The sequence below is a fragment of the Micromonospora desertarenae genome, assembly GCF_056150265.1.
The window spans coordinates 115,344-170,676 of the sequence record NZ_JAXCFQ010000012.1; the positions used below are offsets into that span (position 1 = coordinate 115,344).

The 55,333-nt window shown below is 75.7% G+C and carries 58 protein-coding genes (2 of these 58 only partly in view); 34 read left to right on the top strand and 24 right to left on the bottom strand.

Annotated elements, in window-relative coordinates:
• From SM577_RS23495 to SM577_RS23505, 3 genes are all read right to left on the bottom strand, one after another.
• Positions 1 to 2,861 carry the 5' portion of a non-ribosomal peptide synthetase gene (locus SM577_RS23495; protein WP_474587979.1) on the bottom strand. The gene continues 295 nt to the left of window position 1, outside the view, so 2,861 of the gene's 3,156 nt are visible here — the first part of the coding sequence; it begins with the start codon at positions 2,859 to 2,861; its stop codon lies beyond the left edge, outside the window.
• A 192-nt stretch (positions 2,862 to 3,053) separates the two neighbouring features.
• Complete coding sequence (locus tag SM577_RS23500; RefSeq protein ID WP_474587980.1) at positions 3,054 to 4,226, bottom strand: hypothetical protein; 1,173 nt, start codon at positions 4,224 to 4,226, stop codon at positions 3,054 to 3,056.
• A 57-nt stretch (positions 4,227 to 4,283) separates the two neighbouring features.
• Complete coding sequence (locus SM577_RS23505) at positions 4,284 to 5,633, bottom strand: MFS transporter (RefSeq protein WP_474587981.1); 1,350 nt, start codon at positions 5,631 to 5,633, stop codon at positions 4,284 to 4,286.
• Positions 5,634 to 5,711: 78 nt separating this feature from the next.
• Between SM577_RS23505 and SM577_RS23510 the strand changes: the two genes are divergently transcribed.
• The 3 genes from SM577_RS23510 to SM577_RS23520 are packed head-to-tail and all read left to right on the top strand — an operon-like array spanning position 5,712 to position 8,576.
• Positions 5,712 to 6,353, top strand: coding sequence for a TetR/AcrR family transcriptional regulator (locus SM577_RS23510; RefSeq protein WP_474588028.1), 642 nt, complete (start codon positions 5,712 to 5,714; stop codon positions 6,351 to 6,353).
• A gap of 58 nt (positions 6,354 to 6,411) precedes the next feature.
• Entirely contained in the window at positions 6,412 to 7,755 is a 1,344-nt protein-coding gene (locus SM577_RS23515; RefSeq protein ID WP_474587982.1) for a flavin-containing monooxygenase, read from the top strand.
• Positions 7,752 to 8,576, top strand: coding sequence for an SDR family NAD(P)-dependent oxidoreductase (locus SM577_RS23520; protein ID WP_302922677.1), 825 nt, complete (start codon positions 7,752 to 7,754; stop codon positions 8,574 to 8,576). Before SM577_RS23515 ends, SM577_RS23520 begins: the two co-directional genes overlap by 4 nt.
• 17 nt (positions 8,577 to 8,593) lie before the next feature.
• On the opposite strand, the gene SM577_RS23525 is transcribed toward SM577_RS23520, so the two are convergent.
• Positions 8,594 to 9,244, bottom strand: coding sequence for a LysE family translocator (locus SM577_RS23525; RefSeq protein WP_302922676.1), 651 nt, complete (start codon positions 9,242 to 9,244; stop codon positions 8,594 to 8,596).
• A 184-nt stretch (positions 9,245 to 9,428) separates the two neighbouring features.
• Between SM577_RS23525 and SM577_RS23530 the strand changes: the two genes are divergently transcribed.
• Together SM577_RS23530 and SM577_RS23535 are read left to right on the top strand one after the other, a co-directional pair.
• Positions 9,429 to 9,977 (top strand): GNAT family N-acetyltransferase, encoded by a 549-nt coding sequence (locus tag SM577_RS23530; protein WP_474580034.1) that lies wholly within the window; start codon positions 9,429 to 9,431, stop codon positions 9,975 to 9,977.
• 79 nt (positions 9,978 to 10,056) lie between these two features.
• Positions 10,057 to 10,536, top strand: coding sequence for a DnaJ family domain-containing protein (locus tag SM577_RS23535; RefSeq protein WP_302922675.1), 480 nt, complete (start codon positions 10,057 to 10,059; stop codon positions 10,534 to 10,536).
• 21 nt (positions 10,537 to 10,557) lie between these two features.
• Here SM577_RS23535 and SM577_RS23540 read toward each other — a convergent pair whose 3' ends face one another.
• Entirely contained in the window at positions 10,558 to 11,124 is a 567-nt protein-coding gene (locus SM577_RS23540) for a hypothetical protein (RefSeq protein WP_474588029.1), read from the bottom strand.
• Positions 11,125 to 11,464: 340 nt separating this feature from the next.
• On the opposite strand from SM577_RS23540, the gene SM577_RS23545 reads away from it, so the two are divergent.
• Entirely contained in the window at positions 11,465 to 12,298 is an 834-nt protein-coding gene (locus SM577_RS23545; RefSeq protein ID WP_474587983.1) for a nitroreductase/quinone reductase family protein, read from the top strand.
• A 49-nt stretch (positions 12,299 to 12,347) separates the two neighbouring features.
• Here the strand turns inward: SM577_RS23545 and SM577_RS23550 are convergent, their stop codons facing one another.
• Positions 12,348 to 13,019, bottom strand: a complete 672-nt coding sequence (locus SM577_RS23550; RefSeq protein ID WP_302922673.1) for a response regulator — start codon at positions 13,017 to 13,019, stop codon at positions 12,348 to 12,350.
• Positions 13,016 to 14,281: a sensor histidine kinase gene (locus tag SM577_RS23555; RefSeq protein WP_474587984.1), complete on the bottom strand. Its 1,266-nt coding sequence runs from the start codon at positions 14,279 to 14,281 to the stop codon at positions 13,016 to 13,018. Before SM577_RS23555 ends, SM577_RS23550 begins: the two co-directional genes overlap by 4 nt.
• 125 nt (positions 14,282 to 14,406) lie before the next feature.
• Between SM577_RS23555 and SM577_RS23560 the strand changes: the two genes are divergently transcribed.
• The 7 genes from SM577_RS23560 to SM577_RS23590 all read left to right on the top strand — a co-directional run bounded on the left by SM577_RS23560 (position 14,407) and on the right by SM577_RS23590 (position 21,010).
• Positions 14,407 to 14,904: a PH domain-containing protein gene (locus SM577_RS23560; protein WP_474579783.1), complete on the top strand. Its 498-nt coding sequence runs from the start codon at positions 14,407 to 14,409 to the stop codon at positions 14,902 to 14,904.
• Positions 14,901 to 16,634, top strand: a complete 1,734-nt coding sequence (locus SM577_RS23565) for a PH domain-containing protein (RefSeq protein ID WP_474587985.1) — start codon at positions 14,901 to 14,903, stop codon at positions 16,632 to 16,634. Before SM577_RS23560 ends, SM577_RS23565 begins: the two co-directional genes overlap by 4 nt.
• Positions 16,635 to 16,751: 117 nt before the next feature.
• Positions 16,752 to 17,117 (top strand): nuclear transport factor 2 family protein, encoded by a 366-nt coding sequence (locus SM577_RS23570; protein WP_088993810.1) that lies wholly within the window; start codon positions 16,752 to 16,754, stop codon positions 17,115 to 17,117.
• A 140-nt stretch (positions 17,118 to 17,257) separates the two neighbouring features.
• The gene (locus tag SM577_RS23575) at positions 17,258 to 18,508 is read left to right on the top strand and encodes an NAD(P)/FAD-dependent oxidoreductase (protein WP_474587986.1); all 1,251 of its coding nucleotides are present in this window, start codon (positions 17,258 to 17,260) and stop codon (positions 18,506 to 18,508) included.
• Positions 18,509 to 18,518: 10 nt separating this feature from the next.
• A complete protein-coding gene (locus tag SM577_RS23580; RefSeq protein WP_302922667.1) occupies positions 18,519 to 19,469 on the top strand; it encodes a sigma-70 family RNA polymerase sigma factor in 951 nt (316 codons plus the stop codon).
• 336 nt (positions 19,470 to 19,805) lie between these two features.
• Entirely contained in the window at positions 19,806 to 20,372 is a 567-nt protein-coding gene (locus SM577_RS23585; RefSeq protein ID WP_474587987.1) for an SUKH-4 family immunity protein, read from the top strand.
• A gap of 317 nt (positions 20,373 to 20,689) precedes the next feature.
• Positions 20,690 to 21,010 (top strand): hypothetical protein, encoded by a 321-nt coding sequence (locus tag SM577_RS23590; RefSeq protein ID WP_474587988.1) that lies wholly within the window; start codon positions 20,690 to 20,692, stop codon positions 21,008 to 21,010.
• A 170-nt stretch (positions 21,011 to 21,180) separates the two neighbouring features.
• Here SM577_RS23590 and SM577_RS23595 read toward each other — a convergent pair whose 3' ends face one another.
• The gene (locus tag SM577_RS23595; protein ID WP_302922664.1) at positions 21,181 to 21,648 is read right to left on the bottom strand and encodes an HNH endonuclease; all 468 of its coding nucleotides are present in this window, start codon (positions 21,646 to 21,648) and stop codon (positions 21,181 to 21,183) included.
• Positions 21,649 to 21,788: 140 nt separating this feature from the next.
• On the opposite strand from SM577_RS23595, the gene SM577_RS23600 reads away from it, so the two are divergent.
• The 3 genes from SM577_RS23600 to SM577_RS23610 all read left to right on the top strand — a co-directional run bounded on the left by SM577_RS23600 (position 21,789) and on the right by SM577_RS23610 (position 26,423).
• On the top strand, positions 21,789 to 22,436 hold the full coding sequence (locus SM577_RS23600) for an ABC transporter ATP-binding protein (protein ID WP_474579778.1): 648 nt from the start codon (positions 21,789 to 21,791) through the stop codon (positions 22,434 to 22,436).
• Positions 22,437 to 22,521: 85 nt separating this feature from the next.
• Positions 22,522 to 25,548: an FtsX-like permease family protein gene (locus SM577_RS23605; RefSeq protein ID WP_474587989.1), complete on the top strand. Its 3,027-nt coding sequence runs from the start codon at positions 22,522 to 22,524 to the stop codon at positions 25,546 to 25,548.
• Entirely contained in the window at positions 25,545 to 26,423 is an 879-nt protein-coding gene (locus tag SM577_RS23610; protein ID WP_474587990.1) for an ABC transporter ATP-binding protein, read from the top strand. Before SM577_RS23605 ends, SM577_RS23610 begins: the two co-directional genes overlap by 4 nt.
• 112 nt (positions 26,424 to 26,535) lie before the next feature.
• On the opposite strand, the gene SM577_RS23615 is transcribed toward SM577_RS23610, so the two are convergent.
• Complete coding sequence (locus tag SM577_RS23615) at positions 26,536 to 27,990, bottom strand: hypothetical protein (protein ID WP_474587991.1); 1,455 nt, start codon at positions 27,988 to 27,990, stop codon at positions 26,536 to 26,538.
• 140 nt (positions 27,991 to 28,130) lie between these two features.
• On the opposite strand from SM577_RS23615, the gene SM577_RS23620 reads away from it, so the two are divergent.
• Positions 28,131 to 28,634: a DinB family protein gene (locus SM577_RS23620; protein WP_302922804.1), complete on the top strand. Its 504-nt coding sequence runs from the start codon at positions 28,131 to 28,133 to the stop codon at positions 28,632 to 28,634.
• Positions 28,635 to 28,646: 12 nt separating this feature from the next.
• Here SM577_RS23620 and SM577_RS23625 read toward each other — a convergent pair whose 3' ends face one another.
• Entirely contained in the window at positions 28,647 to 30,188 is a 1,542-nt protein-coding gene (locus tag SM577_RS23625; protein ID WP_474587992.1) for an ArnT family glycosyltransferase, read from the bottom strand.
• An 85-nt stretch (positions 30,189 to 30,273) separates the two neighbouring features.
• Between SM577_RS23625 and SM577_RS23630 the strand changes: the two genes are divergently transcribed.
• The gene (locus SM577_RS23630; protein ID WP_109899669.1) at positions 30,274 to 30,669 is read left to right on the top strand and encodes a cupin domain-containing protein; all 396 of its coding nucleotides are present in this window, start codon (positions 30,274 to 30,276) and stop codon (positions 30,667 to 30,669) included.
• 22 nt (positions 30,670 to 30,691) lie between these two features.
• Here SM577_RS23630 and SM577_RS23635 read toward each other — a convergent pair whose 3' ends face one another.
• Positions 30,692 to 30,841, bottom strand: coding sequence for a hypothetical protein (locus SM577_RS23635; RefSeq protein WP_474587993.1), 150 nt, complete (start codon positions 30,839 to 30,841; stop codon positions 30,692 to 30,694).
• Between the two features lie 49 nt (positions 30,842 to 30,890).
• Between SM577_RS23635 and SM577_RS23640 the strand changes: the two genes are divergently transcribed.
• From SM577_RS23640 to SM577_RS23655, 4 genes are all read left to right on the top strand, one after another.
• Positions 30,891 to 31,409, top strand: a complete 519-nt coding sequence (locus SM577_RS23640) for a DUF2087 domain-containing protein (protein WP_474587994.1) — start codon at positions 30,891 to 30,893, stop codon at positions 31,407 to 31,409.
• Between the two features lie 52 nt (positions 31,410 to 31,461).
• A complete protein-coding gene (locus tag SM577_RS23645; RefSeq protein WP_474579774.1) occupies positions 31,462 to 31,935 on the top strand; it encodes a MarR family winged helix-turn-helix transcriptional regulator in 474 nt (157 codons plus the stop codon).
• A 75-nt stretch (positions 31,936 to 32,010) separates the two neighbouring features.
• Positions 32,011 to 32,427, top strand: a complete 417-nt coding sequence (locus SM577_RS23650; RefSeq protein WP_474587995.1) for a DUF6069 family protein — start codon at positions 32,011 to 32,013, stop codon at positions 32,425 to 32,427.
• A gap of 191 nt (positions 32,428 to 32,618) precedes the next feature.
• Positions 32,619 to 33,044: an Hsp20/alpha crystallin family protein gene (locus SM577_RS23655; protein WP_302922652.1), complete on the top strand. Its 426-nt coding sequence runs from the start codon at positions 32,619 to 32,621 to the stop codon at positions 33,042 to 33,044.
• A 57-nt stretch (positions 33,045 to 33,101) separates the two neighbouring features.
• Here the strand turns inward: SM577_RS23655 and SM577_RS23660 are convergent, their stop codons facing one another.
• Positions 33,102 to 34,082, bottom strand: a complete 981-nt coding sequence (locus tag SM577_RS23660; RefSeq protein ID WP_474587996.1) for a helix-turn-helix transcriptional regulator — start codon at positions 34,080 to 34,082, stop codon at positions 33,102 to 33,104.
• A gap of 109 nt (positions 34,083 to 34,191) precedes the next feature.
• On the opposite strand from SM577_RS23660, the gene SM577_RS23665 reads away from it, so the two are divergent.
• Positions 34,192 to 35,190 (top strand): tyrosine-type recombinase/integrase, encoded by a 999-nt coding sequence (locus SM577_RS23665; protein ID WP_302922650.1) that lies wholly within the window; start codon positions 34,192 to 34,194, stop codon positions 35,188 to 35,190.
• Positions 35,191 to 35,204: 14 nt separating this feature from the next.
• Here the strand turns inward: SM577_RS23665 and SM577_RS23670 are convergent, their stop codons facing one another.
• From SM577_RS23670 to SM577_RS23685, 4 genes are read right to left on the bottom strand one after another with little or no spacing between them, the layout of a single operon-like run.
• Positions 35,205 to 35,576: a VOC family protein gene (locus tag SM577_RS23670; RefSeq protein WP_474587997.1), complete on the bottom strand. Its 372-nt coding sequence runs from the start codon at positions 35,574 to 35,576 to the stop codon at positions 35,205 to 35,207.
• Positions 35,577 to 35,630: 54 nt separating this feature from the next.
• Complete coding sequence (locus SM577_RS23675; RefSeq protein WP_474587998.1) at positions 35,631 to 36,116, bottom strand: cation:proton antiporter regulatory subunit; 486 nt, start codon at positions 36,114 to 36,116, stop codon at positions 35,631 to 35,633.
• 2 nt (positions 36,117 to 36,118) lie between these two features.
• Positions 36,119 to 37,642 (bottom strand): potassium/proton antiporter, encoded by a 1,524-nt coding sequence (locus SM577_RS23680; protein WP_474587999.1) that lies wholly within the window; start codon positions 37,640 to 37,642, stop codon positions 36,119 to 36,121.
• A gap of 28 nt (positions 37,643 to 37,670) precedes the next feature.
• Positions 37,671 to 38,963, bottom strand: a complete 1,293-nt coding sequence (locus SM577_RS23685) for an ArsB/NhaD family transporter (RefSeq protein ID WP_474579769.1) — start codon at positions 38,961 to 38,963, stop codon at positions 37,671 to 37,673.
• Between the two features lie 590 nt (positions 38,964 to 39,553).
• Here SM577_RS23685 and SM577_RS23690 point away from each other — a divergent pair.
• From SM577_RS23690 to SM577_RS23700, 3 genes are all read left to right on the top strand, one after another.
• Positions 39,554 to 40,510, top strand: coding sequence for a HAMP domain-containing sensor histidine kinase (locus SM577_RS23690; RefSeq protein WP_302922645.1), 957 nt, complete (start codon positions 39,554 to 39,556; stop codon positions 40,508 to 40,510).
• A complete protein-coding gene (locus SM577_RS23695) occupies positions 40,507 to 41,154 on the top strand; it encodes a response regulator (protein WP_302922644.1) in 648 nt (215 codons plus the stop codon). The genes SM577_RS23690 and SM577_RS23695 overlap by 4 nt, the downstream gene beginning before the upstream one ends.
• Positions 41,155 to 41,221: 67 nt before the next feature.
• Positions 41,222 to 41,680, top strand: coding sequence for an Rv0361 family membrane protein (locus SM577_RS23700; RefSeq protein ID WP_302922643.1), 459 nt, complete (start codon positions 41,222 to 41,224; stop codon positions 41,678 to 41,680).
• Between the two features lie 28 nt (positions 41,681 to 41,708).
• On the opposite strand, the gene SM577_RS23705 is transcribed toward SM577_RS23700, so the two are convergent.
• The 4 genes from SM577_RS23705 to SM577_RS23720 form a co-directional block, all read right to left on the bottom strand.
• Positions 41,709 to 42,425 carry a thymidine kinase gene (locus SM577_RS23705; RefSeq protein ID WP_302922642.1) on the bottom strand — a complete coding sequence of 239 codons (717 nt, stop codon included), beginning with the start codon at positions 42,423 to 42,425 and terminating at the stop codon, positions 41,709 to 41,711.
• A 48-nt stretch (positions 42,426 to 42,473) separates the two neighbouring features.
• Complete coding sequence (locus SM577_RS23710) at positions 42,474 to 43,868, bottom strand: MFS transporter (RefSeq protein WP_109904943.1); 1,395 nt, start codon at positions 43,866 to 43,868, stop codon at positions 42,474 to 42,476.
• Between the two features lie 17 nt (positions 43,869 to 43,885).
• A complete protein-coding gene (locus SM577_RS23715) occupies positions 43,886 to 44,653 on the bottom strand; it encodes a glycerophosphodiester phosphodiesterase family protein (protein ID WP_302922803.1) in 768 nt (255 codons plus the stop codon).
• A gap of 219 nt (positions 44,654 to 44,872) precedes the next feature.
• Complete coding sequence (locus tag SM577_RS23720; protein WP_302922641.1) at positions 44,873 to 45,649, bottom strand: lysophospholipid acyltransferase family protein; 777 nt, start codon at positions 45,647 to 45,649, stop codon at positions 44,873 to 44,875.
• Between the two features lie 198 nt (positions 45,650 to 45,847).
• Between SM577_RS23720 and SM577_RS23725 the strand changes: the two genes are divergently transcribed.
• The 3 genes from SM577_RS23725 to SM577_RS23735 all read left to right on the top strand — a co-directional run bounded on the left by SM577_RS23725 (position 45,848) and on the right by SM577_RS23735 (position 49,380).
• Positions 45,848 to 47,263: a cytochrome ubiquinol oxidase subunit I gene (locus SM577_RS23725; protein WP_302922802.1), complete on the top strand. Its 1,416-nt coding sequence runs from the start codon at positions 45,848 to 45,850 to the stop codon at positions 47,261 to 47,263.
• Positions 47,264 to 47,278: 15 nt separating this feature from the next.
• A complete protein-coding gene (cydB, locus tag SM577_RS23730) occupies positions 47,279 to 48,277 on the top strand; it encodes a cytochrome d ubiquinol oxidase subunit II (RefSeq protein ID WP_474579766.1) in 999 nt (332 codons plus the stop codon).
• 65 nt (positions 48,278 to 48,342) lie between these two features.
• Positions 48,343 to 49,380: an NAD(P)H-dependent flavin oxidoreductase gene (locus tag SM577_RS23735; RefSeq protein ID WP_474588000.1), complete on the top strand. Its 1,038-nt coding sequence runs from the start codon at positions 48,343 to 48,345 to the stop codon at positions 49,378 to 49,380.
• A gap of 107 nt (positions 49,381 to 49,487) precedes the next feature.
• On the opposite strand, the gene SM577_RS23740 is transcribed toward SM577_RS23735, so the two are convergent.
• Positions 49,488 to 49,946 carry a hypothetical protein gene (locus SM577_RS23740; protein WP_474588001.1) on the bottom strand — a complete coding sequence of 153 codons (459 nt, stop codon included), beginning with the start codon at positions 49,944 to 49,946 and terminating at the stop codon, positions 49,488 to 49,490.
• A gap of 93 nt (positions 49,947 to 50,039) precedes the next feature.
• Between SM577_RS23740 and SM577_RS23745 the strand changes: the two genes are divergently transcribed.
• Positions 50,040 to 50,498, top strand: coding sequence for a MarR family winged helix-turn-helix transcriptional regulator (locus SM577_RS23745; RefSeq protein ID WP_302922637.1), 459 nt, complete (start codon positions 50,040 to 50,042; stop codon positions 50,496 to 50,498).
• A 57-nt stretch (positions 50,499 to 50,555) separates the two neighbouring features.
• Here SM577_RS23745 and SM577_RS23750 read toward each other — a convergent pair whose 3' ends face one another.
• The 3 genes from SM577_RS23750 to SM577_RS23760 form a co-directional block, all read right to left on the bottom strand.
• Entirely contained in the window at positions 50,556 to 51,248 is a 693-nt protein-coding gene (locus tag SM577_RS23750; protein WP_474588002.1) for a hypothetical protein, read from the bottom strand.
• A 73-nt stretch (positions 51,249 to 51,321) separates the two neighbouring features.
• A complete protein-coding gene (locus SM577_RS23755) occupies positions 51,322 to 51,777 on the bottom strand; it encodes a peroxiredoxin (RefSeq protein ID WP_474579763.1) in 456 nt (151 codons plus the stop codon).
• 42 nt (positions 51,778 to 51,819) lie between these two features.
• A complete protein-coding gene (locus tag SM577_RS23760) occupies positions 51,820 to 52,653 on the bottom strand; it encodes a patatin-like phospholipase family protein (RefSeq protein ID WP_474588003.1) in 834 nt (277 codons plus the stop codon).
• 76 nt (positions 52,654 to 52,729) lie between these two features.
• On the opposite strand from SM577_RS23760, the gene SM577_RS23765 reads away from it, so the two are divergent.
• From SM577_RS23765 to SM577_RS23780, 4 genes are all read left to right on the top strand, one after another.
• Complete coding sequence (locus SM577_RS23765; protein ID WP_474588004.1) at positions 52,730 to 53,458, top strand: SDR family oxidoreductase; 729 nt, start codon at positions 52,730 to 52,732, stop codon at positions 53,456 to 53,458.
• A gap of 12 nt (positions 53,459 to 53,470) precedes the next feature.
• Positions 53,471 to 54,208 carry a class I SAM-dependent methyltransferase gene (locus SM577_RS23770; RefSeq protein WP_474588005.1) on the top strand — a complete coding sequence of 246 codons (738 nt, stop codon included), beginning with the start codon at positions 53,471 to 53,473 and terminating at the stop codon, positions 54,206 to 54,208.
• A gap of 25 nt (positions 54,209 to 54,233) precedes the next feature.
• Positions 54,234 to 54,482: a GNAT family N-acetyltransferase gene (locus SM577_RS23775; protein ID WP_474588006.1), complete on the top strand. Its 249-nt coding sequence runs from the start codon at positions 54,234 to 54,236 to the stop codon at positions 54,480 to 54,482.
• Positions 54,483 to 54,660: 178 nt separating this feature from the next.
• Positions 54,661 to 55,333 carry the start of a beta-N-acetylhexosaminidase gene (locus SM577_RS23780; RefSeq protein ID WP_474588007.1) on the top strand. 923 nt of this gene lie beyond the right edge of the window, so 673 of the gene's 1,596 nt are visible here — the first part of the coding sequence; its start codon is at positions 54,661 to 54,663; its stop codon lies off the right edge, out of view.

A 55,333-nucleotide genomic window follows, 5' to 3' on the forward strand; every position in this document is an offset into this window, starting at 1 on the left:
GTGACCGCCGGCGCCGCGTCGTCGGCGTCGGCCGGGTCGGGCAGCGCGGCGACGTCGAGCTTGCCGCTGGGCATCAGCGGCAGGGCGTCGAGGGTGACGAAGGCGGTCGGTACGAGGTGTCCGGGCAGGACGGCCCGCAGCGCGGCGCGCAGCCGCGCCGGGTCGGCGTCGCCGGTGAGGTAGCCGACCAGCCGCTGCCCGCCGTGGCCGTCCGGGCGGACCGCCACCGCGGCCTGGTCGACGCCGGGCTGGGCGCGCAGCGCGGTCTCGATCTCACCGAGTTCCACCCGCGCGCCGTTGACCTTCACCTGCCGGTCGAGCCGCTCCAGGAACTCCAGCGTCCCGTCGGAGCGCCAGCGGCAGCGGTCGCCGGTGCGGTACAGCCGCGCGCCGGGCGGGCCGAACGGGTCGGGCACGAACGCGGCAGCGGTGTCGGCGGGGCGGCGCAGGTAGCCGCGACCGACCGGGCCGCCGCCGATGTGCAGGTGCCCGGGCGCGCCGACGGGGACCGGGTCGCCCCGTTCGTCGAGCACGTGCAGCCGCGCGCCGGGCATCGGCACGCCGATCGGCACCGCGCCGGCCGGGTGGGTGCCCGGGGGCACCGTGTGCGCGGAGACCGCGATGGTCGTCTCGGTCGGCCCGTAGAGGTTGTGCAGCGGCACGGCGCGTACCGCGCCGAGGCCGGCGGCCAGGTCGCCGTCGAGCTGCTCGCCGATGCAGACCACCTGCCGCAGGTCGGTCGCCTCGGCCAGGCCGGGGTGGGCGACCAGGTGCCGCAGCACCGTCGGCACGCAGGACAGCAGGGTGACCCGTTCCCGGCGGAGGGTGTCGAGCACCGCGTCCGGGTCGAGCGCGCCCTGCTCGGGGGCGATGACCAGGGTCGCGCCGGCCACCAGGGCCGGGTAGACCTCCTGGCCGAACAGGTCGAAGCTGGGGGAGGCGAGCACCAGCAGCCGGTCGTCGGGGGTGAGCGCGTGCTGCCGGGCGAACCAGGTGGCGTGCGCGGCGAGCGAGTGGTGCTCGATCATCGCGCCCTTGGGCCGGCCGGTGGAGCCGGAGGTGTGGATCACGTAGGCGAGGCCGTGCGGGTGCACCGGCGCGGGCTCGCCGGCGCCGTCCGGGTCGGGACCGCCGTCGAGGTCGTCGGTCAGGACCGGGCGGTACGCCCCGGCCGGCAGCGCGTCGGCGACGGCGGCGGAGGTGACCACCACCGTGGCGGCCGAGTCGGTCACCAGGTGGGCCAGCCGCCGCGCCGGGTAGCCGGGGTCCAGGGGCACGTACGCCGCGCCGGCCCGCAGCACCGCCAGCATCGCCACCACCACGTCGGCGCAGCGGGGCAGCGCCACCCCGACCAGCTGCTCGGGGCCGGCGCCGAGGGCGCGCAGCCGGGCGGCCAGCCGGGCGGTGCGCTCGTCGAGCTGCCGGTAGGTCAGCGACCGGCCGGCGTCGCGGATGGCGACCGCGTCGGGGGTGCGGGTGGCGTGGGCGCGGATCAGCTCGACCACGCCGGGGCCGGCCGGTGGCGCCGGCGGCCCGGCGGCCCACCCGGTGACCAGCAGGTCGCGTTCGGCGGCGGGCAGCAGCGGCAGCGCGGACAGCGGCCGGTCGGGCCGGGCCAGGCCGCCGCGCAGCAGGGTGAGCCAGCGCGCGACGATCCGCCGGGCGGTGTCGGCGTCGAACAGGTCGCTGCGGTACTCCAGCCGCCCGGCGGTGTCGCTGACCTCGAGCAGCAGTTCCTCGCGGGCGACCCCGTTGCTGGTGCTCAGCCCCACCTGGCCGAGGTGGTTGAAGCCGAGCTGGTAGAGCGGCTGCACGCCGGGCAGCCGGGGCGGGTTGAGCGCCTCGACGAGCCGGGGCAGCGGCAGGTCCTGGTGTTCCCAGGCGGCCAGCATGGTCTCCCGGACCCGGCCGATCAGCTCGCCGAAGCTCGGGTCGCCGGTCAGGTCGAGGCGCAGCACCAGCGTGTTGACGAACATGCCGATCAGCGGGGCCAGCTCGGGCCGGTTGCGCCCGGCGACCGGCAGCCCGACGCACACCTGCGCGTCGCCGCTGAGCCGGTGCAGCAGCGCGGCGTAGCCGGCGAGCAGCACCATCGCGCTGCTCGCCGAGTGCCGGCGGCCGACCTCGGCGACCGTGTCGCGCAGCTGCCCGGGCAGGTCGAAGGTGACCTCCGCGCCGGGCCGCTCGGTGGCCGCCGCGCGCGGCCGGTCCGGCAGCAGCCCGTGCACCGGCGGGGCGCCGGCGAGCCGCTCGCGCCAGTACGCCAGGTCGGCCTCGGCGGCGGCGCTGGCAGCCTGGTCGCGCTGCCACACCGCGTAGTCGGCGTACTGGATCTCCAGGGTGGGCAGGCGCGGCGTACGCCGGTGCAGCGCGGCCTGGCACAGCTCCTCGACCTCCGCCTCCAGGATCGGCTGCGAGCTGCCGTCGAAGACGGTGTGGTGCGCGGTGAACAGCAGCGCGGGGCGCTGCGGCAGGTGCACCAGGCGGGCCCGCCACAGCGGCGCCCGGTGCAGCACGAACGGGGCGGCCAGGTCGGCGGCGACGAGGTCGGCGAGGCGGGCGGAGCGGTCCGGCTCGGCCAGCCCGGACAGGTCGGTCTCGGCCAGCTCGATCGGCACGTCGGCGTGCACGACCTGGGTCAGCGCGCCGTCGGCGGTGCGCAGCGCGGTGCGCAGCGGCTCGTGCCGGCGGGTCAACTCGGCGAGCGCGGCGCGCAGCACGCCGGCGTCGGTGCCGGGTGGCAGCAGGATCGGCGAGCGCAGGTTGTACGCCGACGCCTCGGCGCCGAGCTGGCTGGCCAGCCAGATCCACTCCTGGGCGAAGGACGCGGCGAAGACGTACTCGTTGGACGTGACCTGCACCTGCGTTCCCCCCGCGGAATCCCCCCGACACGCCGGATCCGGCATCGGTCATCGCCGATGCTATGGGCGGGCCCGGTCGGGATGCCTCCCGAGAATCGCCATCAGTGCATGGAGGATCGCTCAGGGTAAATACCTGAATGGACGGTTGATGAACGGGGAGTGTCCTGGGCCTGACAGACGGTGCGGCCCGCCTCAGCGGGCGGCGGCGTCGGCGACCGGCTCGGCGGGGGCGGCGGGGCCGGAGAGTCGGGCCAGCGCGGCGGCCAGGTCGGTGACCTGGCCGGCGAGTTGGGCGACCCGCTGCTGGCCGGCGTCGCGGTCGGCCTCGGCGGTGCGCAGCCGTACCGCCAGCTCGGCGAGCCGGTGCTCGGCCGCGGCGGTGGCCTGCCGGGCGGTGGCCAGCTCGGCGGTGAGCGCGTCCCGCTGGGCGGCGGTGGCCGCCAGCTCCGCGCGCAGCCGAGCGGCGGTGTCCACCGCCTCCTGCCGCGCGGCGTCGGCCTCGCGGGCCGCGGCCTCGGCGCGTTCCCGGGCCCGGTCCGCCCGCTCGTGGGCGCGTACCGCGTCGGCGGCGCCGGCCCGCGCCCGCGCGGTGTCGGTGCGGGCCTGCTCGATCTGGCGGCGGACGTCGGTGACCTCGGCCTGCCACCGCTCGGCGCGGTCGGCGGCCTCGGCGGCGGCCCGGGTGGCCCGGTCGGCGTCGGCGCGGGCGGCGTCGCGTTCGGCGGTCAGGTCGGTGACCCGGTGCCGCTCGGCGTCCCGCTCCGCGCGCACGGCACGCAGCTCGTGCCGGGCCGCGTCGCGGTCCCGCTCGGCCTGCGTCCGCAGCGCCTCGGCGGCGCTGGCCGCCCGGCGGGCCTCGTCCCGGGCCGCCTCGGCCTGTTCCGCCCGCTCGGCGTCCCGGCCGGCCCGGGCGACGGCCTGCTCGGCCCGTTGGCGGGCGGCGTCCCGGTCGGCCAGCGCGGCCCGCGCCTCCTCGCGGGCCCGGGCGGCGGCCGTGGTGGCCTGGTCGGCCTCGTGGCGTGCCTCGTCGCGTTCGGCGTGCGCGGCGGCCACCTGGGCGGCCGCCTCGGCGCGTGCCTCGGCCAGCTGCCGTTCCACCCCGACCGGGGACAGCTCGGCGTGCAGCGCCTCGCTGAGGGTCTGCACGATCTGGTCGAGCCGGTCCACCGCCTCCCAGGTGCGGGCCACCTGCCCGGGCAGGCCCGGCGCGTTGCGGTGCCGCATCCGGTTGTTGCGCGAGGCCCGCTGGCAGGCGCCGTCGTTGTCCCGGCAGTAGCGGAACGGCCGGCCCGCGCCGGCGCGCTGGGGCACCGACCGTCCACAGTGCGCGCACGGGCGGGTCTCGACGTTGGGCTCGGCGTCCATCGAGGGCGAAGTCTAGTGCCGCGCCGGCCGGCGGCTCCCCGCCGGTGGGCCGGCCGGTCAGCTCCCGGCGCGGGCGAGCCGGTCCAGGGTGTAGCGGCGTTGCAGCAGCATCGCGACGAGCATCGCCGCGGCGGGCAGCAGGCCGAAGCCGTAGCGGACGGCGGCCAGCGCCGAGTCCGGCTGGACGACCGTCTCGCCGGCCGCCGACGCGACGAAGCCGCCGCCGGCCAGGCAGAGCGCGTAGAGGTACGGGCCGAGTGCCGCGCCGGTGGCCTCGGTCGCCGTCCAGACGCCGGTGTAGGTACCCGCGCCGACCCCGGCGCCGGCCCGGATCACGTCCGGCACCATGGAGAACGGCAGCAGCTGCATGCCGGCGAACGCGACGCCGAGCACCGCCACCGCGCCGACCAGCAGCGGCAGCCCGGCCGGGCGACCCACCGCGAGCATCAGCGAGCCGGCGGCGAACGCGCCCTGCGCGGCCAGCAGCGCCCGCTGCTTGCCCACCCGGCGGGCCACCGCCAGCCAGGCCGGGGTGACCAGCAGCGCCGGCGCGACGAACGCGGCGACCAGCACGGTGGTCAGGCCGGCCCGACCCAGCTCGTACTCGGCGTAGTAGGGCACACCGGCGAGGACCAGGTGGGTGGTGGTGGACATGGCCAGGTACGCGGCGACCAGCCAGCGGAACTGCCGGTCCCGCAGCGCCGCGCCGAGCGCCCGCCAGCCGCCCCCGTGGGCCGGCGCGACCGCCGCCGCGGCCCGGCGCAGCCGGCCGATGCCGGCCACCCCGACCAGCATGGCGGCGAGCATGCCGGCCGCGAGCAGCAGGCCCATCCGCTGGTAGCCGCCGCGGGTGGCGTCGTCGCCGCCGGCCAGCAGCGGCGCCAGCAGCCCGGACACCAGGATGCCGAGGGTGAGCACCACCATCCGGAACGCCATCAGCCGGGTCCGCTCGTGGTAGCCGATCCGCAGGTCGGCCGGGGTGGCCAGGTAGGGCACCTGGTAGGCGGCGAAGAGCAGGTTGCCGGCGACGAAGGCGACCGCGACCCAGGCGGCCGCGGGGGCGCCGGTCAGCCCGCCGGGCACCGCGAAGAGCGCGACGAACGCGACCGGCAGGGCGCAGCCGAGCAGCAGCAGCCGGCGCCGGTCGCCCCGGCGGGCCTGTTCGACGTCGCAGCGGTGCCCGATCCACGGGTGCAGCAGCACGTCGGCGACCTTCGGCAGCAGCAGCGCCAGGCCGGCCAGCCACGGCGCCACGGCGAGCACGTCGGTGAGGAAGTAGAGCAGCAGCAGGCCCGGGACGGTCACCCAGACGCCCATGCCGAGCGAGCCGGTGGCGAAGCCGGCCAGCGGCCCGCGCGGCAGCGTGGCCCCCTCGCCGGTGGCCGGCTGCTGGTCGAGCCCGGTCATCGCCGCCTCCTGTCCGGGCCCGCGCCCGCGCCAATCCAACGGATGCTGGATTGTAGGGGCAGAATGGCGGCCATGACCATGCCCCGACGCCGCCCGGGTCGGCCCCGGCGGGAGGAGAGCCGTCCGACCCGCGAGCTGGTGCTCACCGTGGCCACCCGGCTCTTCGCCGAGCGGGGGTTCGACGCCGTCGGGCTGCGCGACGTGGCGGCGGCCGCCGGCGTCGACGTGGCCACCGTCTCGCACCACACCGGCACCAAGGCGCAGCTCTACGACGCCTGCTTCGCCCGGGTCTTCGCCGCCGAGCGGGAGGTGCTGGAGGCGGCGGCCGAGCGGGCCCGCGCGGCGCTGCCGGCCGGGCCGCCGGCGGCCCGGCGGGCCCTGCACGACCTCGTCGACGTCTTCGTGGACTTCCTGGAGGACCGGCCGGAGACCACCGCGCTGTGGCTGCGCCGCTGGCTGGAGCCGCACCGGCACGCCGAGCTCGACGAGCGGTACGCCGCGCCGCTGTACCGGCTGGTGGCGGAGCTGCTCACCGCCGCCGCGTCGGCCGGCGCGCTGGTCGAGCCGACCCCGCACATCACCGTGCGCAGCCTGGTCTGGGCGGTGCACGGGCACGTGGTGGCCCTGGCCGCGGCGCCGTCGGGGGCCCGGGAGCGACGGGAGTTCCGGATGTTCGTGCACCGGTTCCTGGACGGGCTGTACGGACCGACCGGCTCTTGACGGCGGACCCCGGCCCGGCCATTATCCATCAGTCGTTGGATTAATGTCGGGAGGCGGGATGGTCGGGCAGCCGACAGTGGCGGTGATCGGCGCCGGGGCGGCCGGACTGGCGAGTCTCAAGGCCCTCGCCGACGCCGGCGTGCCAGCGGTCTGTTTCGAGGCCGCCGACCGGGTCGGCGGCCTCTGGGTGTACGGGGCGCCCGGCTCGCCGGCGTACCGGACGCTGCACCTGAACACCAGCCGGCGGCGCACCGAGTTCGCCGACCACCCGATGCCCGACGACTGGCCGGACTACCCCGACCACACCCGCATCGCCGGTTACCTCGCCGACTACGCGCACCGGTTCGGGCTGCTCGACGCCGTCCGGCTGCGGCACACCGTCGGCCGCGTCGTCCAGGACCCCGGCGGCACCTGGACGGTGCACGCCACCGGGCCGGACGGGCCGGTCACCGTCACCGTCGAGGCGGTGGTGGTCGCCAACGGCCACAACCGGGTGCCCAAGCCGCCCAGCCCCGACTACCCCGGCACCTGCACCGCCGAGCAGTGGCACAGCCACGACTACCGGGGGCCGGAGCAGCTCGCCGGCCGGCGGGTACTGGTCGTCGGGGGCGGCAACTCGGCGATGGACATCGCCGTCGACGCCTCGTACGCGGCCACCCGCACCCTGCTGTCGCTGCGCCGGGGTGTCTGGGTGGTGCCGAAGTACCTGCTCGGCCGCCCGTCGGACACCCTCAACGGGGCGCTGGCCCGGCGGCTGCCGTGGCGGCTGCGGCAACGGATCAGCCAGCTGACCCTCACCGCCACCGTCGGCCCGCCCACCCGGTACGGCCTGCCCGCCCCCACCCACGGCTTCCTCCAGGACCACCCCACCCTCTCCGACGGGCTGCTGTCCCGGCTCACCCACGGCGACATCGAGGCCCGCCCCGGCATCACCCGCTTCGACGGCGACCGGGTGGAGTTCACCGACGGCCGCAGCGACGAGATCGACCTGGTCGTCTGGTGCACCGGCTACCGGGTGGAGATCCCGTTCCTCGACCCGGCGCTGCTCGGCGACGGCGCGGAGACCCTGCCGCTGTACCGGCACGTGTTCCATCCCGACGCACCCGGTCTGTTGTTCGTCGGCCTGATGCAGTCGACCGGGGCGGCGTTCCCCCTGGTCGAGGCGCAGGCCCGACTCGTCGCGGGCTACCTCGCCGGCCGGTACGCGCTGCCCGACCCGCGGGCGCAGCGGGCCGCCTGCCGGGCCGAGCTGCGGGCGGCCACCGCCCGGTGGGGCCAGCGCCGGCCGGCGATGCGGGTCGACTTCGACGCCTACCTGGGTGAGCTGGGCCGGGAGCTGGCCGCCGGGGCGCGCCGGGCCCGCTCGACCGCCCCGGCGGCGCGCGCCGGAGCCCGGCCGTGAGCCGGCTGGCCGGCCGGCGGGTGCTGGTCACCGGGGCGGACGGCACCTTCGGGCGGCACCTGGGCGCCGCGCTGACCGCCGCCGGGGCCCGGGTGGTCGGGCTCGACCTGCACGGCGCGCCGGACGCCGACATCCCGGTGCTGCGCTGCGACCTGACCGACCCGGCGGCCGTGCCGCCGGCGGTACGCGCCGCCGTCGACCGGCTCGGCGGGTTGGACCTGCTGGTCAACAACGCCGGCGTCGGCGGCCCGGCCCCCGCCGAACTGCCGCCCGACGCGGTGGTGCGCCAGCAGCTCGAGGTGAACCTGCTGGCCGCCTGGCGGACCACCGCCGCGGCGCTGCCCGACCTGGTCACCGCGCGCGGGCGGGTGATCTTCGTGGCCAGCCGGATGGCCGTGCTGCCGCTGCCGCTCGCCGCCGCGTACGGGGTCAGCAAGCGGGCCCTGGTCGCCTACGCCGACGCGCTGCGCCACGAGGTCGGCACCCACGTCGGGGTGAGCGTGGTCTACCCGAGCATGGTCTCCTCGCCGATCCACGACAGCACCGCCGAGGCCGGGCTGTCGCTGCGGGGGGTGTCCCGGCTGGAGCCGGTGCAGGGGGTGGTCCGGGCGATCCTGCGGGCCGCCACCGCCCGCCGGGCCCCCCGGGACGTGGCCACCACCGGCCGGGGCCGGCTGGAACTGGCGCTCGCCCGGCACGCGCCCGGGCTGGCCGACCGGCTCGTGCGCCGGACCGTGGCCGCGCGGATCGCGGCCGGCGACCTGGACGCCGCGCCGCTGGCCGCCGGCATGGTCCGCCGGCACCACGACACCGCCCGCTGACCGGCGCGGGGGCCGGGTCAGGGCGTGGCGACCGCGGCCCGGGACCGGTCGGCGGCGATGCGTACCGCCAGGCCACCCAGCACGGTGCCCATCACCCAGCGCTGGACCCGCAGCCACAGCGGCCGGCGGGCGAAGAACCCGGCCAGGGTGCCGGCGCCGAGCACGATCAGCGCGTTCACGGTCAGCGCGACGGTGATCTGGGTCAGGCCGAGCAGCAGGCTCTGCGCGGCGACGTGGCCCCGCTGCGGGTCCACGAACTGCGGCAGCAGCGACACGTAGAGAATCGCGATCTTCGGATTGAGCAGGTTGGTGACCAGCCCCATGGTGAACAGTCGGCGGGGCCGGTCCGGCGGCAGCGGCGCGGGGTTGAACGGCGACCGCCCGCCGGGGCGCAGCGTCCGCCAGGCCAGCCAGAACAGGTACGCCGCGCCGGCCAGCTTCACCGCCGTGTAGAGCGCCGGCACCAGGACGAAGATCGTGGCAAGGCCGGCGACCGCGGCGGTCAGGTAGACGGCGAAGCCGGCGGCGACCCCGAGCAACGAGATCAACCCGGCCCGGCGGCCCTGGGTCACCGACCGGGACACCAGGTACACCATGTTCGGCCCGGGCGTGAGCACCAGGCCCAACGCGACCAGCCCGATACCCACCAGCGCGCCCGTACCGACCATCACAGACCCCCCGTCGACTGGACCGACCCTATGCCCGGGTGGCCGGCCGGCCGAGGGCCACCCGGGATCCGGTGGCCTGAACGGCACACCGGCGCCCGGCAGGGGCGCAACCGGGCGCGCGGCGGCGACACCGGCCGGGGCAGCCGCTGTTGGCGCCGGCGGGCAGACTGGGCCGGTGACGATCATGCTCCGGGCGCCGGCGTCCCCGGCCGCGCCCGAACTCCTCCTGCGCCCGTGGCGGGCCGAGGACGCCGACGCGCTGGTCGAGGTCTACCGGGATCCCGTGCTGCGCCGGTGGACGACGGTCCCGGTGACCAGCCACGCGGCGGCGCGCCGGTGGCTGGCCGCCACCCGGGAGGGCTGGGACAGCGGTCACCGGTACACCTTCGCCGTGCTGGAACCGCTGCCCGACGGCGACCGGCTGGTGGCCAACGTGGTGCTCAAGCGGCTCGCGCCGGGACGGGAGAACGCCGAGGTGGGCTACTGGACCGCCGCCGCGGCCCGGGGGCGGGGGATCGCCCCGCGCGCCCTGGAGGCGGTGACCCGGTGGGCGTTCGACCGGTTCGCCGCCGCCGGCCTGACCCGGCTGGACCTGCTGCACCAGGTGGACAACCCGGCCTCGTGCCGGGTGGCGGAGAAGACCGGCTACCGGTTCCAGGAGGTGCTGCCGGCCCGGCCGCCGTTCCCGCGCGACGGGCACCGGCACGCCCGGTGGGCCGGGTCACCGGCCTGAGGGTGGCGGGAATGCCCGCTCCGCCCGATACGCTGCGCCTCCCGACGGCCGCGATACGGTGGGCTGCGGGAGGTGGCGGGTGAACGGCTGGGAAGCGAGCGTCGAGGCGCAGATCCGCTCGGCCCAGGAGCGGGGCGAGTTCGACAACCTGCCCGGCATGGGCAAACCGATCCCCGGCCGCAACCTGCCCTACGACGAGTCGTGGTGGATCAAGAGCTTCCTGGAGCGGGAGGCGCTCCCCAGCGACCTGCTGCTGCCCACCCCGCTGCAACTGCGCCGCAAGGCCGAACAGGTGCCCGACGAGGTGCGGGGCCTGCCGACCGAGGAGGCGGTGCGGTCGTACGTGGCCGACCTGAACGCCGAGATCTTCGCCTGGCTGCGCAACCCGGAGGGGCCGCGGGTGGTGGTCCGCCCGGTGAACGCCGACGACGTGGTACGCCGCTGGCGCGAGGAGCGCCGACCGGCCGCCACCGCGCCGGCCGCCCCGGCACCCGCACCCGCCGCCGCGCGGCGTACCCGTCGCGGGTGGTGGCCGCCGTGGCGCCGCCGCGCCGGGTAGCCCGCCCGCACGGCGGGGGAGTCAGTCCAGCGCGGCCCGCCAGGTCCAGGACGTCCGCCGGGGCCGTCCCGGCAGCTCACCCCGACCGGTGAGCCAGAGCAGCACCGCCGCCGGGGGCCCGTCCGGCGCGTCCGGGAACAGCCGGCCGATCACCGCGGCGCTGAGCTCGTCCGGCGGTTGCCAGGGCACCCCCAGCCCACGGGTGATGTCGTGGGTGTGCAGCAGCGTCTCGGCCACGCCCATGGCGGCGAACCCCGCCGGGTCGCACGGCCCGTAGTGCCAGGCCCGGCTCTCCGGCGCGGCGGCGTCGACCGCCGCGCGCAGCAGCGCGCCGCAGGCGGTGACCACCCGCAGCACCGCCCGGGGCGCGGCGTCGGCGGCCACGACGAGGTCGAACGGCAGGTAGCCGTCCGCCGGCCGGCCCGCCACCTGACCGGCGTAGCCCAGCAGGTCGTGTGCCACGTGCGCGGCGGTGGTCCAGCAACTCCAGGTCAGGTCGCCGGCGGGCACCCGCCAGTCCCGCCCGTCGTACGGGCCCAGGACGGCGGTCATCCCGGCCACCGCGCGCGCCACGTCGGCCCCGGTCATCGGCATGTCCCGACGGTGCCAGCGGTACGCGCCCCGGCACAACCGGGAAAAGATCGTTGCCGGCCGGCGCGGGGCGGCAGTAGGGTCGGCACCGTGACTGCCGGGTCGGCCATGGGCCACGAGCGGACAGGGCACCCGGCGACGTCGTGACCCGGGGGCGGGCCCGCGGCCCGCCGATCCCTGCCGACAGTTCCGCCGCCGCGCGCGCTCGCGCGCCGTCCCCGCGCCTGACGCCGGGTGACCACGACTGTCCTCGCCTCCCGCGCCGGCCCGACCGAGGCTCGGCGCGACCTCTGTGCGGCCCATCGATCGGCCGCACGGCCTCGACCGGAAGCAGCGCATGCCCAACGACTTCAACCAGCAGATCATCGACGAGTTCCGGGCCAACTCCGGCCGGGTCGGCGGCCCCTTCGCGGGCGGCCGGCTCATCCTGCTCACCACCACCGGGGCCCGTACCGGCGCCCCGCACACCACCCCGGTCGGCTACCTGCCCGACGGCGGGGAACGCATCCTGGTGATCGCCTCCGCCGGGGGCGCGCCGCGCCACCCCGACTGGTACCACAACCTGGTGGCCGACCCGCGGGCCACCGTCGAGGACGGCGTCTTCACCTACCAGGCGCGGGCCGAGGTGCTGACCGGCGCCGACCGCGACCGCGTCTTCGCCCGTGCCGTCGAGGCCGACCCGGGTTGGGCCGCCTACCAGGAGAAGACGACGCGGGTCCTCCCGGTGGTGGCGCTGTACCAGGTGGCCGGCGGGCCGCCCAACGCCCCGTCCCTCGGCGCGGGGCTCAAGCTGCTGCACGACGCGTTCCGGCGGGAACTCGCGCTGATCCGCGCCGAGGTGGCCCGCTCCGGGCCGGGGCTGGGCGCCCAGCTACGGATCAACTGCCTGACGGTCTGCCAGGGACTGCACCACCACCACACCATGGAGGACACCGGCCTGTTCACCGCCCTCGACCAGCAGCGTCCCGACCTGGCCGCGACGCTGGCCCGGTTGCGGGAGGAGCACCGGCGGGTGGCCGAGCTGGTGGAGCGGCTGCGCGCGGTGCTCGCCGACGCCACCGCCGACCCGGCCCAGCTGCGCCAGCAGGTCGACCGGCTCACCGACGAGCTGGAACGCCACCTGACCTACGAGGAGGAGCAGCTGATCCCCGTCCTCGACGGCGCCCGCTGAACCGGCTGGCCCCCGGCACCGGCTGACCACGACCGGCCGCGGTGGCGGCTCAGTCGTCGGCGGCGTCGTGGGCCAGCAGGGCCAGCTGGATCCGGTTGGTCATGTCCAGCCGGGTCAGCGCGCTGGAGATGTGCGCCTTCACGCTGCCCACCGAGAGGAACAGCCGGCCGGCGATGTCCGCGTTGGACAGTCCCTCCGCCACCGCCCGCGCCACCTGCCGCTCGCGCTCGGTGAGCAGGGCGAACCGCTCCCGGGCGCGGCGCCGCCGCTCGTCGACCGGGTCGCCACCGGCGGCGACCCGGTCGATGAGGGCGCGCGCCACGGTGGGGGAGAGCACCGGCTCCCCGGCGGCGGCCCGGTGCACGGCGTCGACGATCCGCTCCGGCGGCGTGTGCTTGACCAGGAACCCGGCCGCGCCGGCCCGCAGCGCCTCCAGCACGGTGGCGTCGGCGTCGAAGGTGGTCAGCACGATGACCGCGGGCCGGTGCCCGGCCCGGCTGCCCAGGTTCCGGGTCGCCGCGATCCCGTCCAGCACCGGCATGCGGACGTCCATCAGCACCACGTCCGGGCGCAGCCGGGCCACCGCGTCGACGACGTCGGCCCCGTCGGCGGCCTCGCCGACCACGTCGAGGTCCGGGGCGCCACCGAGCATCAGGCGCAACCCGGTACGCACCAGCGCGTCGTCGTCGACGAGCAGGACACGGATCCGGTCCGCTGTCACGTCGGCCAGGATAGCCGGGTGGTCAGCCGGAACGAGCCGTCGGCGACGCCGTGCTCGATGGTGCCGCCGTCGAGGGCCACCCGCTCGGCGAGCCCGGTCAGGCCCGCCCCCGCGCCCGGCAGCTCGCCGGTGGGCGTACCCGGCAGGGGATTGGTGACCGACGCGACCACGCCGGTGTCCGGCCCGGCGTCCACCCGGACCGCCACCTGCGCGCCGGGCGCGTGCTTGCGGGCGTTGGTGAGTCCCTCCTGGACGGTCCGGTAGACGGTGCGCTGGGTGGCCGGGCGCAACGCCTCGGCGGCGCCCGGGGCGCACTCCATCTCGAAGCTCACCCGCTGGCCCGCGGCCCGGGCCTCGGCGACCAGCCGGGGGATGTCGGCCAGCCGCGGCTGCGGCGCCACCCGTTCCCGGCCGTCCCCGCCGTCGGTGCGCAGCACCGCGAGCACCTCGCCCAGCTCGTCCAGCGCCCGCACGGCCGCCTCCCGGATCACCTCGACCGCCTGGCCGATCTCGGCGGCGTCCAGCGGCCGCCCGACGCCCGCCTCGGCCTGCGCCGTGCGGTACGCCAGGCCACCGGCGTGCACCGACAGCAGCGAGATCCGGTGTGCCAGCACGTCGTGCATCTCCCGCGCGATGCGTTCCCGCTCACCGCGGCGGGCGTCGGCGAGCCGGCGGTGGTGCTCCTGCCGTTCCCGCTCGGCGTCGCGGCGCAGGCTGGCGATCAGCTGCCGGCGGGCTCGGGTGGCCATCCCCCAGCCGAGCGGCACCAGGTACATCATGCCGACCAGCGCCACCGAGGCGACCACGCCGGTGCCGGGGGCGGGGTGCAGCGCCCCGAAGATCAGCGCTGGCACCAGGTAGCCGGCGGTGGCCAGGGTGGCGGGCAGCCAGTCGCGGCGCACCGCCACGGTCAGCACCGCGACCATCGTGGCGCCCACCGCGGTGCCGGCGACGTAGAGCGCCGGCACCAGCGCGACGGCCAGCGCCATCGGGAACCGGCGCCGCCACCACAGGGCCAGGCACGCGGCGGCGCCGACCCACGGGTCGACCGCGAGCATCCAGGCCGGGACCGCCGCGGCGTAGTAGGGCGGGTCCTCGCTCCACACCGACAACCCGACCAGCGCCGCCGCCGCGACCAGCGTCGCGTCCACCACCCAGTCCCGGACCGTCCGTCGCTGCCGGGCGCCGGCGGCGTCGAGGGTGGCCAGCTCGGCCGGGAGCAGCCAGCGTGGCGACGTCCGGCCGGTGCGGGTCGCGCTCATGGGGTGAGCGTAGAAAGGCGGCGCCGGCCGGGCGGCTGCCCATCGGCCACCATTTCTGGCCGATCGGCCACCGGTCTGGCCCGTCGGCAGGTGTCCGGGGCGGCGCCGGCCCCCACGATGAGGCGATGACGGGATCGACGGTACGGCTGCGCCCGCCCCGGCACCGGGTGGAGCGGCGGGCGGTCGGGTGGTGGACGGTACGCGCGGTGCTCGGCGCGGCCCCGGTGCTGGCCGCGCTGGCGGCGGCGTACGCGGTGGCCGGGTCGACCCGGTCGTGGTCCGGTCCGGCGCTGGTGGTCACGGTGCTGGCGGCGGCCGGGTACGCGGCGGTGGTGCCCTCCTGGCGGTACGCGGTGCACCGGTGGGAGGCCACCACCGAGGCGGTGTACGCGTCCTCGGGTTGGTTCGTGCGGGAGTGGCGGGTCGCCCCGATGTCCCGCATCCAGACCGTGGACCGGGTGCGCGGGCCGTTGCAGCAACTGTTCGGGCTGGCCACGGTGACCGTGACGACCGCCTCCGCGCACGGCCCGGTACGGCTGGTGGGATTGGACGCGGAGGTGGCCGCGCGGACCGCGGAACAGCTCACCGAGTTGGTGCGGCAGACACCGGGGGACGCGACGTGACCGGGTGGCGGCGGCTGGACGTACGCATGGTGTGGGTGGACGTGGTCCGCAGCCTGCTGTCGCTCGCGCCGACCGGCCTGGCGGTGGGGGTGTTCCGGGTCGAGGCGCGGCTGTCGACGCTCTGGCCGGTGCTGGCGGTCGCCGTCGTCGGTGTCGCCCAGGCCGGGCACGACCTGCTGCGGTGGGCGAAGACGCGGTACCGGGTGACCGGGGAACGGGTCGAGCTGCGCACCGGCCTGCTGGTGCGCTCGCACCGCTCGGTCCGCCGGGACCGGATCCGCAGCGTGACCGCGACGGCGGCGCTGCGGCACCGGCTGGCCGGGCTGCGGGTGGTGACCGTCGGCGCCGGCCTGCCCGGTGCGGAGAGGGAGGCGGCGCTGCGGCTGGACGCGGTCAACGTGCGGACGGCCGAACGGCTGCGCCGGGACCTGCTCGGCGGCGAGCCGGTCGCACCGCCGGGTGACGGGGCGGCGCCCGGCGACGAGCCGGCCGAGCGGGACGGCTCGCCGCGCTCCGGCTCGCCAGTGCGTGACGCGGCCGCACGGGGCGGGCCGCGCGATGCTGACGCCCGGGTCGGGCTGCGTGACGCCGACGACCCGGCGACCGACGGTGCGACGCCGAGCGGCGCCGGGGCCCGGCCGGCGGGAGCCGCGCGTGGCGGGGGAGCGGTGGCCGGCGACGCCCGGGTCCTCGCCCGGATCCGCTGGTCCTGGCTGGTGCACAACGTGGTCAACGTCTGGGCGTTCGTGATGGCGGCCGGCCTGCTCTGGGGCGCGTACTGGACGGCCGGGTCGTTCGGGTTCGACGCCGCGGGCGCGGTCGCTGAGCTGCTGGACTGGCGCGCGCTCGGGCTCGGCTGGTCCGCCGTGATCGCAGTCGCCGCGGCGGGGGTGCTCGGGGTGGCCGGCATGGCGGTGGCGTTCGTCGCCGAGTTCTGGGACTTCCGGCTGACCCGGGTGCGCACCGCGGCCGGCAGCGTGCTGCGTACCAGCCAGGGCCTGTTCAAGACCCGCGAGGTCGACCGGGACGACGACCGGCTGCGCGGCGTGGAGATCTCCGAACCGGTGCTGTGGCGGTGGATGGGCACGGCGGACACCAACGTCATCACCACCGGCCTGACGGTGTGGAGCATGACCCCGGCCACCACCGTGCTGCCGCGCGGCCCGGTCCGGGTGGCCCGTTCGGTGGCCGCCGCGGTGCTCGACGCCGACCCGAACCCGTTCGAGGCGCCGCTGCGCGGGCACCCGCCGGCCGCGCTGCGCCGCCGGCTCGGCTGGGCGGCGCTGGTGGTGGCGGCGCTCACCGGGGCGCTGGCCGGGCTGGGCGCCGTCCTCGGCCTGCCCCGGTTGTGGCTGGCCGGGCCGGTGTCGGCGCCGCTGGTGGCGGTGGCCGCGGTGGTGGCGTACCGGGCGTTGGGGCATGCGACGGTCGGCGACCACCTGGTGGTCCGGTCGGGGCTGGTCAGCCGGTCCACCTCGGCGCTGCGCGGCGGGGCGGTGATCGGCTGGCAGGTGCGGCAGAGCGTGCTGCAACGCCGGCTCGGCCTGGCGACGCTGACCGCCACCACGGCCGCCGGCCACGGCCGGTACGCGGCGGTCGACCTCGCCGCCGCCGACGTGATCGCCCTGGCCGAGCGGACGCTGCCCGGCCTCCTCGCCCCGTTCGCCACCGCACCGCCGGACCAGGACCCGTCGCTCCCGCCGGCCCACCTGGCCCGTCCAGCGGCTTGACGGTGCTGCGGCGCTGCCTGCTCGGGCCGACGGAGACGTTCCCCGCCTCCGTCACACCTGGCGGGTAGCGTCGCTGGGTCTGCCGTCCCGGGCAGACCCAGCGAGGGGAGACCGCCCATGTCGCGCAACACCGAGACCGTCGAGACCTACCTGGACGGCTTCCGCAAGAACGACCACGCGCAGATCCTGTCCTGCCTGACCGACGACATCGAGTGGACGGTCTTCGGCGCGTTCCACCTGAAGGGCAAGGAGGCGTACGACGCCGCGATCGAGGGACCCGGTTTCGTGCCGCCGCCCCGACTCGAGGTGGTCCGGATGGTGGAGCAGGGCGACACGGTCATGGCGGAACTCGTCGGTTCGGTGCGGCGCGACACCGGCGAGGAGATGCGGATGTCGATGGCCGAGGTGTTCGTGATGCGCGACGGCAAGATCGCCGAGCGGCGCGCCTGGGTGATCGAACTGAAGGAGAACGACCACCGCTGACGGCGCCCGACTCCTGCCCGTGGCCCACGGGGCGCCGCGCTCATGGCGCTTTGTGGCCCGCGCCACAGCCCGCTCCTGTCAGCAATCGGGGCGCTGCTCCGCTCAACTCGCGAGAGCACGCGAACAGACAGGAGCGACACATGAGGCACCGCATCGTCGTCCTCGGCGCCGGCTACGCCGGGGCCTTCGTGGCCGGGAACCTGGCCCGCCGGCTGTCCCCGGCCGACACCGAGGTCACCGTGGTCAACGCCGAGCCGGACTTCGTCCAGCGGCTGCGGCTGCACCAGCTCGCGGCCGGCCAGGAGATCGCGGCTCCGAAGCTCGCCGACGTCTTCGCCGGCACGGGGATCCGGCTGCGCCTGGCCCGGGTCACCGCCGTCGACCCGGAACGCCAGGTCGTCGCCGTGGCCGACGCCGACGGCGGTGGCGAGCTCGGCTACGACACGCTTGTCTACGCCCTCGGCAGCCACGGCGACCAGCGCGGTGTCCCCGGCGCGGCGGAGCACGCCTTCGACGTCGCCGCCCGACCCTCGGCGCTGCGCCTGCGCGAGCGCCTGGACAACCTGGGCGGGCGGGACGGCGGCGGGAGGGTGCTGGTCGTCGGCGACGGGTTGACCGGCATCGAGACCGCCACCGAGATCGCCGAGTCCCGGCCCGGCCTGTCGGTGGTGCTGATCGCCCGCGGCGAACTGGGCGCCCGGCTCTCCGCCGGAGCCCGCAGCCACCTGCGCCGCGCCTGCGAGCGGCTGGGCATCGGCGTCCTGGAGCACACCCGGGTCGAAGCCGTCGAGGCAGCGCGGGTGCTCTGCGCCGACGGCACCGCCCTAACCTCGGACGCCACCGTGTGGACGGCCGGGTTCGCGGTCGCCCCCATCGCCGCCGCCAGCGGGCTGGAGGTCACCGAGCAGGGTCGGATCGTCGTCGACCGCACCATGCGGTCGGTGTCGCACCCGAACGTCTACGCCGTCGGCGACAGCGCCCACGCCATCGGCGACAACGGCCGGCCGCTGCCGATGTCCTGCGCCTCGGCCGGCTACACCGGCAAGCAGGCCATCGAGGCGATCGTGGGACGCCTGACCGGCGGCGGGGTCGCGACCACCAAGCTGGCCTACCCGGGCAACCACATCAGCCTGGGGCGGCGGGACGGCATCCTGCAACTGGTCGACGGCGAGGCGCAACCGAAGCCGACGTACCTGGGCGGCCGGAAGGCCGCGCGGATCAAGGCGGGCGTCCTCAGGCTCTCGCTCTGGGCCACCGCCCACCCGACCTTCGGTGTGCCCCGGCGCCGGCGCCGTCTGGCCGCTGCGGCGGATGCGTCCGCCGGGAAGGGCGCACGAGTCGCCGGGCCCGGTGCTGACGCGTCCGTCCGGGGCGGTCGGATTGCCGCCTAGGGTGGTCCGGGTGGACAGCACCGCCGCCGATCGCTTCGACGCCAGTCGGTTCGAGGCCAGCCGGAACCGGCTGGCCTCGCTGGCGTACCGGCTGCTCGGCTCCGCCGCCGACGCCGAAGACGCGGTGCAGGACGCGTTCCTGCACTGGCAGGCCGCCGACCGGCAGCGGATCAGGGTGCCGGAAGCATGGCTGACCAAGGTCGTCACCAACCTGTGCCTCGACCGGCTCCGCTCGGCACAGGCGCGCCGCGAACGCAGCGTCGGCTCCTGGCTGCCCGAACCGCTCCTCGACGGCGATCCGATGCTCGGCCCGGCCGACACCGTCGAGCAGCGCGAGTCGGTCTCCCTGGCCGTGCTGACCCTCCTGGAGCGCCTGTCACCCGTCGAGCGGGCCGTCTACCTCCTGCGCGAGGCGTTTTCGTACAGCCACGCGGAGATCGCCGAGATCCTCGACATCACCGAGTCCGCGAGCCAGCAGCACCTGCACCGGGCCCGACGGCGCGTCACCGTGGCGCGTCCCGGCGGCGAGGTCGACCCGGCAGCCGCCCGCAGGATCGTCGAGGAATTCCTCGCCGCCGCCTATTCGGGCCGCACCGAACGGCTGGTGGCGCTGCTCACCGACGACGCGACCGCGATCTCGGACGGCGCCGGGCTGACCGGGACGCTGCAGCGGTACGACACGCCGCAGCGCATCGCCGCCGTCGCCCGGGCCGGCTTCAAGCCCACACCCGCGAAACGGCGGTTCGCCGGCGGCACGCCCGCCATCCACTACGCGCTCGTCAACCACGCTCCCGCGATCCTCGCCGTGGTCGGTGACCGGGTCGTCGGCGCCGTGGCGTTCGACGTCGCCGACGGCAGGATCGCGACCGTGCGCGGCATCGCCGCCCCCACCCGCCTCGTCCGCCTCGCCGAAGCCTGGCGGCGGCACGAGCCGGATCCGCCGCTCATCCCCGAGTGGTGACCGGGCGGCACTCGCGGTGAAGCACCGCGGGCTTCGGACGGCCACCAGCCGCGGGTGACTGCGTGCGGCGGGTTGGCGTCCGGAGCGGTGACCGACCGTGCCCGGCAATCCCGTCGATCGCCGCCCTGGCACGCCCGCCGCGCGGTCAGCGGCGAATTATCGGATTACCAGTAACAGCAATCCGGCAAAGAGACCGGACATTGGGGACGAACCGTCTATGCACCATAATGACTGTTCTTGTGCGTAAGGACGTATGCTGGTGTAAGCCGTACCTGAAAGGTCCACCACGTCGGTCACGCTCAATTCCGCCCAGCCCAGGAAACTATGATCATTTCCGTGCTCTTCGAGATCTCCCACGGCGAGATGGTGGCGTCCCTCGGCGAAGACGCCGTCTTCGTCGCGCCCCCCGGTTCTCTGGGTGACGTTCCGGAAGACCTCTCCGCGGCACGGTTCCTCTACTCCACCGGAATCCCGGCCGGCGTCTTCCAGCCTCAGCGGTGTACGGAAGCCGGGCGGTTTCCCCTCGTCGGCGACAAGGTCGACCTCGCACACCACGAGAACGCCCCCGCCGGCTGCGCGTCCTGGCCGGTGTTCGGCTGGCTCCAGGTGGCCCACCTGGCCCTCGACCCGGCGACCGGATCGGTCCACGGCTTTTGCGAGGACGGCGGCCCGGTCCGATCCCTCCACGCCGACCTCTCCTCGCTTGCCTACCTCGCCTTCTCGCTGCATCGCCTCCTTCGGGAGTTCGACTGGCGCGACGGCGGGGACGAGGACTTCGCACGCCTCGAGGAGGCCGTGGAAGGCGTCCGCGCCGCGGTGGAGGAACGGGATCCACTGCCCTTCCAGGGCGACAGTCTCTGGCTGCCCGTGCTGGACGAGATGGCCTCCGGCATGTGGTCCTGAGGCGTCGCCCATCGCGCCCGACGCGGCGACGACGTGGGCGGCTCGATGGTGGTCCACGGTCACCCGACCGCGCATCGGGGCGCCGCCGGCGCCGGAGTGCCGGTGGGGGACCGTGACCGTGGTCCGGTAGTCCGGGAGTGCCATCCCCACCACCGGAGTGCGGTTCGGGTCGGCCGCGTCCACCACCACCGCCGCCGCGACCGGCTCGCCGTCGGACCACGCCGCCGCTGACGGCGGCCCCGCCGGGTTCGGAGTGGGAGGGTCGAGTACCACGTTCGTGGTATGCCGGTGCGGGGATGGTTGCGTACCGTCACGCCATGCGGCCTTCGGTGGCGGATGTCGGGCTGGCGGGTCTCGCCTTCGCTGCCGGGACGGCGCGCGTGGCGGCCGCCCCGGTCCTCTTTCCCCTGGTGCTGGTAGCACTCGGGGTGATGCTGCTCCGCCTGCGGGCGGCCCCCGTGGCGATCGGGGTGCTCGTCCTGGGCGGCGTGGCGTTCCCGCTGAGCCGGATCACCCGGGAGGCGTCGATCGCGCACGTGGCCGATCTGCTGCTGCTCCTGCCGTTCCTCTACCTCGGCATCCGCTCCCTGCGCCAGGCATCGCGCCGGCCGGCACCGGGCGCGGTGGTCCCCGCGTGAGGCAGCGCCCGGCATCGCTGACCGCGTCGGCGATGCCGGGCGGGTGAGCACCCGTGCTGGCGCGGCCCGCCGCCGCGGGCGCTCACCGTCCGTGGGACCGGTTGGCGAAGTCTCGCTGGGCCGAGCGGACCACGGCGGCCAGCCATCGGCCGGGAACGCGAAGGAGGGCGTCAGGGAGTCGGCCGGCCGGCGCCGGCGCGTGCCTCGGCGACCCGGGCCGCCTGGCGTGCCCGCCACCGCTGCTGCGCGTCCCGGTTGCAGATCCGGCACACCTTCCGGTAGCGGCCGGTCGCCGGATCGACCTCGCGGTCGTGCCCGTTGCGGCACGTCGAGCGCTGCCGCCGGCCGCGGCAGGTCTCGGCGTGGGTGACCTGGCGCAGGTGGGTCGGCTCGATGCAGTCCGGCACCCCGCACAGGTGCCGCACCTCGAGGGCGGGGTCGTACCCGCCGACGAAGACGGCGAAGGCGGCGACGTGCGCCCACGCCCGACCGGCGAGCTTCTGGTGCACGCCGCGCCGGCTGCCGTAGCCGCGGACGACCAGGCAGCCGTCGTCCCGCCGTACCGCGCGGCACAGCAGATAGGCGCGCAGGGTCTCCTCGGTGAAATGCCGCGACAACCCGGTCACCTGCGACAGCACCCGGCCAGGATAGGGCGGTGGTCGCACGGCCGGCGACGACGGCCCCGGAACCGGGTGGCCGGGCCCCGCGGGCCTGTTGTGCGGCGTACGCCCGGCGTGGCAGGCTGCTTGGCGCCCGGCCCCGGAGGTGGCGGAATCCCATGCTGGCCATCCACGATGTGTCCCTCGGATACGGCGACGACCCGCCCGTGCTGCGGGGCGTCTCGGTGGCGGTGCGCCCGGGTCGGGTGCTGGCGGTCACCGGATCCTCGGGCGCCGGCAAGACCACCCTGCTGAACGCGATGGCCGGGCTGCTCCGGCCGCGTGCCGGCGCGGTCACCGTGGACGGCGAACCGCTGCGCGACCGCGACCACGCGGTGGCGCGCGGGATCGTCCTCGTCCCGCAGGACAACGGCCTGGCCCCGATCCTGACCGCGGCGGAGAACGTGCAGGTGGTCCTCGTCGCCGGGGGCATGGGTGCGGCGCAGGCGCGCCGGGTCACCACCGGGACGCTGGACCGGTTGGGTCTGTCCGGTCAGGCCGACCAGCTGGTCGAGGAACTGTCCGGCGGCCAGCAGCAGCGCACGGCGATCGCCCGCGGCCTGGCCCTGCGCGGCGGCGTCCTGCTCGCCGACGAGGTGACCAGCGAACTCGACGCGGGCAACCGGCAGCGGGTGCTGGACCTGCTGCACGACGAGGCCGACCGGGGCGCGGCGGTCGTGTTCGCCACCCACGACCCGGAGGTGGCCGCCGCCTGCGCGGCCGAACTGCACCTGGCCGGCGGCGCGGCGCAACTCCGACGCGGCTGACCCCCGAGTGCCCGGGTAACCGGCTGGTATCGATCCGTGTCCGCGGGCCGTCCGGCGTTCCCGCCGCTGACTAGCATGAGCGTCCATGCTGGCCGTCATCGCGGGAGCACTCGCCGCCCGCCGGGCGCAGGCGTTGGCGGTGCTCCTGCTCGCGGTGCTGGCCAGCGCCGGGGCCGCGGCCGCACCGATGTACGTGGCCGCCGCCGGCCAGGCCCTGGCGAGCCAGGAACTCGCCGCCGCCGGGCCCGACGAACGCCGGCTCCGGTTCAGCTCCATCGCCGAGTACCCGGGGATTCCCGCCGATCCCGGCGTCGCGGCGTTCCGCGGCCAGGTCGAGCCGTTCGCGGCGGCCGGCTTCGAGGTCGTCCTCGGCGCGCAGGCCGCCGGCATGGCCGCCGGCCCGGCCGGCACCGTCTCCTCGACCCTCGTCTTCCGGCAGGGGATCTGCGAGCGGGTCGCGGTGACCGGCACCTGTCCGGGTCCCGCCGCCGCCGGCGAGCTTCCCGAGGTGATGGTCAGCACGAACACCGCCGGCCAGCTCGGCGTGACCGCCGGCGGCGAGGTGACCTTCGCCGGGGTGCCGCTGCGGGTGACCGGCGTCTACCGGCCGCTCGACCCGACCGCTGCGTACTGGCTCGGCGGGGAGTACCTGCCGCCGCCCGCACCGGGCCCGCCGCCGGTGTCCGCCGTCGGCAGCGCGCGGGACGCCATCTTCACCGGCGGAGCCGCGCGGCTGGCCGACGAGGACGCCATCCTGCAACGCCCCACGGCCGACCTGTTCGTCACCGAGCGGCTGGTGCGTTCCGGATCGGTCGACGACCTGCGGTCCGCCGTCGCGACCGCGGCCCGCACCGCCGGGCGGGACCGACTCGGCACCAGCACCAGCCTGCCCGACCTGCTGCACCGCGTCACGACGCAACGGGGTCAACTGGCGGTCGGCGTGACCCTGGGCGCCGGGCTGCTGGTCCTGCTCTGCTGGTTGGTGCTGTTCATGGCGGTCAGTTCGGCGGCCGACCTGCGCCGACCCGAACAGGGACTGCTGCTGCTGCGCGGCGTGCAGCGCCGGCGCCTGTGGACGCTGGCGGTCGGTGAACACGCCGTGCCGGCGCTGGCCGCGATCCCGCTGGGCTGCCTGGCCGGGCTGGCCGCCGCCGACCTGCTCGCCGCGCACACGCTGACCGGCGAGCCCGCGGTGGCGTTGGACGCCACCGCGGTCGGCTACGCCACCCTCGCCGCCTTCGGTGCGCTCGCCGCGGTGCTGCTGGCCCAGTCCCGCAGCCTCTCCGCGCCGGTGGTGGACCTGCTGCGCCGGGTGCCCTCGCGGGTCCGTGGCTGGCGGGCGAGCGTCGGCGACGTGGTGGCGCTGTCGGTCGCCGTGGCCGCCGTGGTGCAGTTGCGCGCCGGCGGGGCACCGTCCGGGCTGGCGCTGCTGGCGCCGGTCGTCGGTGCGCTCGCCGTGGGGGTGCTGCTGGCCCGGCTCGCCATGACCGTCGGGGCGGCGGTGGGCGGGCGGCTGCTGGCCCGAGGCCGCGCCGCCACCGGTCTCGCCCTGCTGCAGGTGGCCCGGCAACCCCGCTTCCGGCCGCTGATCGCGCTGCTCACGGTGGTGGTCGCGATGCTGGCGTTCACCGCTGCCACCCGCGAGCTGGCCACCGCCGCGTACGCGGACCGGGCGACCGTGGACGTCGGCGCCGCCCGGGTGGTCGGGGTCGACGCGCTGTCCCGCAAGCACCTGTTGGACGCGGTCCGGGCGGTGGATCCCGAGGGGCGGTTCGCGATGGCCGTGGTGGCGAGGAGCACGACCAGCCGGGGCGACCTGCCGCTGCTCGCCGTCGACTCCGGCCGGCTGGCGGCGGTCGCCGCCGCCCACCCGTCGTACGGCGTGGCGCTGTCCGACATCGCCCGCGAGCTGCGCCCCCGGCCACCGGCCGAGCCGGTGGAGCTGCGGGGCCGGTGGCTGACCGTGGTGGTCGACGTCGACTACGACGAGGTCGCCTACGCCGGCGCCGAGCCCCGCCTCTTCGTCTCGGTCGCCAGCCGGTCCGGCACCCGCCGGATCGCCGCCGAGCGGCCGCTGGACACCGGCCGGGCCGCGTACCGGGTGCCGGTGCCCGAGTGCGGGTCGCCGTGCCGGCTGGTCAACTTCGAGCTGACCGTCCCGCTCACCCCCCGGCCGGTGCGGGTCCGGTTCGAGGAGCTGCGCGCCGGTGACGGCGACACGGTCCGGCTGACCGCCGCCGACTTCGCCCAGGGGACCCGGTGGCGGTCGCCGGACATCCGCGACGTCTCGCTGACGGCCATCGGCGGCGGCGGTGAGCCGGGACTGGTCCTGGACGTGCCGGAGGGCCGCTGGTCGGACCCGATCGCCGTGGCCGTGGCGGACGCGCCCGACCTGCTGCCCGGCTGGCTGACCCGCTCGGCGGGCACGAACCTCGGCTCGATCCGGTACGACGCGCTGGACTCGAACCCGGCCACGGCGGTGGTCGCCGGACACGCCGACCGGCTGCCGCGGTTCGGGGAGTCCGGCATGGTGCTGGACCTGGAGTACGCCGACCGGCTCGCCGTCGGCGGGCAGAGCGGCGTCGAGGAGGTGTGGCTGGGCCCGGCGGCGCCCGCCGACGTGCGCGACCGGCTGCGGTCGCAGGGCCTGGTCGTGTCGGCCGAGCGCACGATCGGCGCCGAGCGCCGGGATCTCGCCAGCCAGGGTCCGGCGTTGGCGTTGGGGTTCAACCTCTTCGCCGCGCTGGCCGGGGTGCTGATCGGAGCGGCCGGCCTGGTCGCGATGGCCGCGGCCGAGCAGCGCAACCGGGTCGCCACGATGGTGGCGCTGCGCCGGCAGGGCCTGCCCCCGCGGGCGGTCCGCGGCGGGTACGGCTGGCCGGTCGCCGTCGCCACGGCGGCCGGTGTGCTCGCGGCCGGGGCGATGTGGCGGCTCACCCGGCACGGGCAGCGGCTGTTCAGCGACGGCCGGTCGCCCGTGCCGATACCGGACTGGCCGGCCGCCGGCGGGTTGCTGGCGGTCACGGTGCCCGCGATCGCCCTCTTCGCGGTGACCGCGGTGGTCCTCGGCCGGCTCCTCGCCGCCTCGGTACGCCGGCGGGCCGGCCGGTGACCGCGCCGCCGCCCGACGAGGGCACCCCGGTCACCTGCCACCGGCTGATCCACATCTACCCGACCGGTTCGGGGGACGTGGTCGCGCTGTCCGGGGTGGACCTGCACATCGCCGCCGGTGAGATGCTGGCGCTGGTCGGCCCGTCCGGCTCCGGCAAGTCCACCCTGGTGGCGATCCTCGGTGGCCTGATGCGGCCCAGCGCCGGTCGGGCGTACGTGGGCGAGCACGACCTGTCGCGGCTGTCGGCCCGGCAGCTCGCCGCGTTGCGCGGCGCCGTGGTGGGCACGGTGTTGCAGGGCGCCGAGCGCAACCTGCTGCCGTACGTGTCGCTGAAGCGCAACGTCTGGTTGGCGCAGCGATCCGCGGCGCGCCTGCCCGGGCGCCGGCTCGACCCGCCGGAGGCGATCCTGGAGCTGGTCGGCCTGGCCGGCGCCGGCCGGCGGCGCGTTGGCGAGCTGAGCGCGGGGCAGCGGCAGCGGGCGGCGCTGGCGCAGGGGCTGGCGGCCGGGCCCGGGCTGCTGCTGGTCGACGAGCCGACCAGCCAGCTCGACGGGCCCGGCCGGGACGAGGTGCTCGCGGCGCTGGAGACGGTCAACGCCGAGCGGGGTACCACAGTGGTCGTGGTGACCCACGACGGCGAGGTGGGCGCGCGGCTGGGGCGGGCCGTCACGATCCGGGACGGCCGGGTGGGCGCCGAGGGCCGCGACGGCCGGGAGTTCGCGGTGGTGGCCGGGGACGGCACCCTCCAGCTGCCGCCGGAGACGCTGGCGGCGTTCCCGCCCGGCACGCTGTTCGCGGTCGAGCACACCGACGGCACGGTCACCCTGCGCCCGGAGGTGAACCCCGCGCCCGCCCCGGAGCGCCGCACCCGCTGACCCGACCGCCGGACGACGGCCGCGACGCGACGACCGTGACGCGACGGCCGTGGCCGCCGGGGCCGGTTCCGGTTGCCCGGGCACCCCGCCGGCTGATCCGCGAACCGGCGGGTCAGGTCCGCGCGCCGCCGAGGCCGAGCAGCACGGCCAGGCCGAGCGCGCTGCGCGGGGCGTACGGCACCCGCCACAGCCCGCCGTGCGCGGCCCCGTACGCCTCGTCCTGCCACGGGTGCGGCTGGGCCGGCGCGCCGGTGCGCAGGTCGTGCACGAGCAGCGCGGCCATCAGCGTGTTGCTGGTGGCCGGCTCGAAGACCTCGATGCCGAACCGGTGCGCGCCCGCGTACGCGGCGGCGAGCGCCCGGTTGCGCAGCACCGAGCGGGTGCGGGTGGGCGGCGCCACCTTGAACGACACGGTCGCCCCGGCGTCCCGGGCCACCGTCGCCCGCCACCGCTGCAACCGCTTGGCCAGCGCGTAGTTGGGGCCCTGCTGCGGCACCAGGCTGTCGTTGACGCCGGGGTCGGCGTCCGGCGGGTAGTTGCGGTGCAGCAGCCGGCCGCCGGAGGCCACCCGCAGCGACCGGCGGAGCACGCCGCGGGCCGCGTAGCCGCGCTCGGCGTGGCGTACCGCGTCGCCGGGGACGGCGAAGACGTCGGTGGGGGTGGCCAGGAAGGCCAGCGCCACGTCGTCGCGGCACTCCTGCAGGTGGCGGGTGAGCGCGTCGACAGCGGTGGCGACCCGGACGTTGGTGGCGCCGTCGGCGTAGACGTAGTTGCCGAGCACGAGCCGACCGTCGATGCCGAGCAGCCAGTCGGCGACCTGCGGAAGGCGGTGCAGCAGGTCGGCGCCGGCGTGCTCGGCGAGCGCGGTGTCGTCGGTGCCGGCGGGCACCGGCACGTGCAGCCGCCCGCCGTGACGCTGGGTGGTCTGCAGCAGCCGCCGCCAGATCTCCGGTCGGGGCAGGTCGACGGCGACCACGTCGCCGCCCCAGCGCAGCACGGACGGCAACGGGCCCATCTCGGCGCCCGCGCCGAGCACGACGATGCGCTGGTCGCGCAGGTCGAGCCAGTCCGGGTTGGCCGCGACGGCACGTACCGCCTCGGCGCAGGACGGCTCGACGACACCGGCGGTGACCCAGCCGTCGAGCCGGCGCAGCAGCTCGTCGCCGCGCAGCCGCCTGCCCCGGTAGGGCAGTGTCAGCTCGCGGTCGGGGTCGCCGGTGCCGGTGACCGTCGCGGTGCGCAGCGGCGCGACGCCGGTGGGGGCGGTGAAGAGATCACCGAGGCCGATCTCGGTGCCGTCGTCGCGGACCACCGTCATCCGCCGGTGCAGCGAGGCGAGCCCGTCCCGGGCGATCGTCACGGCGGCGTCCCGGGAGAGCAGGCCGGCCTCGACGAGCCGCCGGAAGTGCCCGAGGTAGCCGTGCCGCCAGTTCGTCTCGTGCTCGGCCGAGCGTGCGCCCACCGGGTCGGCGGCGCGCAGGGCGTCGGCGACCACCGCGCGGCCGAGCGCGGAGGTGCTGCGCCCGGCGTCGGTCTTCGGGAACACCACCCCGGTCGGACCCTCCACGGCCACCGCCTCCCTCGTCGTCGGGTGCCACTCTGCCGCACCCGGCGTCGCCGCGCAGCGCCGGGATCCGCGATCGGGGACGCCCGTCGGCTGGCCACCGACGCCGCCGCGCCGCAGCGGCGGACAATGGCCCGGTGACGATGCCGTTTCCCGAGCCCACCGCCCCGGCGACCAGCCGCGCCGAGGTGTTCCTGCGCTACCTCGACTACTTCCGGGAGACCCTGCTGGCCAAGGTCCGGGCGCTGCCCGAGGAGGAGCTGCGGCGCAGCCGGCTGGCGTCCGGCTGGACCCCGCTGGAGCTGGTCAAGCACCTGCGGTTCGTGGAGCTGCGCTGGATCGAGTGGGGGTTCCAGGGCCGCGACGTCGCCGAGCCGTGGGGCGACCGGCGCGGCGACCGCTGGCACGTCGCCGCCGGGGAGACCCGGGACGAGCTGGTCGCCGCGCTGCGCGCGCAGGGTGCGCACACCACCGCGGTGGTCAACGCCACCGACCTGGCGGCGGTCGGCGCGCCCGGCCCGCGGTGGGCCGGCGCCGACCCGGCGACCCTGGAGCGGGTGCTGTTCCACCTGGTCCAGGAGTACGCCCGCCACCTCGGGCACCTGGACATCGTCGCCGAGTTGGCCGGCGGCCCGACGGGGGAGTGAACCGGCGACCGGTCAGCCGCGGTGGCGTACCTCGGTGTCCCAGAACTGCGCCCACGGGCGCCGCAGCCCCCGGCAGACCCAGATCGGGCCGCCGTTCTCGTCGTTGTCCACCTCGACCCGCTGGTCCACCCGCCCGGCGAGGGTGACCTCGGTGAACCAGCCGCGCAGCCGGTCGGGACGCTGCCACCCGACGGCGATCACCACGTCGGCGCCCTCCGGCGGGCGGCCGAAGTCGGCCATGCTGTTGTGGCCGGAGTACGCGGCGGGCAGGCCACGCGCCGGGCCGTAGCGGGCCACCGCGCCCGCCTCGCCGTAGTTGCCGGTGAGGATCACGGCCCGCTCCCGCTGGTCGGCGGGGAGGCCACGGTGGACGGTGGCGAGGGAGTCGGCGAACGCGGGCCAGCCGATCGTCTCGCCGGCGTCGTAGTTGACAGCGACCACCACCTCGGGCAACCGCTGCGCCGGCAGGGTGGGCAGCAGGAGGACCGCGCTGCCGGCGACGGTCACCGCGGCGCCGGCCGCCAGCAGGCCGCGCCGCCACCGGGCCCGGGCGGCCCAGCCGGCGGCGACCACCGCCCCGGCGGCGGTGAGCACCAGCAGCAGCGGCGCGTCGTAGTAGCCCTTGCCGCCGGCGGCCAGCACCACGGCGACCACCACCAGCCACGCCCAGCCCACCGCCCGGTACGCCCGCCAGCCGGGTCGGCGCAGCAGCGCCACCAGCCCGGCCACCCAGATCGGCACCGCGTACGGGCTGATGATGACGAACTGCAGGACGAGCGCGTCGAGGCGGCCGCTGTAGGAGCTGTCCCCGTCGGCGATCGAGGCGGCCACCGACAGTTGCGGGAACCCGTGGCTGGCCTGCCAGACCAGGGTGGGCGCGGCGAGCAGCGCGGCCAGCGCGGCGGCGGCGAGCACCCAGCGGTCGCGCAGCAGCCGGCGCGGACCGGCGACGGCCACCCCGGCGAGCAGCCCGGCCGCGAGCAGGGCGGGCAGCAGCTTGTTGAGCATCCCGACGCCGACGGCCAGCCCGACGCCGAGCGCCCAGCGGCTGTCGCCGGTGCGCAGCAGCCGAACGGCGCACCACGCCGCGGTCAGCCAGACCAGCACGTCGACGGTGGTGGTGCTGAGCAGGTGCCCGGGGGCGAGGACGATGCCGGAGGTGGCCGCGAGGAACGCGGCGAGGGTCTGCCCGCCGCGTCCCGCGCCGAGTTCGCGGGCGATCGCCGCGGTGAGCAGCACCGCGGCGCCGGCGATCAGCGCCGACGGCGTCCGCAGCGCGAGCAGGCTGCCCGGGGCGACGGTGTCGGCGAGCCGGGCCAGGGCGGGCACCAGCGGGCCCTGGTCGACGTAGCCCCAGTCGAGGTGCCGGCCGCAGAGCAGGAAGTACAGCTCGTCGCGGTGGTAGCCGTAGCGGGTGGCGAGCAGCAGCAGCACCGTGCTCGTGGCGGCGGCGACCAGCCACGGACCGCGGGCGCGCGGACCGGGCGCGGGTGGCTGCTCCGGGGCCGGCTCGTCGGGGGTGCGGGCGGCGACGTCGGTGACGGGTTCGGCCACCCGCCCATCATCGCCCGCCGATGCCACCGCCGGTTGCCCCGCGACGCGGGCTGACGCGGTCGGTCTCGCCGGGCAGGATGGACGGATGAGAGCCGAGCCGATCGACCTGGCCGCCGCGCTGGCCGGGTTCACCCAGCTGTGGAGCCCCCGGATCGTCACCCGGGTCAACGACTACGACGTGCGGATCGCCAAGGTGGCCGGCGAGCACGTCTGGCACACCCACGACGACACCGACGAGTTCTTCCTGGTGCTGGAGGGCGAGTTGCGCATCGCCTCGCGCGACGGGGAGGGCGGCGCCGAGCGGGAGGTGGTGCTGCCGCGCGGTTCCGTCCACGTCGTACCGCGCGGGGTGGCGCACCGCCCGTCGTCGCCGGGGGGCGCGTCGATCCTGATGTTCGAACCGTCGGGCACGTCCAGCGTCGGGGACCGGCACGACCCGGTGCCCGACCACGTGGACGCCACCACCGGGCACCCGCTCTGAACCACCCCACACCCGCGCCGGGTCACCGCGCGGCGGCCGCCAGGTCGTCGCGCGGGGCGAGGGTCAGCCGGCGCACGCCGGGCACGGCGGCGGTGCCGGCGCAGGCGACCAGCACCAGCAGGCCGGCCGTGAGCAGCGGCGCGGGGTCGCCGAGCGGCCGGCCGACTGACACCGGGGAAATCGTCTGGCGCCGCCCTACCGCCGCTGGCAGGGTGGCCGGCATGACGGCACAGGTTCTGGCGGGGGCGCTCGCCGACGACATACGGCGACAGGTCTTCGCGGCCATCGTGCTCGGCGCCGCGGACGCGCCGGCGGTGGCCGGGCGGACCGGGCTGGCGGCACGGCCGGTCGTCACGGCGATCCGCCGGCTGCGCGACGCCGGCCTGGTCACCGGCGACGACGGTGACCTGCGGGTGGACGCGGACCGGCTGCGCGAGGCGGCCCGCACCGACCCGCCGGCCCGGGCGGCGCGGGAGCCGGCGGAGAGGATCCTGCGCACGTTCCTGCGCGACGGGGTGCTGGTCGCCCTGCCGGCGCAGCGCGGCCGGCGCCGGGTGCTGCTGGCGCACATCGCCGGCAGCTTCGAGCCGGGCGTGCGCTATCCGGAACGGGCGGTGGACGACGCGTTGCGCGCCTGGTGTGCCGGTGGCGGCTCGGACCACGTCACCCTGCGGCGCTACCTGGTCGACGAGTGCCTGCTCGCCCGGGAGCAGGGCGTCTACTGGCGCAGCGGCGCCTGATCGTTCGCCGGCGAAACGATCCCGTCACGGAACATCTTGTTAGCCTCGGGGCATGACCTCGTGCTCGCCCGGTGGCACCCGGGACCTGATGTTCCTGCTCTCCTGGGCCAGTCACGCGCTGACCGAGGAGCTGGCCGCCGGGCTGGCCGAACTGGGCATCTCACCTCGGGCGCACTACGTGCTGCTGATGGCCCGGCCGGGTGGGCTCACCCAGCGGCAGCTCGGTGAGCGGTGCGGGGTCGACAAGACCACCATGGTCGTGACGCTGGACCAGTTGGAGGCCGCGGGCCTGGTCCGTCGCCAGCCGTCGCCGAGCGACCGGCGGGCCCGGCTGGTGGAGGTCACCCCGGAGGGCGAGAAGGTGCTGCACCGGGCACAGGAGATCGCGGCGGGCATCCACCGGGACGTGCTCGCCTCGTTGCCGGAGGCCGACCGCGCGGTGTTCCTGCGGTCGATCGAGGCGCTGGTGGCGGGGCGGCTGGCGGGCGGCGGGGCGTGCGGCCCGGGTAGCCGCCCCGGATTTTAGTTCCGAATGAGATAGTCTCGATCAAGACGATCTGCTACGGTCTCAGTTGTTCGCGTCCCCGACCGAGGAGCAACCATGACCGCCACCGCGCCGTCCACCACCGCCACCCCCGCCCCGTCCCTGCGTCGCCGCGCGCTCGGCGTGGCCACCGCCGTCGTGGCCTGCGTGCTCATCTGGGCCGTCGGCGCGGTCGCCGGCGTCGACTACACAGTGCGGAATCCGGGGCAGCCGGCGATGGAACTCGGCCCCGCCGCGATCGTCACGGTGTCGCTCGGCTCCGCCCTGCTGGGCTGGGCGGCGCTGGCCGTGCTGGAGCGACTGACCCGGCGGGGGGCCGCTGTCTGGACGGTGCTCGCGGTGGTGGTGGCGCTGCTCTCGCTCTTCCCGGTCGTCGCCACCGACGCCACCGGCGGCGCCAAGGTCGCCCTCGGCGCCATGCACCTGGCGGTGGCGGCGGCACTGATCGCCCTGCTGCCGGCCCGCCGTCGCTGACCGCCGCCGGCACCCGCGGCGGTGCCCGCCGCCTCCCGCCCGGTACGCCCGTTACGGCCACGCCGAGGACCGGTTCGAAAAGCTCCTGCCGAGTTGACGACTGTCGCTTCCCGCGCTATCACAGAAGAGGAAGTTGAGTCACCCAGACTCAACCTGACACCTTCGGCCAGGAGAACCGAGGAGGCACGACCATGCTGATGCGTACCGACCCGTTCCGTGAGATCGACCGGCTCGCCGAGCAGTTCTTCGGCACCACCGCCCGGCCGGCCATGATGCACATGGACGCCTACCGCGACGGCGACTACTTCTACGCGGCGTTCGACCTGCCCGGCGTCGACCCGGACAGCATCGACTGCACGGTGGAGCGCAACGTGCTGACCGTCCGCGCCGAGCGCCGCCGGCCCACCGGCGACAAGGTCGAACTGGTCGCCGCCGAGCGCCCGATGGGCACCTTCAGCCGGCAGCTGTTCCTCGGCGACACCCTCGACACCGACAAGCTCGAGGCCGGCTACGACAACGGCGTGCTGACGCTGCGCATCCCGATCGCCGAGCGGGCCAAGCCGCGGCGGATCAGCATCACCGCCAACGGCAACGGCCGCAAGCAGATCAACGCCTGACCGTTTCCGGGGCGGGTCCGCGCGCCGGGCCCGCCCCCGAGGCGTGCCCCCCGGGGCTCAGGGCGCCGGGGCGTACATCTCGGCCAGCGCCCGCGCGGTGCCGACGAACCGCTCCCGCAGCTCCGCCGGGGCCAGCACCTCCACCTCCGCGCCGAGCTTCAGCAGCTCGATGTGGCCGTGCCGGACCGACTCGATCGGCACCGTGGTGCGCAGCCAGCCGTGCTCGTCCGGCGGGCCGGCCGCCGCCCGCGCCGCCCGGGCCATCGCCGGCGGGAAGACGTACCCGGTCAGCTCCAGCGCCGCCGTGGTCATCCGTACCGTCGCCTCGGCCCGGTAGACGCCGCGCTCGTAGCGGTCGGCGTGCTCCTGCCAGCAGCGCCCCAGGTCGAAGTCGTCCGGCCGGTCGAAGTGCTCGTTCAGGACGGTCAGCTCGAGGATCGCGCCGACCCGGTAGGTGCGCACGTCGCCGCCCGCGTCGGCGACCAGGTACCAGCGACCGGCCTTGAGCACCACGCCGAGCGGCGCGAGCAGCCGGGTCACCTCCCGGGGCGCCTTCCACCGCCGGTAGCGCACCTCGACCCGGCGGTCCTCCCACACCGCGCGGGCCAGCGCGGCCAGGTGCGGGGTGGGCTCCGGCTCGCGGAACCAGGTCGGGGCGTCCAGGTGGAACCGCTGCCGGATCCGCTCGCCCCGATCGGCCAGCTCGGCCGGCAACGCGGCGCGCAGCTTCAACTCCGCGGTGGCCAGCACCGAACCGAGTCCCAGCTCGGCCGCCGGGCCCGGCATGCCGGTCAGGAACAGCGCCTGCGCCTCGTCGGCGGTGAGCCCGGTCAACCGGGTCCGGTAGCCGTCGAGCAGGCGGTAGCCGCCGGCCGGCCCGCGGTCGGCGTAGACCGGGACGCCGGCGGCGCCGAGCGACTCGACGTCGCGGTAGACGGTGCGCACCGACACCTCCAGGGCGTCGGCCAGTTCCTGCGCGGTCATCCGGCCCCGGGTTTGTAGGAGCAGCAGCAGGGAGACCAGCCGACTCGCGCGCACCGCCCGACGCTACCTCCGGCCCGGCGGCGGGCCGGGCGGCGGGGTTGTCGCCGAACCGGTCGGGCGCGCCTCGTCGCGATTCCCACCCCGGGCTGAGAACCTTTTTCACATGATCTCCTCGGACGTCCCGGCGCTGCCCCGGCCGCCGGCCCCGCCCGCCCTGCCCGGGGGTCCCACCGACTTCACCGAGGCGTGGCTGCGCAACCGGCGACTGAGCGAGCACACCCGCGACGCGTACCGGCGGGACATCGCCGGCTGGCTGGCCTGGTGCGCCGACCGGGAACTGGACCCGCTGCGGGCCAGCTTCCTGCACGTCAACGAGTACGGCCGGACGCTGGAGTCGACGCTGGCGGTGCGCAGCGGCCGCCCGCTGACCCCGGCCACCGTGGCGCGCAAGCTCTCCGCGCTGTCCAGCTGGTACGACTTCCTCGCCAAGCTGGGCGCGGTGCCGGCCAACCCGGTGGCCGGCGCGGACCGGCCGCGCATCGACCGGGACCACTCGGCCACCGTCGGGCTCACCCCGGAGGAGGTCGACGCGCTGCTCGCCGCCGCCGAGGCCGACACCGGGCCCACCGCGGCGCGCAACCGCGCAGCCATCGCGCTCCTGGCCGACCTCGGGCTGCGGGTCGGCGAACTGGTCTCCCTGGACCTGGCCGACCTGGGCGCCGAGCGGGGGCACCGCAGCGTCCGGTTCGTCGGCAAGGGCGGCCGGGCCCGCCGCCGGGCGCTCACCCCCGGCACCGCGTACGCGGTGGACGCCTACCTGGCCCAGCGGGCCGCCGCCCAGGGGGTGCCGGTGGCCGAGTTGGCCGGGCCGCTGCTGGTCACCGCCAGCGGCGCCCGGCTCGACCGGCACTCGGTGTTCCGGCTGGTGCGCCGGCTGGCCCGGACCGCCGGCATCCCGGCCTGGGCGAGGCTGTCGCCGCACTCGCTGCGGCACGCCTTCGCCACCACCGCCCGCGCCGAGGGCGTCCCGCTGGAGGACGTCCAGGACGCGATGGGGCACGCCGACCCGCGCACCACCCGCCGCTACGACCGGGACCGGCACAACCTCGACCGCGACCCGGCGTACGTGATCTGGGCGGCCCGGTCCCGCCGCCGCGGCTGACCGGCCCGCCGGCTTCAGCCCTGCGGGCGGGGGCAGATGCAAAACGGCTGCCCGATCGGGTCGACGAGCACCACCCACCGCCCGTCGCCGGGCTGGAACTCCGGCTTCGACGCGCCCGCGGCCAGGAACTCCTGCTCGGCGCCGGCCAGGTCGTCGACGTACAGGTCGAGGTGGTAGCGCTTGCCGCCGGAGGCGTCCGGCCAGGACGGCGGGCGGTAGCCCTCGACCAGTCCGAAGCCGATGGCCAAGCCACCGCTGCTGATCATGGCGTACTCGGGCTGGCTGTGGGTGACCTCCCAGCCGAGCACCCGGTGGTAGAACGCGGCGTGTGCGGCCGGGTCGGAGCTGTCGAGGTTGACCATGGCGAGATCGGCTGTCACTGTCATGCCGGCCAGCCTGCCGCAGGTACCTGACATCCTCTGGCAGGTACCCGCGGCGGGTCATGGTTCGCCGGGGGTGATCCGGCGGCTCAGCGCGCCGACGTCCGCCGGGGTGCCGGCGACCAGCAGGGCGTCACCGTGCGCGAGCCGGTGGGCCGGCCCGGGCGCGGTGATCGTCCGCCCGTCCCGGAGCGCGGCGACCACAGTGACGCCGGGGACGTCCGCGAGCACGTCCCGCAGGGCGCGGCCGCCGTACGGCGAGGCGGCGGTCACCGGTACGGCGGCCACTGTCAACTCCCCGGCCCGCTGCTCCAGTTCGGGGACGTGGTCGATGGTGGCGATCGGGTGCAGCAGTTCGGCCAGTTCCCGCGCCTCGGCGGCGGTGAGGGTCAGCGACCGCTCGACGGTGTCCGGGTCGCCGGGCGCGTAGAGGACCAGGTCGCGCCGCCCGCCGTGCAGGTGCAGCACGCCGAGCGCGGCTCCCTCGACGGTGCGCAGGGTGTAGCCGACCCCGAGGCCGGGCAGCGCGGTGCGTTCGATCCGCATGGTCATCTCCTGTTCGCTGTCGGGACGCGATCGGGGTGCCCGGTCTCGCCGAACCAGCCGGCCAGCCGCCCGGCCCGGGCGACGGCGCGCAGCCGCCGCTCGGTGGCCTCCCGCACCCGTGGGGTGGTGAGCACGACGAGTTGGTCGCCGACCCGTAGCCGGGTGTGCTGGTCGGGCACGAAGGTGTCCGGGCCGCGTACCACCAACGTGGTCGCGGCCGGCGGCGGCAGCCGCAGTTCGGGCAGGTAGACGCCCTGCAACCGGGAGCCGGGCTCGACGGTGACGTGGATCAGGTCGGCGTCCATGGCGTCCAGCGGCGCCAGTTCGACCTGCAGGTCGGGCCCGAGGCGGTGCGGCGCGAGCCGGAGCCGCCGGGCCAGCCAGGGCAGGGCCGGGGCCTGGATCACGGTGAAGACGACGACCAGCAGGAACACCACGTTGAACACCTGGTCGCTGCCGGGCGCGCCGGTGACGACCGGGATGGTGGCCAGCACGATCGGCACCGCCCCGCGCAGCCCCGCCCAGGACAGGAAGACCTGTTCGCGCAGCGGCACCCGGAACGCGGCCAGCGACACCAGCACCGACGCCGGCCGGGCGACGAGCAGCAGCGCGGCGCCGACCACCAGCGCCGGCACCGTGCTCGCGGGCAGCTCGCTCGGGGTGACCAGCAGCCCGAGCATGACGAACAGGCCGATCTGGGCGATCCAACCCAGCCCCTCGGCGACCGACCGGGTGGCCCGCCGGTGCGGCAGGCCGGCGTTGCCGAGCACCAGGCCGGCCAGGTACGCGGCCAGGAATCCGCTGGTCTGGGTGAGCCCGGCGACCGCGTAGGCGAGCACGCCGCAGCCCACGATCGCGATCGGGTGCAGCCCCGAGGTGGGCAGCGTGAGCCGGCGCAGCACCCACACCCCGACCGTGCCGATGAGCAGGCCGATCACGCCGCCGGCGGCGAGCTGGACGAGCATCGCGGCCAGCAGCGGCAGCGGCGCCACCGCGTCCAGGGTGGCCGCGCTGAACGTGAGCACCAGGATGAACGTCGGCGCGTCGTTGAGCCCGGACTCGGCCTCCACCAGGCTGGTGAGCCGCTTCGGCAGCGGCACCGACCGCAGCACGGCGAAGACCGCCGCCGCGTCGGTGGAGGACACGATCGCGCCGAGCAGCAGCGCCGTCTGCCAGCCGATGTCCAGCAGCAGGTACGCCGCCGCCGCGGTGACCCCGACGCTGACCAGCACGCCGATGGTGGCGAGCACGGTCGCGGGCGCCAGCACCGGCCGGACGTCCTTCACGTCGGTGGTCAGCCCGCCCTCGACCAGGATCACCGCGAGGGCGGCCATGCCCAGCGCCTGGGCCAGCGCGGCGTCGTCGAAGGGCAGGCCGAGCCCGTCCTGCCCGAGCAGCAGACCCACCCCGAGGTACGCCAGCAGCACGGGCATGCCCAGCCGGGCGGCGAGCCGGGCCGCGGCGACGCTGACCAGGAGGACGCCGGTGCCGATGGCCAGCGTCACGTACAGCTGTGTCAGGGTCACCGCGGCCCCCTCTCGGCCTCCCGTGCGGTCATGCGAAGTAGCGCAGCCACACGTAGCCCCAGGCGATCAGCGTGGTCAGCACGGTGGTGGCGATGCCGTACCGGGTGAACTGCCAGAAGCTGATCGGCTCCCCGGCGCGGGCCGCGATGCCCAGCACGACGATGTTGGCGCTGGCCGCGACGGCGGTGCCGTTGCCGCCCAGGTCGGCGCCGAGGGCGAAGGACCACCACAGCGCCTGCCCGGTCTGCGGGTCGGCCTGGCTGGCGATGTCCGCCACGATGGGCGCCATCGTCGCCGTGTACGGGATGTTGTCGAAGAACGCGCCGAGCACCGCCGAGCCGAAGATGAGGCTGGTCGCGCCGGCGAACCAGCTGTCGCCGATGGCGCTGGTCGCCCACTGCCCGACCTGTTCGATGACCCCGGTCTCGGTCAGCCCGGCGACCATCACGAACAGCCCCAGGAAGAACGTCAGCGTGGGCCACTCCACCTCGGCCAGGTACTTCGCGCTGTCGGCCCGGGTGACCAGCACCATCACCCCGGCGCCGAGCAGCGCGACGATCGCCACGTCGACCCCGGTCACGGTGTGCAGCGCGAAGCCGACCATGACCAGCACCAGCACGCCCAGGCAGCGGGTCAGCATGGCCGGGTCGGTGATCGCGGCGCGGGCGTCCATGTCGCGGACCGCCGCGAACCGCTCCGGGTGGTACTCGAAGGACCGGCGGAACATGAACCGCGCCAGCACCAGGAAGGCCAGGAACATCACCACGGTGATCGGGGCCATGTGCACCAGGAAGTCGTTGAAGCTCAGTCCGGCGCGGCTGCCGATGATGATGTTCGGGGGGTCCCCGATGAGCGTCGCGGCGCCGCCGATGTTGGAGGCCAGCACCTCGGCGATCAGGTACGGCGCGGCGGAGATGCCCAGCCGGCGGCAGACCGAGATGGTGATCGGGGCCACCAGCATGACGGTGGTGACGTTGTCCAGGAACGGGGACGCGAGGCCGGTGATCCCGACCAGCAGCGCCATCAGCCGGTACGGCCGCCCCTGCGAGCGTTGCGCCGCCCAGATCGCCAGGAACTCGAAGACCCCGGTCTGCTTGACCACCCCGACGATGATCATCATGCCGAAGAGCAGGAAGATGACGTCCCAGTCGATCCCGGCGTGGTGCGCGTAGAACACGTCCGAGCCGGGGACCAGGCCGAGCAGGGCCATCAGGCCGGCCGCCCCCAGCACCACCGCCACCCGGTTGATCTTCTCGGTGGCGATGAACATGAACGCCACCGCGAAGATCGCGATGGCGGCGATGGCGGGCCAGGCGCTCACCGGCGCCGGCCCGGCGGGCCGTGCCGGCCGTGGTGCGTGCCTTCGGGTGGCGTGGCGGGTGGTGTCGTCGGTGCGGCTGGCACCAGCACTGCGGTCACGAGTACCTCCGGTGGGGTGGGCGACCACGACCCCTCCCGGCGGCGCGGGGACCGCCGGGAGGGGTCGCCGGGGAGGGTGGCGGGGTCGCGGGCCGGACGGCGTGCCCGGCGTCGTGCTGCCAGTTCAGCCGCCCGGGGCGCCGACCGACCATCGGGTCTGACACCCATTTGGCGCCGGTGCCGGCCTGTAATCGGCCGTCCCGGCCCGCGGGCACCGGCGTCGCGTCGGGTACCGCGGGGACCGGCCGGCAGCGGTCACCCACGCCGGTCGGGCGTGGCATGCTGGCCCTGACCCCGGCCGCGCGGCGCGGCCGTGGCGCCACCGGCGGTGCGGCGCCTCCTCGGGCGGGGTGTGGGTGGGCCACGGCGGGCAAATGGGTGTCGCCACGCATGGACACCGGCCGCCGGCGCCGGACAGGCTGGTCCTCCGGTCCCGGACCGACCTGCGGTCCGGCCGGCCACGGCGGCGGGTCGGGGAAAGGGGGCGTACCGGTGTCGCTGTTCTGGCGGATCTTCCTGCTCAACGCCGCCGTGCTGGTCACCGCCACGCTGCTGCTGCTCGGCCCGGTCACGGTCTCCACCCCGGTGCTGCTCACCGAGGCGGTCGTGCTGACCGTGGGGCTGGTGGCGATGCTGGTCGCCAACGCCGCGCTGCTGCGGGTGGGCCTGGCGCCGCTGCGCCGACTGGCCCGCGCCATGACCACCATCGACCTGCTGCAACCCGAGCCGCGCCTGGCGCCCGTCGGCCCCGGCGGCACCGCCGAGCTGATCCACGCCTTCAACGCCATGATCGACCGGTTGGAGGCGGAGCGGGCCGCCAGCGCCGCCGCCGCGCTCTCCGCCCAGGAGGCCGAGCGGCGCCGGGTCGCCCAGGAACTGCACGACGAGGTCGGTCAGACGCTGACCGCGGTGCTGCTGGAACTCAAGCAGGTGGCCCGGCACGCCCCCGAGCCGCTGCGCGGGCAGCTGACCCAGGTGCAGGAGACCACCCGCGACAGCCTCGACGAGATCCGCCGGATCGCCCGCCGGCTGCGCCCGGGGGTGCTGGAGGAGCTGGGCCTGGTCAGCGCGCTCAAGGCGCTGGTCACCGAGATCACCGGGCACACCGACCTGGCCGTGGGGCTGCACCTCGCCGCCGACCTGCCCGCCCTCGGCGGCGACGCGGAGCTGGTGCTCTACCGGGTGGCCCAGGAGGCGCTGACCAACACCGTCCGGCACGGCAAGGCCACGACGGTCGAGCTGACGCTGGAGCACCGTCCGGGCACGGTCCGGCTGCGGGTCCGCGACGACGGGCGGGGCATCGGCGCCGCGCCCGAGGGCGCCGGCATCCGGGGCATGCGCGAGCGGGCCCTGCTGATCGGCGCCCAGCTGAGCGTGGGCCCGGCGCCGGGCGGCGGCACCGAGGTGCGGTTGACAGTCCCGGTGGCCGAGCGGGGTGGTGGATCGTGACCACCCGGATCCTGCTCGCCGACGACCACGCCCTGGTCCGCCGCGGCGTGCGGCTGATACTCGACAGCGAGCCCGACCTGACAGTGGTGGCGGAGGCCGGTGACGGGGCGGAGGCGCTGAGCCTGGCCGCCACCGAGCGCCCCGACCTGGTCATCCTGGACATCGCCATGCCCCGGATGACCGGGTTGCAGGCCGCCCGGGAACTGGCCCGCCAGCAACCGGACCTGCGCATCCTCATCCTGACCATGTACGACAACGAGCAGTACTTCTTCGAGGCGCTGAAGGCCGGCGCGAACGGCTACGTGCTCAAGTCCGTCGCCGACCGGGACCTGGTGGAGGCGTGCCGGGCCGCCATGCGCGACGAGCCGTTCCTCTACCCGGGCGCGGTCAACGCGCTGATCCGCAACTTCCTGGAGCGCAGCGCGCAGGGCGGCGACCCGCCGGCCCGGGCCATCACCGAGCGCGAGGAGGAGATCCTCAAGCTGGTCGCCGAGGGCCACTCCTCGAAGGAGATCGCCCGGCTGCTGTTCATCAGCGTCAAGACGGTGGAACGGCACCGGGCGAACCTGCTGCAGAAGCTCGGCCTGCGCGACCGGCTGGAGCTGACCCGCTACGCCATCCGGGCCGGCCTGATCGAACCGTGAGTCCCGGCGGCGCCGCCGGGCGGCTTTCCCGGGCACGGGCGGCGATGATTCTCTACCGTCGACAGATGTGGGCGGTGAGCAGCGGTGGAGCCGGCCGGCCCGGCGGCGCCGCCCGCTGCGCGCCGGCCTGGTCTTCGCCGGCATGGGCGTGGCGCTGTGCTGCGTCGGGGTGGCCGGGCTGGGCGCCTGGAACGTGCAGGTGGTGACCCGGGCCAGCGGGCCGGTACGGGAGACCGCCGACGAGTTCCTGCGGCAGGTGACCGCCGGGGACACCGACGGGGCGTACGAGCGGTTGTGCGCCGACGCGCGCACCCGGTGGAGCGAGATCGGCTTCACCAGCTGGGTGCGTACGCCGCCGGTGGTCAGCGACTACGAGATCGTCGACGTGTCGGTGGCCACCCGGCGGGGGCGCCCGCACGGCACGGTGTCGGTGAAGCTGACCCGCGACAGCGGCGCCACCGAGGAGCGCACCCTGTCCGTGGTGAACGAGGACGGCGGTTGGCGGGTCTGCGGCGACCCGTACTGACCCGGGCCGGGCCGGCCGGGCAGGCTGGTCAGCTGCTGCGTGGGCCGAGGTCGCCGGCGCGGTAGTGCCGCCGGCAGAGCACCTGGTAGCGGACCTCGGCGGTGTCCACGGTGTCGCCGATGACGACCTGCGCGCCCTCGCGGACCACCCGCCCGCCGACCACCCGGGCGTTGAGCAGCCCCTCCCGGCCGCACCAGCAGAGCACCTCGACCTGGATGCGGGCCACCTCGTCGGCCAGTTCGAACAGCCGCTGCGCGGCGGGGAACAGGCAGGAGCGGAAGTCGGTGGCGAGGCCGAAGGCGTACACGTCGACGTCGTAGCTGTCGACGAGTTCGGCCATCTGCTCGACGTGCTCGACGCTGTAGAAGCTGGCCTCGTCGCAGATCAGGTAGTCCACCCGCACCCCCTCGGCCCAGGTGTCGCGGACCAGCGCGCGCAGGTCGAGGTCGTCGGTGACCTCGACGGCCTCGTGGGTCAGGCCGATGCGGGTGGTGACCCGCGGGCCCAGCGACCGGTCGATGCGGGTGGTGACCAGGCCGCGGCGGCCCTGCCGGGAGTGGTTGTAGTTCATCTGCAGGGCCATCGTGGACTTGCCGCAGTCCATCGGCCCCCAGAAGAACTTCAACGCCGCCGCGTGCAGCGGCCGCCCGTCCACCCCGCGCGCCGCCGCGCAGCCCGCGGGCGTGTCGTGCGGGCCGGGCAGCGGGCGGGCCAGGCAGGTCAGGGCGGCGGCGTCGTCGGTCACGGTCGGGCAGCCTAACCGATCGACCCGGCCGGATCCGCCGGGTGCCGGTCAGAGCACCCGGGGCGGGGTGTTCCCGGCGGCGACGATGGCCCGGCGGATCGGCACGGCCAGCAGCAGCAGGAACCCGACCACGAAGAAGATCAGCAGGGAGACCAGGCCCACCCGGTAGGAGGAGGTGAGCTGGAAGACCAGGCCGAACGCGAGCGGGCCGAGCCAGCTGGTGCCCTTGTCGCTGATCTCGTAGAAGCCGTAGTACTCGCCCTCCTTGCCGGCGGGGATGAGCTGGCTGAACAGCGACCGGCTCAGCGCCTGGCTGCCGCCGAGCACCAGGCCGATGGCGGCGCCGAGGACCATGAACGGCAGCGGCGCCTCGGCCGGCAGCCGGAACGCGGCGACGATCACCCCGGTCCACAGCACGAGGCTCAGCAGCACGGTCTTCCAGGCGCCGATGCGCCGGGCCAGGGCGCCGAGGCTGAGCGCGCCGCCGAAGGCGAGGAACTGCACCAGCAGGATGGTGGTGATCAGCGTGCTCTGCCCCAGCCGCAGCTCCTCGGTGCCGTACTGGCTGGCCAGGGTGATGACGGTCTGGATGCCGTCGTTGTAGACCAGGAAGGCGAGCAGGAAGAACAGCGTCAGCGGGTACGCCTTGATCTCGCGCAGGGTGCGGCCGAGCTGGCGGAAGCCGTCGGTGAACACGTTGCCTCCGGCGCCGGCCAGCGCCGCGGCGGTGGGCCGCTCGCGCAGCCAGCGCAGCGGCACCAGGGTGAACAGCGCCCACCACACGCCGGCCGACACGATGGACCAGCGGGCCAGGTCCAGCGTGCGCTGCGGGTTGCCGTCCTCGCTGAGCAGGGTGACCGCGACCAGGTTGCCGGCCAGCAGCAGCCCGCCGCCGAGGTAGCCCAGCGCCCAGCCCCGGCTGGAGATGCCGTCGCGTTCGTCGGGTCCGCCGAGCTGCGGCAGGAACGAGTTGTAGACCACGATCGCGGCACCGAAGCTGATGTTGGCGATCAGGAACAGCGCCCCGCCGAGCAGGTAGCGGTCGCCCGTGACGAAGGCCATCGCCACCGTCGCCCCGGCGCCGGTGAACGCGGCGCCGCCGAGCAGCCGCTTCTTGTGCAGGGACCGGTCGGCGATCGCCCCCATCACCGGGAGCACGAAGACGGTGAGGAACACCGACAGCGAGATCAGGTACGGGTAGTACGAGCCGGCCGCGACCTTGATACCCAACGGGTAGACGAAGCCGTCGCAGCTGTCCGCGCCGAGTTCGCAGCCGGCCGCCAACTCGGTGACGGTGGTCAGGAACGGGCCGAGGAACACCGTGATGACGGTGGTCTGGAAGGCGGAGTTGGCCCAGTCGTAGACGTACCAGCCGGTGCGTTCGCGGCGGGTGCTGGCCGGGGCGGGGGCGTCGCCCACGGTGGGGGTGGCGGTCTCGGCCATCGGGTCCTCGTCGGGGGTCAGGCGGCCCAGTGGCCGCGGCTGCGGTAGACGTCGCGCAGCACGCCGACGTGATCGGTCATGATGCCATCCACCCCAAGATCAAGTAACTCGTGCATCTCGGTGGGTTCGTCGATCGTCCAGACGTGCACCTGCAGGCCGAGGCGGTGGCAGTAGGCCAGGAACCGGCGGTCGACCACACGGATGCGCCCGTAGCGCACCGGCACCTGCGCGGCGACCACCGACGGCGGCAGCCGCAGCGACCGCCCGTGCAGCGAGGCCATCCGCAGCCGGGCCACCCCGCGCATGCCGAGACCGGTGGCGACCCGGCCCCCGGTGAGCGCCCGCATCCGGGCCAGCCGGGCGTCGCTGAACGAGGCGAGCAGCACCCGGTCACCCGCACCGGCCCGCGCCACCGTGGCCACGGTCGGGTCGACGCCGCCGTCGGCCTTGACGTCGATGTTGAACCGCACCTGCGGCCAGGCGTCGAGCACCTCGTCGAGGCGGGGCACCACGGCGGCGCCGCCGACCCGTACCGAGGCGAGGTCGGCCCAGCGCAGCGCGGCGATGCGCCCCCGCTCGCCGGTGACCCGTTCCAGGGTCGGGTCGTGGAAGATCACCGCCACGCCGTCCGCGGTGGCGTGCACGTCGGTCTCCACGTACCGGTAGCCGAGGCCGATCGCGCGGGCGAACGCCTCGGTGGTGTTCTCGTCGCCCTCGGCGGCCCCGCCGCGGTGGGCGAACGCCAGCGGCGCGGGCGCGTCCAGGTAGGGGTGGGCGGTCAGCACGCAGCGCAGTATGCCGGCACCGGGTGGCGCGCGGGTGACCGGGCGGCGGCGGGTCCGCGCCGCCACGCCACGCACCGTCGGACCGGGGTGAGGCCAGGTCCGGCGTGCGGCATCGGCGGACCGGCGGCGGCAACCGGGCGATGCCCGGCGTGCGCGCCGGTGCCACCCACGGCGGTCGGGCCGGCGGGACCGCGCCACCGTGCCGGCCCACCCGGCCGGTCAGGCCGGTGGGCGGCGGCGGTGGGAGCGGCTGGTGTCGGCCGGGCGGCCGGGGTCGACGTAGCGGGGACGGTCGGGCTCGTCCGGGCGCAGCGGGGCCAGCTCGTCGGTGAGCGCGTCGATGATCCGGTCGGTGGCCCGCCGGGCCGCACCGGGGACGCCGTGGGCGAGGTCGGTCAGCTCGACCGGCCGGCCGAAGTGCACCCGGATCACCGGGCGGCGCAGCACCGACCGGGCGAGCCCGCGCAGCAACCCCTTCGGGGCGCGGTAGGGCACCACCTCGTGCGCTCCCCACTGGGCGACCGGGATCACCGGTGCGCCGCAGGCCAGGGCCAGCCGGGCGGTGCCGGTCTTGCCGCGTTCGGGCCACATGCCGGGATCCAGGCCGATCCGTCCCTCGGGGTAGACCAGGATCACCGACCCGCCGGCGACCGCCGCCGCCGCGTCGTCCAGGGCCTGGTGCACGGCGCTGGTGCCCCGCTCGACGCGGATGTGCCCGGCGCGGCGCATCGCCGCCCCGACGACGGGCGCGCGGAACAGCCCGCCGGTGGCCATGATCCGGGGGGCGACGCCGGCCGCCCGGCAGGCGGCGGCCATCACCACCGGGTCGAACGGGCTGATGTGGTTGGCGGCCAGGATCAGCGGCCCGCGCCGCAACTGCGGCGGGACGCCGCCGGTGACCTCCAGCCGGGCCAGCAGGGCGACGACGACGCGGGCGAGCAGCTGGGCGGCGCGCCAGATCAGCGGCGGCTGCCAGGGGGAGTGGGCGGTTTCCATCAGCGCGCAATGGTCGCACGGTCGGGCCCGGGGCCGGGGGTCAGGGCGGGCAGTGGTCCGCCGGGACGGGGGCCGCCCGGCCGGGGTGATCAAGGTCATTGGTCCCGGTCCGGTTCGGGACCCCCGACCCTGCCGATCCGTCTACGACCGGCAGTAGTATTTACTACGTCTCGTAGTATGACAGCCTGGGGGTTGCAGGTGGACGCGTTGGACGTCGCCCGCTGGCAGTTCGGTGTCACCACCGTCTACCACTTTCTCTTCGTACCGCTGACCATCGGCCTGTCCGTGCTGGTCGCCATCCTGCAGACGCTGTGGCACCGCACGGGCAACGAGAAGTACCTGAAGCTCACCAAGTTCTACGGCAAGCTCTTCCTGATCAACTTCGCGATGGGCGTGGTCACCGGCATCGTGCAGGAGTTCCAGTTCGGCATGAACTGGAGCGACTACTCGCGCTTCGTCGGCGACATCTTCGGCGCCCCCCTCGCGATCGAGGCGCTGGTCGCCTTCTTCCTGGAGTCGACCTTCATCGGCCTGTGGATCTTCGGCTGGGACCGGCTGCCCAAGCGGCTGCACCTGGCCGCCATCTGGGCCGCCGCGATCGGCACCAACCTGTCCGCCTACTTCATCCTGGCGGCCAACTCGTTCATGCAGAACCCGGTGGGCTACCGGATCAACCCGGAGACCGGCCGCGCCGAACTCACCGACTTCCTCGCGGTGCTGACCAACAAGGTCGCCCTGGTCACCTTCCCGCACACCATCGCCGGGGCGTTCCTGGTCGCCGGCTCGCTGCTGGTCGCCGTCGCGCTGTGGCACCTGATCCGCAACCGCGACTCGGCCGACACCCCGGCCTACCGGTTCGCCGCCACGTTCGGCTCCTGGGTCACCCTGGTCGCCACCGCCGGCGTGGTCGTCACCGGCGACATCCAGGGCAAGATCATGACCGAGGTGCAGCCGATGAAGATGGCCGCAGCCGAGGGCCTCTACACCACCGAGAGCCCCGCCTCGTTCTCCGTGCTCACCGTCGGCAGCCTCGACGGCAGCCGGGAGCTGTTCGCCATCAAGATCCCGTACCTGCTGTCCTGGCTGGGCACCGGCGACCCCAACGGCACCGTGCACGGCATCAACGACCTGCAGGCCCAGTACGCCGCCCAGTACGGCGCCGGCAGCTACACCCCGATCATCCCGGTCACCTACTGGAGCTTCCGTTTCATGATCGCCTTCGGGCTGGCCGCCGCCGCGATCGCGCTGCTGGTGCTCTGGAGCCAGCGCAAGGGCCGCACCCCGACCAGCAGGTGGCTGCTGCGCGCCGGCCTGGTCATGCCGCTGCTGCCCCTGGTGGCCAACTCGTTCGGCTGGATCTTCACCGAGATGGGCCGCCAGCCGTGGATCGTCTTCGGCGAGATGCTCACCCGTGACGGCGTCTCCCGCAGCGTCTCGCTGACCGAGGTGCTCACCTCGTTCACCGCGTTCACCCTGATCTACGCCACCCTCGCGGTGATCGAGGTGAAGCTGCTGCTGCGCTACGCCAAGGCCGGCGTGCCCGACGTCAGCCCGGCGACCGAGATCGACGACAGCCACGACGACGCCGAGCGCCCGCTCGCCTTCGCCTACTGACCACCGGAGACCACCGTGGAACTCACCACCATCTGGTTCCTGCTCGTCGCCGTCCTGTTCACCGGCTACTTCATCCTGGAGGGCTTCGACTTCGGCGTCGGCATGCTGCTGCCCGTGCTCGGCCGCGACGACCGGGAACGCCGCGTGCTGATCAACACCATCGGGCCGGTGTGGGACGGCAACGAGGTGTGGCTGATCACCGCCGGCGGCGCGATGTTCGCCGCCTTCCCCGAGTGGTACGCCACCCTCTTCTCCGGCTTCTACCTGCCGCTGCTGCTGATCCTGCTGGCGCTGATCGCCCGCGGCGTCGCCTTCGAGTACCGGCACAAGCGGCCCGAGCCGTCCTGGAAGCGGCGCTGGGACGCGGCCATCTTCTTCGGCTCGCTGGTGCCGGCCGTGCTGTGGGGGGTGGCCTTCGCCAACATCCTGCGCGGCGTGCCGCTGGACGCAGAGCACGAGTACGTCGGCGGCCTGCTCGACCTGCTCAACCCGTACGCCCTGCTCGGCGGGGCGACCACGGCGGCGCTGTTCCTCACCCACGGCGCGGTCTTCGTCGCGCTGAAGACCGTCGGTGAGGTGCGCGAGCGGGCCGGCGCCCTCGCGGTGCGCCTGGGCGTCGGCGCCGCGGTGCTGGCGGTGGCGTTCCTGACCTGGACGCTGGGCATCCGCTCCAGCACGGCCGCCGTCGTGCTCGCCGTCGCCGCGGCGCTGGCCCTGCTCGGTGGTCTCGCCGCCGCCCGGGTACGCCGGGAGGGCTGGGCGTTCACCGGCACCGCGGTGGCGATCGGCCTGGCGGTGGCGACGCTGTTCGCGGCGCTGTTCCCGAACGTGCTGCCGTCCACCCTGGACGCGGCCGGGACGCTGACCGCCAGCAACGCCGCCTCCACCCCGTACACCCTGAAGATCATGACCTGGGTGGCGGTGGTGTTCACCCCGATCGTGCTGGCCTACCAGGGCTGGACGTACTGGGTGTTCCGCAAGCGGATCGGCGTGGCGCACATCCCGCAGCACTGACCCACCCCCGGCCGGCCCGCCCGCTCCCCGGGGCGGGCCGGCCGGCGCCCGGCTAGGGTGAGCCGGTGACCGGCGCACCCTGGCGCGACCTGTTCGGCTGCGCGTCTCCGCTGCTCGGCGCCCCGATGGCCGGTGGCGCCACCACCGGCGCCCTGGTGCGGGCGGTCGCCGCGGCCGGTGGCTTCGGTTTCCTCGCCGCCGGCTACCGCACCGCCGAGGCGGTCGCCGCCGACCTGGCCGACCTGCGCGCCACCGGCACGCCGTGCGGGGTGAACCTGTTCGTGCCCGGCCCCCGCGAGATCGACGAGGCCACCTTCCGCGCCTACGCCCGCCGGATCGCCGCCGAGGGCGAGCCGTACGGGCTCGACCTGGCCGCCGCGGCCCCGGTGCACGACGACGACCACTGGGCCGGCAAGATCGACCTGCTGCTGGCCGACCCGGTGCCGGTGGTCAGCTTCACCTTCGGGCTGCCCGATCCGGCGGCGGTGGCCGCGCTGCGCCGGGCCGGCTCCCGGGTGCTGGTCACGGTGACCTCGGCCGACGAGGCGCGCGCCGCCGGCGACCTCGGGGTCGACGGCGTCGTCGCCCAGGGCACCGAGGCCGGCGGGCACAGCGGCACCCACACGCCGCGCCGCCCCGCCCCGCCGCTGTCCACCGGTCCGCTGGTACGCGTCGCGGTCGCGGCGACCGGCCTGCCCGTGGTGGCCACCGGCGGGGTGGCCGGCCCGGACGACGTGCGTGACCTGCTCGCCGCCGGCGCGGCGGCGGTGGCGGTCGGCACGCTGCTGCTGCGTACCGACGAGAGCGGCGCCAGCCGCACCCACCGCGACGCGCTGGCCGACCCGGCCCGCACCGGCACCGTCGTGACCCGCGCCTTCACCGGCCGGCCGGCGCGCGGGCTGCGCAACGCCTTCATCGACCGGTACGAGCCGGACGCGCCGCTGGGCTACCCGGAGCTGCACCACCTGACCCGAGGGATGCGGGCGGCGGCGGCCGCGGCCGGGCACCCGGACCGGGTGCACCTGTGGGCCGGCACCGGCTACCGGCACGCCACCACCGGCCCGGCCGCCGCCGTGGTGGAGCGGCTGACCGCGACGCTCTGACCCGGCGGCGCGCCGGCCGGGCCCCGGGGCGGGCCGAGCGCGGCCGTGGTGCGGCCCGCACGCCGCCGCGAGCGGCGGCCCTGCGCCGCGGGGGTGACCGGCCCGGGTCACGCCGCCGTGGGCGCGTCGTTCCCGGTCGCCGCCAGTTCGGCGTCGGCCCGCTGCTTGAGCAGGGTGAGCACGCGCCCGGCCACGGCCAGGTCGGCGGCCGGGATGTCCGCGTACAGCCGGGCGGCGATGACGGCGACCACGTCCGCGACGCGGCGCTGCACCTCGCGGCCGGCGTCGGTGAGCGCCAGTGCGGCCCCGCCGTCGGGCAGCGCCCGCAGCAGCCCGCCGGCGACGAGGTCGTCCACCGCGGTCAGCACCACCGACCGGTCGACCTTCAGCGCGCCGGTCAACCGCTCGACGAGGTGCGCCCGGACGACGGTCCCACCCTCGGCGGCGACGGCGTTGAGGGCGAGGGACTGGTGGAAGGTGAGGCCGAACCCGACCAGCTCGCGTTCGAGCACGGCCCGGGTCGCGTAGTGGGCCTGGCCGATGACCTGGCCGTTGACGGTGGTCATGACGATCCTCCTGATGTTGGCGGAGCCAATGTTGGCGCGGCCAACGATAACGGGATTCGTGGGTCCTGCCAACAACCGGGTTAGGCTCTGCCCATGGACCACATCGGCGAGTCGGAAACCCCCACCCGGCTGCGTACCACCCCCAGCTGGCTGCTCACCCAGACCGCCGCCCACGCCGGCCGGCTGGTCAGCGAGGGATTCGGCGGCATCGGGGCGCGCGGCTACCACTACCGGATCCTGGCCGCGCTCGACGAGTTCGGCCCGGCCAGCCAGGCCGACCTGGGCCGGCGCGGCGGCATCGACCGCAGCGACGTCGTCGCCACCGTCAACGAACTCGTCGCGAAAGACCTCGTGGTCCGCGCGCCCGACCCGGCCGACCGGCGCCGCAACGTCATCACCATCACCCCCGCCGGGCAGCGCGAGCTGCACCGCATGGGGGAGACCCTGGCCGCCGTCCAGGACGCCCTGCTGGCCCCGCTCACCGCCACCGAACGCGGCCAGCTCACCCGCCTGCTCGGCAAGCTGCTCACCCACCACCGGCAACGCCACTGACCGGCGAAACGCCGGCGGGGCGGACGGCCACCGCCACCCGCCCCGCCACCGGTCGGCTCAGTGCGCCTCGCGCAGCTCCGCCAGCCGGGCCTCGATCTCCGCCAGCTCGGCGCGCAGCCGCTCGGCCTGCTGCTCGGCCTCGGCCCGTTCGGCGGCCAGGATCTGCTCCACCGCCTCGTGCACCCCCGGCACGTCCACCAGCGCCACCATCCGCAGCGCCTCCGCCGGCTTCACCACGTACGGCTTCGCGAGGGCCTTGCTGCCCTGCTGCGCCGCCACCGTCCACTCGCCGTCGGTGTAGGCCAGGGTGACCGTCAACCCGGCCGGCCCCTTCGGCTTGGCCGCCTTGGCCGCCCGGCGCGCCGGCTTGGCCGCCTCCACCGTCTGCACGCTCGACTCCTCCCGCCGCGCCGGTCGCGGCGCCGGCACCCGGTTTAACACGAACTCCGGCTCCGCCGGCGTGACCGGCGGCTCCGGCTCGGGCTGCGGCTCCGCCGCCGCCTTGCGCCCGGCGCCCCGGGGCGCCACCGCCACGTCCGCGGGGGAGAACGGCAACTCGTCGCGGCCGAACCGCACCACCACGAACTCCTCCGACACCGCCGGGTCGGTCAGCTCCACCACCTGGCCGACCTGCCCGGCGATCTGCCCCGCCGCGGCGGTGAACACCACCTTCGGCTTACGGCCGGCCGCCAGCGCCTCCCGGAAGCTGCGCACATCGTCGTCGGACAACCCCTGGCCAGCGGCACCCATCAGCAACCTCTTCCGTACACCTGTTTGATGCCTGCCTTGATACCAGCCGGCTGCGACAGCGCCGCGCCGGGGATCACCCACCCAGCGCCCGCAACGCCCGGTCCGCGTGCCCGGTCATGCTCAGCTCACTGTGGACCACCTCGATCAGCCGGCGGTCGGTGCCGATCACGAACGTGACCCGCCGGGTGCTCAACGGGCCCAGCGGCAGCCGCCGCCGCACCCCGAACCGCTCGGCCACCGCGCCGTCGGCATCCGACAGCAGCGGGTAGTCGAACCCGTGCAGCCGGGCGAACTCCGCCTGCTTCGCCACCGGGTCACGGCTGATCCCCACCCGCTGCGCGCCGAGCGCCGCGAACTGCGCCGCCAGGTCCCGGAAGTGGCAACTCTCGGCGGTGCAGCCACGGGTCATCGCCGCCGGGTAGAAGAACAACACGACCGGGCCGGCCGCCAGGAACTGCGACAACCGCCGCTGCGTGCCCGTCTGGTCCGGCAGCGCGAAGTCCTCCACCACGTCCCCGACACCCAGCACCGCGCACCTCCACCCTCGACACCGACGCGGCGAGCGTAGAGGTCAACCCCACACCGCGGCCACCTGGTCACGCACCGCCGCCGCCTGCGTCCGCCCGGCCCGGGCCGCCGCCGCCCGCCGCGCCGGGTCCAGCACGTTGCGCCCGATGGCCGCCCGCGCCGCCGCGTCCGGCGACACCACCGCCACCCGCGCCCCCGCCGCCCGCAACGCCGCCACCTGCGCCGACAACCGGGGCATCGGCCCGAACGCGGCAGCGGTCGGCGCCAGCACCACGACCCGGTCCGCGCCCCGGGCCAGGTCCGCGTTCACCGCCGAGCGCATCCCGCCGTCGATGAACCGCCGCCCACCGATGGTCACCGGAGGCCACACCCCCGGCACGGCGCAACTGGCCCCCACCGCGTCCACCAGCGACACCCCGCTGTCGGCGTCGAAGACTACGAACTCACCCGACGCCGCGTCCACCGCGGTCACCAGCAACCGCCGCGCCGGCCAGTCCCGCTGCGGCAGCCGCGCCTCGATCACCGCCCGCCGCGACGCCTCCGACGGGGTACGCGCGGCCACCGCCATCGCCCCGATCCGGGCCCGCGACCGCACCGCGTCCCGGGTACGCCCGCCCGCCCACACCAGCCGCGCCACCGCCGCGAACCCGAACCGCGCCGCCGCCTCACCGCCCGGCGACGCCAACTGCGCCTGGTACAACTGCTCGACCGGGCGGCCCGAGCACACCTGCGCGCCCACCACCGACCCCGCCGAGGTGCCCACCACCAGGTCCGCCCCGGCCAGCGCGACACCGCTGTCGGCCAGCCCGGCGAGGATCCCCAGCTCCCAGGCCACCCCGGTCACCCCACCGCCGCCCAGCACCAACGCCCGCGTCATGTGATGTTCCCCTCCCCGCCGGCCCGTGCCGGTCACGGTAGCGTCGGCGCAGCGGCAACGGCAGGGGAGAGGTGCGTTGGATCCGGTCACCGTCATCACCGGCGGCAGTCGCGGCATCGGTGCCGCCACCGCCCGCCGGCTCGCCCGCGCCGGGCACCACGTCGCGCTGTCCTACCGCCGCGACCGCGACGCCGCCGCCGCCGTCCTGGCCGACCTGCACGCCGCCGGCGTACGGGCGATCGCGGTGCCCGCCGACACCCGCGACCCCGACCAGGTCACCGCGCTGTTCGACGCCGCCGCCGACCTCGGCGAGCTCACCGGCCTGGTCAACAACGCCGGCGTGACCAGCCCGATCGGGCCGTTCACCGACCTCGACCCGGCCGACCTGCGCGAGGTCGTCGACGTCAACCTCATCGGCTACGTCCTCTGCGCCCAGCAGGCCGCCCGCCGGATGGGCGGCGGCGCCGCCATCGTCAACATCTCCTCCGCCGCGGCCACCCTCGGCAGCCCCGGCGAGTACGTCCACTACGCCGCCGTGAAGGCCGCCACCGACACCCTCACCACCGGCCTGGCCAAGGAACTCGCCCCCCGCGGCATCCGGGTCAACGGCGTCGCCCCCGGCATCATCCGCACCGACATCCACGCCCTGTCCGGCATGCCCGACCGCCCCGACCGGGTCGCCGGGCGGATCCCGCTGGGCCGCGCCGGTGAACCCGACGAGGTCGCCGCCGCGGTGGCCTGGCTGCTCAGCCCGGAGGCCTCCTACACCACCGGCGCGGTGCTGCGGGTCGCCGGCGGCCTCTGACATCATCGGCCCATGACCGGAGTCTTCGGTGACGTCGCCGACCTGTACGACGACGCCCGTCCGGGATACCCGGCCACCATCGCCGAGGCCATCCGCGCCTACCACGGCGGCGCCCCGAGCCGGGTGGTCGAGCTCGGCGCCGGCACCGGCAAGGCCACCGAGGTGCTGCTGCGCCTCGACGCCCCGATCACCTGCGTCGAACCCGACCCGCGGATGGCCGCCGTGCTGGCCACCCGCTACCCGCAGGTCACCGTGGTCGGTCAAACCTTCGAACAGTGGCAGCCGCCCGCCGGGGGCGTACCGGTGATCGCCTGCGCGCTGGCCTGGCACTGGCTCGACCCGGCCACCCGCAACCAGCGCGCCCACGCCGCGCTCACCTCCGGCGGCACCCTGGCCGTCTTCGGTCACAAGTACGGCTACGCCGACCCGGCACAGGGCGCCGCCGTCGACGCCGCGCTGCGCGCCATCGACCCCACCGTCCAGGAACGACCCGCCGGCTGGTTCGCCCACGACATCACCGACAGCGGCCTGTTCACCGATATCCGGGTCGACACCGTGCACCGCGACATCCCGCTGCGCACCGACGGCTACCTGCGCCTGCTGCAGACCTTCGGCCCGTACCGGCAGCACCCCGCCGAGCAGCAGGCCCGCGCGCTGACCGCGCTACGGTCCGTGGTGGACGGCTTCGGCGGCACCGTGGTGCTGCGCCTGTGCACCACCCTGGTCCTCGCCCGCCGGCCACACCGGTAGCCGAGGGGTCGGTGAGGATCGCGGCATGCCCCTGCTCGTCCCGCCGCTGCTGGCGCCCGGCACGATGGCGCGACTGCCGCAACCCGAGATCGACGCCGACGGCGTACGACTGCGACCCTGGCGGCGCAGCGACCGGGCCGCCGTGGTCGCCGGCTACGCCGACCCGGCGATCCGCCGCTGGCACTGCCGGTCGATGACCGACGACGAGGCCCGCGCCTGGATCGACGGCTGGCACGACATGCACCTGCACGCCCGCCTGCGCGACGGCCCCTGACCACGGGCCGACCCTCCGCGCGCGCCGCCGCCGCCGAATCCGATCGAGGCGGTGCGGGCCCTCGGGGAGCCGCCGAACGAACCACAACGATAAGGAAGGTTTACAGTTCGGGTGTGACCCGGGTAGCGTCCAGGACTGATCGACAATCACCGATCACGACGAGCGCCTGGAGGTATCCGTGCGTCGCCGCCACACCCTCACCCGCCTACTGGCCACCGCCGCCCTCGCCCTGCCGATCGCCCTGCCCGCCGCGCCGGCCGTCGCCGCACCGCCCACCCCGACCCGGCAGCTGAGCGACGTCATCCCCGCACCCGTCGAGACCCGCCCCAACGCCCGCGGCACCTTCACCCTCGGCCCGCTGACGGTCATCCGCACCGCACCCGGCTCCGCCGACGCCTGGCGGGTCGGGCGCCAACTCGCCGACACCCTGCGCCCCGCCACCGGCTACCCGCTGCCCGTGCTGCCCGTCCGCGCCACCCCGCTGCCCGAGATCGCCCTGCTCCTCGGCGGCGCGGAAGCCCGCGTCGGCCAGGAGGGATACCAGCTCGACGTCACCCGCCGCGGCGTCACCATCCGCGCGAACACCGCCGCCGGACTCTTCGCCGGCACCCAGACCCTGCGCCAACTGCTGCCCGCCGAGATCGAGGCGGACCACCGGCAGCGCACCACCTGGACCGTCCCCGGCGGCCGGATCGTCGACCACCCGCGCTTCGCCTACCGCGGCGCCATGCTCGACCTGGCCCGGCACTTCCACACCGTCGACGAGATCACCGCCTACATCGACCTGCTCAGCCAGTACAAGATCAACTACCTGCACCTGCACCTGACCGACGACCAGGGCTGGCGCATCC

What these genes read in the sequence shown, in the direction of transcription:
- SM577_RS23670 (WP_474587997.1), bottom strand. Translation starts at nt 35,576, where the DNA reads ATGACAGTGACAGCCGATCTCGCCATGGTCAACCTCGACAGCTCCGAC.
- SM577_RS23605 (WP_474587989.1), top strand. Translation starts at nt 22,522, where the DNA reads ATGCTGGCCGTCATCGCGGGAGCACTCGCCGCCCGCCGGGCGCAGGCG.
- SM577_RS23620 (WP_302922804.1), top strand. Translation starts at nt 28,131, where the DNA reads ATGCCGTTTCCCGAGCCCACCGCCCCGGCGACCAGCCGCGCCGAGGTG.
- SM577_RS23530 (WP_474580034.1), top strand. Translation starts at nt 9,429, where the DNA reads ATGCTCCGGGCGCCGGCGTCCCCGGCCGCGCCCGAACTCCTCCTGCGC.
- SM577_RS23775 (WP_474588006.1), top strand. Translation starts at nt 54,234, where the DNA reads ATGCCCCTGCTCGTCCCGCCGCTGCTGGCGCCCGGCACGATGGCGCGA.
- SM577_RS23745 (WP_302922637.1), top strand. Translation starts at nt 50,040, where the DNA reads ATGGACCACATCGGCGAGTCGGAAACCCCCACCCGGCTGCGTACCACC.
- SM577_RS23540 (WP_474588029.1), bottom strand. Translation starts at nt 11,124, where the DNA reads ATGACCGGGGCCGACGTGGCGCGCGCGGTGGCCGGGATGACCGCCGTC.
- SM577_RS23740 (WP_474588001.1), bottom strand. Translation starts at nt 49,946, where the DNA reads ATGACCACCGTCAACGGCCAGGTCATCGGCCAGGCCCACTACGCGACC.
- SM577_RS23630 (WP_109899669.1), top strand. Translation starts at nt 30,274, where the DNA reads ATGAGAGCCGAGCCGATCGACCTGGCCGCCGCGCTGGCCGGGTTCACC.
- SM577_RS23640 (WP_474587994.1), top strand. Translation starts at nt 30,891, where the DNA reads ATGACGGCACAGGTTCTGGCGGGGGCGCTCGCCGACGACATACGGCGA.
- SM577_RS23505 (WP_474587981.1), bottom strand. Translation starts at nt 5,633, where the DNA reads ATGACCGGGCTCGACCAGCAGCCGGCCACCGGCGAGGGGGCCACGCTG.
- SM577_RS23570 (WP_088993810.1), top strand. Translation starts at nt 16,752, where the DNA reads ATGTCGCGCAACACCGAGACCGTCGAGACCTACCTGGACGGCTTCCGC.
- SM577_RS23645 (WP_474579774.1), top strand. Translation starts at nt 31,462, where the DNA reads ATGACCTCGTGCTCGCCCGGTGGCACCCGGGACCTGATGTTCCTGCTC.
- SM577_RS23655 (WP_302922652.1), top strand. Translation starts at nt 32,619, where the DNA reads ATGCTGATGCGTACCGACCCGTTCCGTGAGATCGACCGGCTCGCCGAG.
- SM577_RS23650 (WP_474587995.1), top strand. Translation starts at nt 32,011, where the DNA reads ATGACCGCCACCGCGCCGTCCACCACCGCCACCCCCGCCCCGTCCCTG.
- SM577_RS23750 (WP_474588002.1), bottom strand. Translation starts at nt 51,248, where the DNA reads ATGGGTGCCGCTGGCCAGGGGTTGTCCGACGACGATGTGCGCAGCTTC.
- SM577_RS23560 (WP_474579783.1), top strand. Translation starts at nt 14,407, where the DNA reads ATGACGGGATCGACGGTACGGCTGCGCCCGCCCCGGCACCGGGTGGAG.
- SM577_RS23545 (WP_474587983.1), top strand. Translation starts at nt 11,465, where the DNA reads ATGCCCAACGACTTCAACCAGCAGATCATCGACGAGTTCCGGGCCAAC.
- SM577_RS23500 (WP_474587980.1), bottom strand. Translation starts at nt 4,226, where the DNA reads ATGGACGCCGAGCCCAACGTCGAGACCCGCCCGTGCGCGCACTGTGGA.
- SM577_RS23675 (WP_474587998.1), bottom strand. Translation starts at nt 36,116, where the DNA reads ATGCGGATCGAACGCACCGCGCTGCCCGGCCTCGGGGTCGGCTACACC.
- SM577_RS23525 (WP_302922676.1), bottom strand. Translation starts at nt 9,244, where the DNA reads ATGGTCGGTACGGGCGCGCTGGTGGGTATCGGGCTGGTCGCGTTGGGC.
- SM577_RS23770 (WP_474588005.1), top strand. Translation starts at nt 53,471, where the DNA reads ATGACCGGAGTCTTCGGTGACGTCGCCGACCTGTACGACGACGCCCGT.
- SM577_RS23510 (WP_474588028.1), top strand. Translation starts at nt 5,712, where the DNA reads ATGCCCCGACGCCGCCCGGGTCGGCCCCGGCGGGAGGAGAGCCGTCCG.
- SM577_RS23665 (WP_302922650.1), top strand. Translation starts at nt 34,192, where the DNA reads ATGATCTCCTCGGACGTCCCGGCGCTGCCCCGGCCGCCGGCCCCGCCC.
- SM577_RS23575 (WP_474587986.1), top strand. Translation starts at nt 17,258, where the DNA reads ATGAGGCACCGCATCGTCGTCCTCGGCGCCGGCTACGCCGGGGCCTTC.
- SM577_RS23710 (WP_109904943.1), bottom strand. Translation starts at nt 43,868, where the DNA reads ATGGCCGAGACCGCCACCCCCACCGTGGGCGACGCCCCCGCCCCGGCC.
- SM577_RS23515 (WP_474587982.1), top strand. Translation starts at nt 6,412, where the DNA reads ATGGTCGGGCAGCCGACAGTGGCGGTGATCGGCGCCGGGGCGGCCGGA.
- SM577_RS23720 (WP_302922641.1), bottom strand. Translation starts at nt 45,649, where the DNA reads ATGGAAACCGCCCACTCCCCCTGGCAGCCGCCGCTGATCTGGCGCGCC.
- SM577_RS23555 (WP_474587984.1), bottom strand. Translation starts at nt 14,281, where the DNA reads ATGAGCGCGACCCGCACCGGCCGGACGTCGCCACGCTGGCTGCTCCCG.
- SM577_RS23590 (WP_474587988.1), top strand. Translation starts at nt 20,690, where the DNA reads ATGCGGCCTTCGGTGGCGGATGTCGGGCTGGCGGGTCTCGCCTTCGCT.
- SM577_RS23760 (WP_474588003.1), bottom strand. Translation starts at nt 52,653, where the DNA reads ATGACGCGGGCGTTGGTGCTGGGCGGCGGTGGGGTGACCGGGGTGGCC.
- SM577_RS23600 (WP_474579778.1), top strand. Translation starts at nt 21,789, where the DNA reads ATGCTGGCCATCCACGATGTGTCCCTCGGATACGGCGACGACCCGCCC.